The sequence below is a fragment of the Sutterella wadsworthensis genome, from assembly GCF_003315195.1.
In the GTDB taxonomy this organism is placed as follows: domain Bacteria; phylum Pseudomonadota; class Gammaproteobacteria; order Burkholderiales; family Burkholderiaceae_F; genus Sutterella; species Sutterella wadsworthensis.
Genome location: NZ_QNRV01000004.1, coordinates 57672 through 115342, shown reverse-complemented (window position 1 = coordinate 115342; position 57671 = coordinate 57672). Strand labels below are relative to the sequence as shown.

Below are 57671 nucleotides of genomic sequence, written 5' to 3'. Positions count from 1 at the left end.
AATACGCTGGGCGCTCAGGAAGAGCGTCAAAAGCACCGTGAAGCGCTGATCGCCTACTTCGAAGCCCATAAGGATCAGCTCGACGAAGATGCGCTCCGTCGTCTTTATACGAATCCGCTGCGCATTCTTGACACGAAGAATCCCGACATGCAGGGGCTCGTGGACGCTGCGCCTAAGCTGCTCGACTACCTTGGCGAAGAAAGCCGGGCATTCCTTAGCCGCCTTGAAGAGCTGGTGTCTTCTGCCGGCATTGAATACTCGATCAATCCTCGTTTGGTGCGCGGTCTCGATTATTACAACCACACCGTGTTTGAGTGGATTACGGATAAGCTCGGCGCTCAGGGTACGATCTGCGGCGGCGGCCGTTACGATCCGCTCGTTGAAATGCTCGGCGGCCGTCCTGCTCCCGGGGTGGGTTTTGCCATGGGGATGGAACGCGTTATCGAACTGATGCGTGAAGTGGGACAAGTGCCAAAGGCCTCGCAGACCGACGTCTATGTGCTCCACCACGGCGGCGAGTCACAGGCCAAGGCCATGCTGCTCGCTGAAACCATGCGCGACCGCGGCATTCGTGTGGTGACGCATCCGGGCGAGGCGAGCATCAAGAGCCAGATGAAAAAGGCTGATGCTTCCGGCGCCGAATTTGCCGTTTTTGCCACCGAGGATGAACTCGCTCAGGGCACGGTCGGCATCAAGGCGCTGCGTGCGCACGAGCATGCGCCCTTTGCCGAACAAACGCTGGTAGCGACGGCGGAAGCTGCCGACAAGGTGGCCGAAGCGCTTGCTGCCCTCCATCGCTGATGCTGTTCAGTACTGGTTATAAGATTCAAAAAATTTCAACAAAAGGTTTGAGCCATGGCTTACGACTTGGAAGAACAAGAGAGCATTGACCAAATGAAGGCCTGGTGGGACCGCTGGGGCACGCCCGTAACGAGCGTGGTCTGCGTGTGCTGCCTCGCCTTTGCTGGCTGGAACGGCTGGAATTGGTGGCAGCGCAATCAGGCGGCCAAAGCTTCTCAGATCTATGCTGCGCTGCAGAATGCCGTTGCAACGCATGACCTCAAGAACGTTCAGTCGCTCTCGGCTGGTTTGATTTCTGAGTACAGCTCCACGCTCTATGCGCCGCTGGCGGCTTTTGCTTCTGCACAGTCCGCGTCGGATGCGGGCGATCTGGCCGATGCCAAAGCTAAGCTCAATTGGGTGATTGAGAAGTCCGGCCGTCCGGAGTACGACACGGTGGCTCGCGTTCGCCTCGCCGGCGTTCTGTTTGACGAAGGCAAGCTCGACGAGGCGGCTGCGGTGCTGGCTGCCGCCAAGCCTGCCGAGGCGCAGAAGGTTCTGGTGCTCGACCGTCAGGGCGATATTTGGGCGGCTAAGGGTGACTTGCAGAAAGCTCGAGATGCTTGGACGCAGGCTCAGGCCGCGCTCAATCCGCAGGATCCTCTGAACCGCGTGCTTGAACTGAAGCTTGCGGCGCTGCCCTCAGCGAGCTGAATCCAGGCGTTTCAGGCGCGGCTCGTCATCGGGAACGGTTCGGCGGGCGGATGATTCCTGCTGCCGCATCCGCGCAGCGCAATGAAAGCGGCCGTCGGGAGAGGTCCTGCGGCTGCGCTTTCTTTTAGAATTCAGGGCGCGCAACCGACTTCTAAAGCGATGCACCTTTGCTGATGTGTTTTCTCTTTTTAGTTGGACAACGCAGTCCCCAATCTCAAGGTCCTTGCACACATGACCCATAAGTCTTCCTTCACCGCTCTCGCAGCAGCTCTTGCCGTCCTGCCGCTGGCCGGCTGCGGCATCTTCTCGTCTTCGAGCACGCATGATCCGCACGATTATCCGGACTTCAAGCAGACGAACCTGGCGCGCGTCGTCTGGCGCACGAATGTGGGTGACGCGGCTGAGCGCAATCTCGCGCCGGCTGTGACGGACACGGCGGTCTATGCGGCAGGCTCCAATCGGGTCGTGCGTCTGGATCGTCAAACCGGCAGCATCGTCTGGCGTACGACCACCGACGGCGATGTGACAGCGGGCGTCGGCACTGACGGCAGTCATGTGGCGGTGGGCACATCAACGGGCAAAGTGCAGGTGTTCGATGCTGAAGGCAAACTCTCCTGGGAAGCGAAACTTTCATCGGACATGGAAGTGCCGCCGCTGGTGGGTGCCAATCGCGTCATTGTGAAGACGTCGGACACCCGCATCACGGCTTTTGACCTCATTACAGGCCAGCGCGTCTGGCACTATCAGGGCCAGGCGCCGGCGCTTACGCTTCGTGCCTTTTCGCAGATGGCATGGTCGCCTGCGGGCATTCTCGTCGGTCAGGCTAACGGTCGGCTTATGGCGCTCAACCCAAATGACGGCCGCGTCGTCTTTGATGCCGTCATCGGTCAGGCCAAGGGCATCACAGAAGTTGAGCGTCTGATTGACGTGGTCGGCCGCCCCTGGGTTGATCAGGAACTCATGTGCGCAGCCGCTTTCCAAGGCAATGTCGTTTGTATGAATGTACAGAACGGACGCCTTGTCTGGAATGCCAAGGTTGACGCGGTGACCGGGCCGGTGGCAGACGGCCGTCTGGTGTATGAGGTTGACGATGCGAGCCGCATTCACGCCTTCAACCGTCAGAACGGCCGTGAGGCTTGGGTGAACGAAAGCTTCCTTTACCGTTCCGCTTCGGCGCCGATCCGCGTAGGAACATCGCTTGCTTTCGGCGACTACGAGGGCAACATTACGTTCCTTGATCCGGCGACCGGCACTCCCGTCGCGCGCACGAAGCTCTCCGGCGCCGTCACCACGCCTGCGGCGCAGTACGGCTACGGCGCTGTCTTTCAGACGGTCGAAGGCGACGTGGCCTATGTGGTTGAAGGAGCCGACTCGGAATAGTCCGAGATTCGCTACAAAGAGCGGGAGCAGAATCGACTCTCGCCAACGACAATTTATTTTTATCAAGCGCCGCGCAGCTGACTTTCATGATGGTCATGAGTCCGCCGTGCGGCGGTTGAATTTCTAGTTTTCCTAACATGCTTCCAGTCATCGCTCTCGTGGGCCGGCCTAATGTCGGCAAGTCGACGTTTTTCAATCGGCTCACCCGCAGCCGAGATGCCATCGTGGCAGATTTTCCTGGTCTCACCCGAGATCGCCAGTACGGTCAGGGACGCGTCGGTCCCGGTCCTTACATCGTGGTGGATACGGGCGGTTTTGAGCCCGTGCGCACCGAAGGGATTGTGCAGGCCATGGCGGGGCAGGCCGAGCTTGCGATTGAGGAGGCCGACGTTGTTCTTTTCCTGACCGACGCCCGTGCCGGTTTGACGCCGCAGGATATCCGCATCGCGCAGCATCTGCGCCGCGCCGATCGACCGGTCGTGCTGCTTGTCAATAAAGCCGAAGGTCTCACGGAAACCGCCAAAGCGGAGTTCTATGAACTCGGGCTCGGTGAACCGCATCTGGTTTCCGGCGCGCATGGTCAGGGTGTCCGCGATGCGCTCGATCTGGCGTTCTCGTGCCTGCCTGAAGACTTTCCTTTTGACGAACCGGAAGCCGAAGAAGACGATGACGGTCCCCGCCGCATCAAGGTCACGCTTGCTGGCCGTCCGAATGCCGGCAAATCCACCCTCATCAATGCGTTGGTCGGCGAAGAGCGCGTTATTGCTTTTGATATGCCGGGCACCACGCGCGATGCGATCAAGATCGATTTCGAATATGACGGACGCCCCTACGAACTGGTGGATACGGCCGGTCTGCGCAAGAAAGGCCGTGTTTTTGAGGCCGTGGAGAAGTTTTCCGTCGTTAAAACGCTGCAGGCCATTGAGGACGCCAACGTTGTCATTCTTGTCGTTGACGCCAAGGAAGGCGTGAGTGAAGGTGATGCCCACATCGCCGGCTACGTGCTCGATGCCGGGCGCGCGCTGGTGGTGGCAGTCAATAAATGGGATCTGCTCGACAGCTATGAACGCGAACGGTTCAATCTGGACCTCGAGCGTAAACTCCACTTCCTGCGCTGGGCCCGCATGATCCGCATCTCGGCGCTCAAGCGCAACGGCCTCAACCATTTGATGCGGGCGGTCGACGAAGCCCATGCCGCAGCATATGCCAAGCTGCCTACGCCGAAGCTCACGCGTGCGCTGCTCGAAGCGGTCCAGCGCCAGCAGCCGCCGCGAGCCAAAGGCGGTCGTCCGAAGCCCCGCTATGCACACCAGGGCGGCAGCAATCCTCCGGTGATCGTGATTCACGGCAATGCTTTGGAGGATATCGGAGAGTCCTATCGCCGCTATCTCGAGGGCTATTTCCGCGATACCTTCAATCTCGCGGGCACACCGCTTCGCGTGGAATTCCGCACGAAGGCCAATCCGTACGTGGATGAACAGAAAAAGCGCTGAGCTCGGACGCTCTCGGCGGCAAAGAAAAGACGCTTCACCGGCTAAGCCGGGGAGCGTCTTTTCATTATCAGCGCACTCGCAACGCGTAAATGGGCGTATCAGAGGCCTGGCTGTCGAATCTTGCGAATCAGGGGTTTGCCGAATTCGGTCCAGAGCACAGCGCCCATTTCAACGGGTTTGTCGACGCCGTCGACCTTGAGCGTATAGCCCGCATCGCGCACTGCCGCAAAGCCCCACCATCCCGCCCAAGGCGCCGCAAAAGTGAAGATGCCGTTGTCGTCGGTCTTCATGACCTGGGTGGTGTAGTAGGAATTGCGCGGCTGATAAAGGTCGCTTTCATTGAGAAATTCGACCTTCACCGTTGTGTTGGGCGCGGATTTGCCGTCAACGAGCACGCGGCCTTGAAAGAGCGTTCCGGCATAGTTGCCGTACGGACGCGTGAGCGGCACGATTTCAGTCTTCACGCCGACGGGTTTGGACCAGTCATCGTCCTTGGGATCAATGCCGAGGCCGGCGCCCAGCGCAGGAACAATGACCTTGGTGTAGTGCAGGTAAAACTTATCTTCGGACTGCTCCCAATAAGGGAGCGGTTCAACGACAAATTGATAGACGCCGGGCTTTTCGAATTTGTATTCGAGCGTCCAGTCATCCCGGCCGAAAAGCTTTCCCGGACGCAGCGCCGGCGTCAAATCGGTTTTGCGGCCGTCTTCAACCACATAGAAGGCCGCGGGCTTGACCATTGTCATCGTGCTCGCTTCCATCGGGCGAATAAAGCTCACATCGAGCTTGAAAGCAGTCTTGGACTGCTCAAGGACCATGGCGGGATCGGGAAGGATGAGGCCGAAATGAGCAGCGGCCGGCAGGCTTGCTGCAAGCGTGCCGGCAAACAGGGCGGCGGAGAAGGTGCGGTGAAGCATGGGGTGGCATTCCTCGGAATGTGCGTCTCACGCAGAGGTCGGTCTGCGCATTGTTTGCGGACAATCATAGCCTTCACTGAAGTCCTTGGACAGCGCAAAGTGCAGGCGCCGATCGCTTCAAAGCGAGTGCATCTAAGGAGAAAAGCGTGCTGAACAACGTAATGCCGCAATAGTTCCTTGCAAATGCAGATGCGGCATTGCCTTAAGGAGGCCGAGCCTGCCGGCCGGCAGTGCTAATATTTCAAGCAGTTTTGCGGCGGAGGCCTATGCTCCACCAATCCGACGGTTTATTTCAAACGGCCGACGGAGAGCGGGTTCCCGCAACATATGCCGCGCGCAATTTATACGCGCAGAGACGGACGCACACGACTCTCACGGCGCAGCGGAAGAAAACAACAATCAACGCAAGACCTGCATGTGCGAAGCTGCAGCGTCGGAGAAAAAGAAAATCATGCCCAGCAATAAGGTTCAGCTTCTGCAGGATCCGTTCCTCAACATGCTGAGGAAGGAACATATTCCCGTTTCGATCTATCTGGTCAACGGCATCAAGCTTCAGGGACAGATCGAATCTTTCGACCAGTACGTCGTCATTTTGCGCAACACCTTGACGCAGATGGTCTACAAGCACGCCATCAGCACCGTTGTGCCTTCGCGCGCCGTCTCGATGACTGCTCAGCCTGCCGGCGACGCAACGGAGAACTGATCTGTCAAAATTTCAGCTCGATGAAACGCACGCGAAGAAAGCCTCGCGTGCGTTTCTAGTCGTTGTTTCCGTTGGCCGGGCTTTTTATCAGGACTCCGCCGAGGAATTGAGGCTGCTCGTATCCTCGGACGGACTTGAGCCCGTTGGGCTCATGCAGGCCAAGCGGGAAAAGCCGGATCCGGCTACATTTTTAGGTTCCGGAAAGATTGAAGAGCTCGGCATCCTCGCCAAAGAGGCAGAGGTGGATGTTGTCGTTTTCGATATCGCCCTTTCAGCGGCGCAGGAGCGCAACATTGAGCGTCTGATCGGGATTCCCGTATTGGATCGTACGGAACTTATTCTTGACATTTTCCGCCAGCGCGCCAAGAGCCGTGAAGGCCGTCTTCAGGTTGAACTGGCTCGGCTCGAACACTTGTCAACACGTCTTGTCCGCGGGTGGACTCACCTGGAGCGCCAGCGCGGCGGCTTAGGGAAGACGGGCGGACCGGGCGAAAAGCAAATTGAGCTTGACCGGCGCATGATCGGCACGCGCATGAAGCAGTTGAGAGATCAGCTCAAGCGCTTGGCTCGGCAGCGGGGCACGCAGCGCCGCGCCCGTTCGCGCGGCGATTCGATCACCGTATCGCTCGCGGGCTATACGAATGCCGGCAAGTCGACGCTTTTCAATAAGATCACGCGTGCGGAAACGTACGCTGCCGACCAGCTTTTCGCCACGCTGGATACAACGGCGAGAAAGTTCTGGCTCTCCGATGAGGAAACGGTGGTGGCGACCGACACGGTCGGTTTTATCCGCGGTCTGCCGCATCAGCTGATTGAGGCCTTCAAGTCGACCCTGGATGAAACGGTGCATGCTGATCTCATTTTGCATGTGGTCGATGCATCCTCTCCGGTGCGGGAGGAGCAGATTGCCGAAGTCAATTCGGTTCTCGCCGACATCCATGCCGACGATGTGCCGGTGATCTTGGTCTACAACAAGATTGACGTTACCGGACAGGCGCCGGAGATTGTCCGAGATCAGAACGGCCGGCCTAAGGCAGTGTTCGTGTCGGCACTGACGGGTGCCGGGCTCGATGAACTTCGCCAAGCGGTTTCGGAATTCTCCGCGGCCTGGCGGGAAGAGCATCCTAACGAACCGCGTGAGCTCGAGGATTGGGAGCTTGAGCGGACGGATGAAGCTCTTCCTCGGCGCAAAACGCCGGCCGAAGAGCTCGCCGAGCTTGAAAGTCTCCTTTAATCGCGCTTTAGAAAAAAAACAGCCCGTAACGTGTCGTACGGGCTGTTTTTCTTTATGGGCTTAAGCCGATTCGCTCAAATCGAAGGGCGGTGCTCAGAGCAGGCTGAAGAAGTTGGTGAGCATCTTGACGCGCTCTTCCACCGTGTCCAGTCGCAGGTATTCACGCTCTGTATGGAAGCACGCACCGGCCGGACCGCAGCCGTCAATGACCGGGATACCCGCCTTGGCGATGCGGTTGCCGTCAGAGCCGCCGCCCGCGTCAACAAACTTAGCTTCAAAACCGGTCATCTTCGCGGCTTCCGTGATTTTTGCGGTCAGTGCCTTCGCGTCGTCCGACAGCGGCATGGCCGGGGTGAAGCCTAAAAGCTCAACCGTCTGCGATACGCCGGGGGCCCAAGAACGTTCAGCGAGCTCAAAGATCTGATTTTCAAGGTCAGAGCCGTCCTTGTCGAAGCAGTAGCGCAGGTCAAAGCGAACCTCACAGCTGTCCGGAATGACATTGGTCGCGGTGCCGCCGGCAATGATGCCGGGGTTGACTGTCGTGCCTTTGGACGGGTCAGCAAGCTCATAGCACGCCAGGCTGAAGCGCATGGCAGCCACATTGGCGTTGGCGCCGTCCTGAGGATTGTTGCCGGCATGAGCAGAGCGGCCGCGAAAGACGACTTTGAGGTCTGCCACGCCCTTGCGCGAACGCACCAATTCGCCGCCCGCCCTTGCGCACTCTACGATGAGCGCGCACTTGGATCTTGCGCCGATGGAGGCGAGCCATTCGTGGGAGCTCGTGGAGCCGATTTCTTCGTCAGGGTTGAAGGCGCAGCAGATGGAAAGCCGCTCCAAGTCCTTCGGACGCGCCGTTTTGCAGGCGTAATAGGCTGCCAGAATGCCGCCCTTGCAGTCCGCGCAGCCCGGGCCATGCGCGAAGTCGCCGTCAATGGAGAAGGGGCGCGCGGCGGCAGTGCCGTCGGCAAAAACCGTGTCGAGATGACCGTTCAGAAGGACGTCGTAGTGGTCGGCATGCGGCTTATTTCTTGCAAGAAGACCCCGACCCGCTTTGGGGCCGAGGTCTATGAGTTCGCATGTGAAGCCGATGGATTCGAAGTAGCCCTTCATGATTTCCGCTGCGCGAGTGACGCCGGCCGTATTGCACGTGCCGCAGTCCAGATTCACGAGTGGGGCGAGGTCTTTGATGTAGTCGTCTAGAAGCGCCATTTTTGAGGTCTGCTCCGCGTAAGTGTGTGAAGAATTCCGTGCGGCGCAGACCAGACTGATTCAGGTCGGCAGTCAGTTGCCGAGCATCAGGATGCGCATCACGAACAGTGAGACGAAGGCGGTCAACACTGGGATCGCCATGATAAGCGGAATCTTACTGCCCTTGATGCCGATGACGCCGAGGCAGCGGCCCAGATATTGAATCTGAGAACCCATCAGGAAGATGGCGGGGCAGACGATAGCGAGCTGAGTGCCGTTGAGCACGCCGTTGTCAAAGAGTGCTACGGCGACGCCTACGCCGCCGCCCATCGACATCCAGCCGCCGAGCAGCACAGTGGCTGCTTCGCCGGGGAGGCCGAAAATACCCATGATCGGCGAAAAGATCTGACCGATGAGCGCGAGAAGCCCTGAATGGTTAAGGATCTTGATGATCACGAAAGCCATCAGGACGTTCGGAATGGTGGAAGTGACGCAGATGTTCCAACCTTGGACGGCGCCCTTCACGAAGACGTCGGTGACCATGGGTTTGGCGGGAGCAGGATGATTCATGGCAGCCTTGGCTGAGGATTGAGAGTGTAGTTGGGTTGCGGCCGGGGACAGCAGAATCTGCAGGGAACGGCTGCTGTACAAAAAAGGTTTTGGCGAATTGTATAGGCCTGCCGGTCCTTCGCAAACCTGAGGAAACCACTGTCTATATGGCTTAGATCAAGGACGGATGAGAGTACGGTGCGGCGCGCTGAAGGATCGCAGGAGAGATCTGTACGGGCATTTGGGATGCTGGAAGTGTGTGGAAAGGCAATATTGATTGACTAAAGACGCGCGATAGCGGTTTTCTTCGTTAAACTTCATAGACCTTTGTCTAAATTGGACGTAGAAGAGGTCAACGGACAGGAGGACGGGCGAAATGATCGGCTCGGCCTAAAAAGGAGATCTCTTCAAGAACGGAGTTATTGATGTCGCTTAATGACCCTCACTGGGGCCGCAGCTCTGACGAAGAGAAGAAGAACGACCGCGGAGACAACGAACAGCGCTCTGACGGCGTCGGAGAAGACGGCGAAGAACAAAACGCCCGGCAGAATCCGAATGCGCAAGATGATCGGAATCCGGCGGATTCGTCTGCTGACGGTTCGCGCCGCACCAGCCGCGATGCCCGTGAAGACGATGAGCAGCGCGATCGCCGCTCGCAAGGTCTTCTTTCGGACGATGATCTTGAAAATTTGTGGTCGAATTTTCAGCAGGCGGCCAACAAGATTATGGGGCGCCAAGGCCGCTCGAATCAGGAGGATCTCCGTTCGCGGCTCAAGAGCCGCGATGATTTCTCGCGAGACGATGAGCCCAATGATGCTGCGCCTCGACAGAAGGGCGACGACTATCCCGATGACGGCGGTACGCACGGCAGCCAGAAGCGGCAGGGGCTTTTTGCCGAATTGGACCGGCTCCGCAATCAATTTGAGGAAGACGATCAGCGTCAGCAGCAGCGCCGTGAAAGCGGTGCCCGCAACGGCGGCAATGGCCGTGGCGGCAACGGCGGCGGTCTCTTCGGGGGCGGCCGAGGCGCACGCGCCGGCGGCTTTTCAGTTTCCGTGCTCGCGGTCTGTGCCGTTATTGGCTGGAGCGTAAGCGGCTTTTACATCGTCCCCGAAGGTCAGACGGGCGTCGTCACCACATTCGGCGCCTACAGCAAGTCGACCATGCCTGGCATCAACTGGCATTTGCCGGCTCCGATTCAGGATGTCGAGCTCGTTGACGTGAGCAGCGTCCGTACGGCGGAAATCGGCATGCGCGGCACGACAGACCGTCTGCGCGAGGCGCTGATGCTTACTGACGACGAGAACATCGTTGACGTTCAGTTCAACGTCCAATACCGCATCAAGCCTGAAACCGGCGCTAAGGACTATCTCTTCAATACGCGCGCGCCTGACGCCTCCGTTACACAGGCCGCCGAATCGGCCATGCGCGAAGTGGTCGGCCGAAAAGCAATGGACAGCGTTCTCTTCGAGTCCAAGGCTGAAATTGCCGAGGCTGTGCGCAATTCCATGCAGGCTATGCTGGATCGCTACTCTACCGGTATTGAGGTGATGAGCGTCGCCATTCAAAACGCTCAGCCGCCCCAGCAGGTGCAGGCTGCGTTCAATGACGCGGTGAAAGCCGGCCAGGACCGTGAACGTCAGATTAATTTGGGCGAGGCGTACATGAACGCCGTGATCCCGAAGGCGCAGGGTACGGCTTCGCGCCTGAAGGAAGAAGCTGAGGGCTACAAAGCCCGCGTCGTAGAAACCGCACGAGGCGATGCTGACCGCTTTACTTCCGTCTATACCGAATATGCCAAGGCGCCGCAGGTGACGCGCGACCGCATTTACGTGGATGCCATGCGTGACATTTATCAAAACGTCACCAAGGTTTATGTAGATCAGAAGTCTGGGTCGAACCTCCTCTATCTGCCTCTCGACAAGATCGTTGCGTCCACGCAGGCCGCGGCGAAGTCCGAAGCAGATTCAGCCGTGCCTACAAGTTCGGCAGCTGCTGCGAGCACTTCGGCGCCCAATACTGCCGGCACCAATTCGGCTGGATCGGCGACCTATTCCACCGATATCGATCCGCGTGAAATGATCCGCAGCCGTCTGCGCTGAGATGACCGACTGAAGAGAAGAACAGATGAAAAGCATTACTTCCATTGCCGTCGGCGTTGTTGTGGCCGCGGGCCTTGCGCAGACGTGCCTTTACACCGTAGGCGAACGAGAATACGCCATGTTGTTCGCACTCGGCGAACTCAAAACCGTCGTGACCGAGCCGGGGCTGCACTTCAAGTTGCCTGCACCGCTCCAGAATGTCGTATATCTCGATAAGCGCATCCTGACGCTCGACGCGTCCGGTGCCGATCTCGTGCAGACGAGCGAGAAGAAGAACCTGATGATCGACACGTTCGTCAAGTGGCGCATCGGTGACGCTCGCCGCTACTGGGTGTCCTTCCAGGGCAGCGAACGTGCTGCGAGCGATCGTCTGGCGATGCTGCTGCGCGACGTGCTCAATATTGCCGTTAATAAACGCACGGTGAATCAAATCACTTCGAGCGAACGTGAAAAAGCGATGGCGGAGATTTCCGAACTCCTGCAGGCGCGCGTCAAGGCGCTGGGCATCGACATCGTCGACGTACGCATGAAGCGCGTGGACTTTACGCCCGAAATTTCCGAATCGGTCTACAGCCGTATGGAAGCTGAACGTAAGCGCGTGGCCAGTGAAGAGCGCAGCAAGGGTGCGGCTCAGGCCGAGCGCATCCGTGCCGGTGCTGATCGTCAGAGCGAAGTGATTCTCGCTGAGGCTTATCGCGATGCGCAGAAGACCAAGGGCGAGGGCGACGGCGAAGCCGCGCGCATCTATGCCGACGCTTTCGGCAAGGATCCGGAATTCGCTCGCTTCTACCGCTCGCTCGAGGCTTATCGCCGAAGCTTCTCGCAGAAGTCCGACGTCATGGTGGTCGATCCGTCGGCCGACTTCTTCAGTTATTTGAAGAAAGAAGGCGGGGAGCAGAACTAACTCATGGACGGCTGGGAAGTTTTGCTGCTTTCACTCGGCTGGGTGCTTGTATTCGAAGGCATCAGTCCGCTGATAGCTCCTGAACGCTGGCTCGCGATGCTCGCTGAGCTCACGAAGGCCGATCCAAGAGTCATACGCGCGGCGGCCTCCGTTCTGGTGGCGCTCGGCCTGGTGATTATCTGGAGCTTTCTCGGCAAAGTCTCCTAGGCGGCTCGCCCGCGCGCAAGACCGTCTGCATCCTTTGCGCGCGCCTCCCGCTCTCATGTGGGAGGCGTCGGCAGGCACACGCGGCGTGTGCTATCTTCACGGTTGCGTCCGCACTCGGTTGATGGAAGGTAAACGCTGCCTTGAACCGAGCGGCAGATCGCCGGCGCCTGCAATGGTTTCGCGCAAGCCTCCCCGAGAAAGCCTCCTTTAGAAGCTTCCCGGCCGGCCGCAAGCGTGCCGCCTGCGCTCCCCCGAGCTCCGAGCTGCAGACCAGCGCTTCCGTAAGGCCCGGAAGATTGAACAGCACGAAGGGAACTTCCTCCAATTTAGGTTTATTAAGGATTTCAAATGGGCAAGAATGTTGTCGTGATCGGCGCTCAGTGGGGCGACGAAGGCAAGGGCAAAATCGTCGATTGGCTGACGGAACAGGCTTCCGGGGTGGTGCGCTTCAACGGCGGCCATAATGCCGGGCATACCCTCGTCATTAACGGCAAGAAGACCATCCTGCGTCTGATCCCCTCGGGCATCATGCATGCTACGAGCACCTGCTATATCGGCAACGGCGTTGTCTTCTCTCCGGAAGCTTTCTTCCGCGAAGTCGACGAACTCAACGCTGTAGGCGTGCCCAATGTTGAAAAGCGTCTGCGTGTTTCGGGCAACTGCCCGCTCATCATGCCGTACCACATTGCGCTCGACCAGGCTCGTGAAGCGGCTCTGGGCGCGAAGAAGATCGGCACGACCGGCCGCGGCATCGGTCCGGCCTATGAAGACAAGGTGGCCCGCCGCACTGTGCGCGTCGCTGACCTCTATCATCCTGAACGTTTTGCCGAACAGGTGCGCGCGGTCATGAAGCTCCATAACTTCATCCTGACGCAGTTCCTTGGCGCCGAAGCGCTCGATCCCGAAAAGGTCATCGCCGATACGCTCGTTTATGCCGAACGCTTGAAGCCCATGGTCTGCGACGTTTCCGAAACGCTCCACGAACAGATGGATGAAGGCCGTCAATTCCTCTTTGAAGGTGCTCAGGGCTCGATGCTCGACATCGATCACGGTACGTACCCGTACGTGACGAGCTCCAATACAGTTGCAGGTTCCGCCTGCGCCGGTGCCGGCGTGGGTCCGGAAAAGCTCAATTATGTCCTTGGCATCACCAAGGCCTACTGCACGCGTGTCGGCGAAGGTCCCTTCCCGACGGAACTTCTTGATGAGACGGGCGAGCTGCTGCGCCGCAAGGGCAATGAATTCGGTGCCGTGACGGGGCGTCCCCGCCGCTGCGGCTGGTTCGACGGCGCCGCGCTTCGCCGTGCGGTGCAGATCAACGGCATCACCGGTCTGGCTGTGATGAAGCTCGACGTGCTTGATGGTCTGGATACGATCAAGCTTGGCGTCGGCTACAAGATGGACGGCAAGGAACTCAAGGTTATGCCCTCCGGCGCCGATGCGGTTGCCAAGTGCGAACCGATTTACGAAGAGTTCCCCGGCTGGACAGAAAGCACCTTCGGTCTTACGGAATGGGATGAACTGCCGGAATCCGCCCGTCAGTATCTCTCGCGTCTTTCTGAAGTCGCCGGTGCTCCGATTGCGCTCGTTTCGACGGGGCCGGATCGCGAGCAGACAATTCTGCACGTCAATCCCTTTGCGGATTAATGCAGTGCGTCTAAAATAGCGCGCAATTTCTCGACGCAGAAGGCGGCGGGCTCCTTGAGTTCTGCCGCCTTCCGTTTTTCTCACTCTCCCTCTTTTCGACACCACCCATGTCCGATATCACCTACTCTTGGAACGAGTACATCCGTCTGAACGAAGAGCTCGTCTATAAGGTCGCCAAGAGCGGCTGGCAGTTTGACTGCCTGATCTGCCTCTCTCGCGGCGGCATGCGTCCCGGCGATTTCTTCAGCCGTATCTACGGCAAGCCTCTCGCGGTTCTCGCAACGAGCTCGTACCGCGAAGCCAAGGGCACCGTGCAAAGCAATCTCGACATTGCTGACTGCATGACAGGACTCGCCGAACTGAAAGGGAAAGTGCTGCTCGTCGACGATATGGTCGATTCCGGCAAGACGATTCAGGAAGTGGTGGCGCACCTGAAGAAGCGTTATCCGGCCATCACGGAAATCCGCGTGGCTGTTCTTTGGTGGAAGGCGCACTCCGTTCTTAAGCCCGATTGGCACTGCGTTTATTTCGAAGACAGCCCCTGGATTCATCAGCCGTTCGAATGCTATGACGATCTAGGCGCCGAGGCATTCATTGAAGCCATTGAATCGGGTAAGACACTCGGCCGCCTGCAGTAAAACTGCAAGAGCAAGCTGATCTGTACGCGCTTGATCGAAAAGCGGCGGCAGAAGACGGAAAAGTCTTCTTCTGCCGCTTTTTTGCATTTTGAAGACGAGAGCGCCGCAGCGCATCGATTGGAATCATGAACTATTCATGGCGGCGTCACGGTACAGACATCACGCCGGCAGATAATTCCGGCGTTTCAATTGCCAAGAGGCCGAACATGCAGCGCCGCGTCTTACTGCAGTCCTCCATGGGACTGCTCATGCTTTCTCCTTGGGGTTTCGTTCGTTCCGGCGAAACGCTTCCGTCTGATGCCGAAGTTATCTCATCGTTCGGCTGGGCGACGGATGTACATCACTGCCGCAAATCCCCCGATTTCTGGGATGAGGAAGGTGTTGCCCACCACGAGTACTTTGATTTGTCGCTCGAGAAGTTCCGCAAAGCCGTTGCGTTCATGAATAAGCGCCGCCCTGACTTTGCGATTGAATTGGGTGACTTCAAAGACTGCACAAAGACGGGCAGTCGGGCGGAGACGGTGGGGCTGCTCGACGAGGTCGAAGCGGCATTCCGGCAGTTTCCCGGACCGCGTTTCCATGTCGCCGGCAACCATGACTTTGACAAAATTTCGCTTGAGGATTTTCTGGCGCACACTGAAAACTCAGACGAGATGAAGGGCCTGACGCACTATGCGTTTACCAAGGGCGGCATCAAGTACATCGTGCTGGACGCCTGCTACAACACGATGGCCGGAGAACACTATTCGGACGGCAACCTCAAATGGAGCGTGTCAATGGTGCCGGACTTCGAAGTGGAGTGGCTTCGCAAAGTGCTCGCCGAGGGATCAGAACCAGTGATTGTTTTCATTCACCAGCTTTTGAATTTCTGGGATTCGAGTCACGGCAAAATCGCGGGCAAGATTCCGGACGGCTATTTCATCCGCAATGCGGCCGAGGTGGTGGACGTGCTGGAGCAAAGCCGTCGGGTGCTTGCAGTCTTCAGCGGGCACTACCATTCAGGATGGTATTCCGAGCGCCGCGGCATCCACTACATTGTCGGCAAAGGGATGGTTGAAAACGATGCCGCACACAATGCGGCGGGTGTGGTCAAGATTGATAAAAATCTCAATATCTTTATTGAAGGACTCGAAGACGAACCGTCTCGAAACCTCACTAAGAGCGCTTTCACCAGCCTCTGAAGACTGCTGCGGCTGATCTGCCTCAGGCGCTCGCGGCATCATCGGCAGCCGCGGCTGACTTTGGTGTTCGTCCGCGCCGGGGCTTTTCATTGAGCAGCGGCGAAGGACCTTGGGGCAGCAGCGAGAGCGACAGATCGAGCTGAGCCCCCAGCACTTCGAGCGCTTTGGAGAGCGCATCGATTTTTGTGGGATGCGCGAGATCAAAGAGTCTCGCGGCTTCCTGACGCGTAATGCCCAGTGCGCGGGCAACATCGGCGGCTTGAACCTGAAGCGCCCACGCCCGTTCAATAAAGCGGGCCTTTCCCTGCGCAAAAAGCGGCAGCACGGCTTCGCCTTCACCCGCATGCGCCCTTTGGCAGACGGGGACGGCTTCAGAACTCTTAAGCAGCAGGCGGGCGAGCGCCGTCAGCGCCTTTTCGGGGGCTTCCGTGCGGGCCTGCGCAGGCGAGTCCGCAGTGAAGTTCGCCGAGGAGAGCTCCGGGAACACGACGTTCCAACGTGCCTGACGACGTTCAATGCGGTAGCGGAAGCGAACGGGAATCTGCATGGCCAAGAGAAATACCAAAACGACTCGGAGCAGCATGCGGACAGAGCATCGGAGCTGTTTGCACATGCCGGTCACGCGCCAAGTGTAGTGGATTATCTATACCGATTTTGGTATTCTCCGGCGCGCCAAGATGCAACACCTAAACGATAACCCTAGTGTTGGGTATTTTGTTCGGTATGCAGCCTAGGCAATGGCCCTGTTTTCAACTTCCTCTCCCGTCTTTATGTCCCAGCTTCAAGACCGCATTGCCGGCGCGCTTGCCGGCATGGTGCTCGGCGACGCGTTTGGCGTCCCGGGCGAGCTCTGGCCGCGCGCCAAGGTGCGCGAACGTTTCGGCCGCATCACCGAATTTCTCGACGGTCCCGCCGACAACATCGTGGCCTGCTACTTCAAGGCCGGACACTACACCGATGATTCTGCGCAGGCCTTCGTGGTGCTCAATGCCATTGAAGCGGCGGGCACGGTGCCGCCGGTGCAGACGCTCGCCAAGGATCTGATTGCCTGGGTTGAGTCCATGAACGGGTTTGAGATTAATTTGCTCGGACCGTCATCCAAGGCTTCGCTCCTTGCGTGGGTCAAAGGGGAAGACGCCCTTCCGGTCACCAAACTTTCGCTCACCAACGGGGCGGCAATGCGCATCGCTCCCGTAGGCTGTCTGATCGAAGCCGGCGAACATGAAAAAATCGCCGAGGCCGCTGCCCGAGTGAGCCGTGTGACGCATTCAACCGACGTGACGATTGCCGGCGCTGCAATGGTGGCGCAGGCCGTGGCCAGCGGGGTGGCGGGCCGCAGCTGGGAGCAGACGCTCGCCGATGTGAAAACCATTTTCCCGATAGCGTCCGCCAAGGGAGAACCAACCTGGGCCGCAAGCATTCTGGCGCGCCTTGAAGTGTTTGAAGAACTCGTCCTCAAGCGCCGCGAGGCTTACGATGACGAGGCGGTTTCACGCTTTATCTACGACGTGATCGGCACCGGCACGATGACGAGCGAGTCCGTGACCGCTGCACTCGCGCTGGCTTTCTGGGCACAGAACCCGAAGAAAGCTGCTGAAATCGCCGCCAATATGGGCGGGGACACCGATACCATCGGCTGCATGGCCGCTGCAATTTGCGGCGCGCATTGCGGCATCGGCGGGATTGCGGCTGAGACGGTCGAATTTTTGGAAAAAACGAACGGCCTCCATTTCGGCGAACTGGCTCAGGGCGTCATGAAGACCCGTGCAGTCTTCACGCTTTAAGGACAAAGGCGACCGCAATGCGCAGCATCATTGAACTCATTGACGCGCTCGACGTCCGCAAACGCATTCTCATCATCGGGAGCGCCTTCGTCGACGTGATCGTGCATGTGCCCCGCCTGCCGCTTTCGGGTGAAGATGTCGAAGGTTCAAGCCGGCAGCAGGTGGTTGGCGGCTGCGCCTACAACGCAGCGGATGCCGTTGCCAAACTGGGCATTGATTTTGACGCCCTGATTCCTGTGGGCGAAGGCATGATTGCCGACCGCGTGCGGGAAACTTTTCGTGCACGCGGTTTCACGGTGCGCGAGTTCCGCGGCATTGGCGACAACGGCTGGTGCCTCTCATTTGTGGAGCCCGACGGCGAACGCACCTTCGTATCGATGTCGGGCGTGGAAAAATGCTTTAAGCCCGAGTGGCTTGACGAGATCGACCTTCAGTGCGCAGATCTCATATACCTCTCGGGGTATCAGGCGGACGCCCGCAATGCCGGTTTCATTGAAGCGCTCCTCGCCGAGAAGCGCCCCGATGCGCAGATTCTCTTTGACCCGGGCCCTTGCTCGGGAAGCATTCCTGAAGAGATGTTTTCGGCCATTCTTTCGGCCAACACCATTCTGAAGGTGAACGCTCAGGAAGCAAAGACGCTGGCGCCTTCGGCAACGCCCCGCGAAGCGGCGGCGGCTTTGTCGCTTTTGACAGCTCAATCAGTGATTGTCACTGACGGTGCGCGCGGCGCCTATGCGGCGCAGGCGGGCAAAGTTTCGCATTTGCAGGGGTTCCCGGTGCATGTCGTCGACACCATTGGTTCCGGCGATGCGCATGCGGGCGGCGTGCTTGCAGGTTTGGCCAGCGGCTTCACGCTCGCTGAGGCCGTGCTGCTCGGAAATGCGGTGGCGAGCTGGGTAACGGCTCAGGAGGGTGCGGCTACCGCACCGCAAGCCGCCGAACTGCGAGCCCGGCATTTGCTTGATATTTGAACGTCAACCCATTCAGAACTTTTTTTCATCAACCCTCGGACTTCAAAAAAACATGTCTGACGCATCCAAAATCGAAACCAACGGCGTCAATCCGGTGCCCGACAATGAACGCTACGGCCGCCCGTTTGACCTTTTCCCCGTTTGGTTTTCCTGGAATATTTCCATCTTCGGCATTACGCTCGGCATCTACGTTTTTGGCTTAGGCCTTTCGGTCTGGCAGGCGATGCTCGCGGGCGTCATCGGTTACTTCCTCTCCTGCGCCTTGGTGGGCATCCTTGCCGTCGGCAGCGTCCGCACGGGGCTTCCGACCCTTGTGCAGTCGCGCTTGGCATTTGGTTATCACGGCAATAAACTCCCGACCTTCTTTGGCTACCTCGCCAACATGGGCTGGAAGGTGACGCTGCTCTCGATGGCTACGACGACGCTCGCCGATTTGGTGGCCAACCTCGTCCCCGGTCTCCTCAACGACAAGGGCATGCCGGTGGCCGGATGCACGCTCGGGTGTTTCGCCGTCGTGCTCCTGCTCACGATGAGCGGCGCCATTTACGGCCATCAGCTCATCATCAAGATTGAGAAGGCCATTGCCTGGCTGACGGGCATCTTCACGATTGTCTATCTCTTCTTTTTCATTCCGAATATCAATTTCTCGGCGCTTTCATCCGCGCCGAGCGGCAGCTTCGCCACTTTTGTCGGCGGCATCGTTCTTTCGATGACCATGGTGGGTCTCGGGTTCCTGAATTACGGCGGCGACTATGCCCGTTATCTCCCGCGCAAAACCCCTGCGCGCGGCGTCATTTTCTGGACCACCACCGGCATTGCAGTGCCTGTTTCTGTGCTCCTCATCCTCGGCGTGATGCTCGCTGTCGGCAATCCCGCCCTGCTTGAAAAAGCCAACCATGAGCCGCTCGCCGCATTGACCGGCATTCTGCCCTTCTGGTTCTATGTGCCTTTCTCGCTCATCGTCATCATCTCGCTGATTTCAGCCGGCATGACGGGCATCTATAGTTCTGGACTTGCTCTGCTCGCCCTCGGCGTGCCGATGACGCGTCTGGCCACTACGATTCTCAACGGCGTGATCATCGCGCTCGGTGCCTACTATCTGCTCTTTATCTCCGACAGCTTCGTGTCGACCTTCCAGTCGTTCCTCGCGCTGATCTCGGTGGTGATGGGTACGTGGGGCGCCATTGAAATGGTCGACTTGCTGCGTCAGAAGCGCATCGGCTGGGACTGCAAACTCGCACTTGCTCCGGGTGAGGGCGGTGAATCCGTCCGCTGGACCGCTTTCGGGTCGCTTATTTTCGCGAGTCTGATTGGTCTGGGCACGATTACTTCGTCAGATCCCTACATTGCCCATGCGGTGAGTTTCCTGCTGCCGGCGGGTTCTGAAACGAGCGTTTTTGCGCGTGCCAACATCGGACTTGTTGCGGCAATGATCATTGGCGCATCGCTTTATGCGGTGCTCACCTTTGTGCTGCAAAAGGGCAGTCATCTGAAGGCTGAATAATTTTTCGGGGCAGCCCCTTTGAGCCGGCAAGCACACACTGCGCACTGGCCAAGGAGCTGCAGAGACATGAACCGGCGCCGAACAGAGCTCAATGTCGGCGCCGTTTCTTTCGTTTCGGTGCGGTAAAAACAGAAAACCCGCCGAAGTCTTGCGACTTGCAGCGGGTCTCGTTAACGACAGTTGTCGTTGAATTCTGTGGTGCCCGGGAAAGGACTCGAACCTTCACGGCCGTGAAGCCGCCAGCACCTGAAGCTGGTGCGTCTACCAATTTCGCCACCCGGGCACTGAGGAAAGAAATTATGAAGTGATCAGTTTAATTTGTCAAGAGAGCGATCCAAAATAACTTTTCTGTATCTTCGAGGTCGGCTGATCGGTGAGCGGGGCAACAGCGCTTTTGTGCTGCTCTTTGGGCGCGCTCGAGCACAATGATTTAGAGTGAGGTCCAAATAATCATTTCATTCGGATTCAAGAATCCATGTCGAAGAAAAAGAGCAAACAGCTGCCGATCACGGAAGTTCAGCTTACCCCTGAGCAGATTGCCCAAGCCAAGGAAATCCTTGCTGGGCTTCAAAAGGATATTCAATACGCTGCGGCCAAAAAGAACCTCGTTCGCATGATGCCCTGCGCCAAATCCGTGGCGAACGCATTGGTCATGAAGCTCAGTGAAGAGGGATTTGAAGGCGGCGAAGAACATTGGTTTCGTCATCCCGATGCTCCCACAGCGACCGGCGTCGTACAGGGCGCTCGGCGTCCGAGCGACATGAAGGTGACGCCGCAGAGCGTCGATGGGGCAGAGTTCAGTCTGACGGCATCGGCACAGGTCGTGCCTGGCGACGTGGTAGAGCTGCGTCAGACGATCAGCGGCTGGCGGCCTGCGGGACTGGTTTCGCGTCCGCAGCGTCGATGGGTCTGCCGTTGTGTGACTGACGCTGCCGCCAAAGAAATCGAGTGGCTGCTCTTTAAACCCATTTCTGCTTTTGCGCCGATTGAACTGCAGGTCAACGTTCAAGAGGTGCCGCCTGAGGTAGATCTCGAACGTGACGCCGTTGAACTGGAAATCAGCGCCGATGCGCCTTTTTTTGCCAAACGCCGCGAAGATTCATATTGGGGTTCGGACGAAGAGTGGCAGATTTTCCCGGCACATTTTGTTCGCAAAGTAGGCGTGATGAATGATCCGTTGGGTGAAATGGCGATTGCCTCCGCTCAATTCGGCGTTCCCATTGATTTTTCACCCGATACGCTCGATGAGGCGGAAAAACTGCCCGAGAAGGTGGATCGCAGAAGTCTTTTGCACCGAGTGGACCTCACGGATCTCGCTTTCGTGACCATCGACGGTGAAGATGCGCGCGACTTCGATGATGCTGTCTACTGCGAGGAGACTCCGGAAGGCTGGCGGCTCTTGGTGGCCATTGCTGACGTCAGTCACTACGTTCGTCCGGGCACATCGCTCGACCGCGATGCACAAAAGCGAGCCACATCGGTCTATTTCCCGTCTTCGGTTGTGCCGATGCTCCCCGAAAAGCTCTCCAACGGGCTTTGTTCGCTCAACCCCGGCGTTGATCGGCTGACGCTGGTTTGCGATGCCTTGGTCAACCGCAAAGGGGAGACGACGGCTTATCAGTTTTATCCGGCGGTCATTCATTCGCACGGTCGCCTGACCTATACCGCTGTATGGTCGGCGCTGCAGGGAGAAGCTTGGGGACTGAACACGGTGGGGCCGCGTTTAGGTGAACTTAAGCGTCTTTATGCGCTTTACGGCGTACTCCGAGCGGCGCGCTCTGAGCGTCATGCACTTGATTTCGAAACAGAGGAAAGCGCAGCGGATTTTGCGGCGGACGGCGAGATCATCGGGTTCCACGTGCGTGACCACAATGATGCCCATCGAATCATTGAGGAATGTATGTTGGTGGCCAATGTCTGCGCCGCGCAGTTTGCGATTGCCAAGAAGCAGACAACGCTCTTTCGCGTTCATGGTGAACCCGAGCAGACAAAGCTCAACGACTTAAAGAGCATTCTGGCGGGGTTTGGCATTTCCTTCAAACTGAAGGGGTCGGAGAATCTCGCCCCTGTATTGGCAAAGCTCATTGAAGATACGAAAGATAAACCCTATCTGCAGACGGCCATTTTGCGCACGATGCAGCGCGCGTGTTATCAGCCGGAAAATATCGGGCATTTTGGTCTTCAGTATCCGGCCTATGCGCACTTCACGTCGCCGATCCGGCGTTACCCCGATTTGCTTTTGCACCGCACAATCAAGGGGATTCTCTCTAAGCGCTCCTATACGCCGGCCGTTGAATTTGACGATGCGGAGCTGATGACGGGGTATCACGCCCGCAAGCTCGGTTCCAATCCGGAGGCAAAACCTTCAGGGGCGGCAAAACCCTTAAGCCGTCAGGAGGCAAAAAAGGCCGTTTGGACGCGCTTAGGCATCATCTGCTCGGCCGCGGAGCGTCGTGCTGACGATGCGTCGCGCGAGGTGATGAAGTTCCTGAAATGTCAGTATCTGCTGTCAGCGGATCAGAAATCCTTCCAGGCAACCGTTACCGGTATGTGCCCGGCAGGAATTTTTGTGACGCTCAGCGACATGCCGATTGAAGGATTTGTGCATATCTCACAGCTTGGCTGGGGTTATTTTGTCTACGATCCCGCCAAACAAACGATGACGTCGCATGAAGAGATGACGGAAATTCGTCTTGGGGATCAGCTGACGGTACGGCTTGAAGATGTGGATCTGAAGGAGCGGCGGATAAACTTTACGCTCTTGAGCAATCAGAGCCGCCGTCATCCTGCCAAGGGCGGCGGACGCCGGCGCTTTGATGATGATTTCTGGTACTAATCGCTCAAACGCCACATAGAGGATGCCCGGCGCTTACAATGCCGGCCTTTCAAAATGCTTTTGATCGTTCCCTTTTGGGGAGCGCTTCTTTTCACCGAGGCCTTTTCCGTGAAGCACTACGACGACAATTCTCAGGACGAACACTACGAAGGTTCAGGGCGCGTCCGCCGCAGCCGCGGCCGCGGCGAAGATTTCGGCCGCGAACGATCCGACCGCACGGAGCGCAGCCGTCCAGCGAGGATTCGCACCGAGGCCGGCACCGTTGTGCTGGCGGGTTTTCATGCTGTCGCTGCTCGTCTGAAACTTGACCCGGAGTCGATTCAGCAGGTTTATGTCGATCCGGAGCGTCGTGACAAGCGCATGCGTGAAATGCGCGAGAAGCTCTTTGCGGCCGGTGTACGCGTCATGAATGCTGATGCTGCGCGTCTTGACGGTCTGTCGCCCGATGTTCCCCATCAGGGCATTGCGGCGATTGCCGCAGAACGCGAGAACACGCTTGATTTTGCTGATCTGCTCGATCAGATCACAGACCGCACGCTGCTGCTTATTCTGGACGGCGTCACGGATCCGCGCAATTTCGGCGCCTGTCTGCGTGCGGCTGATGCTGCCGGCGTGCAGGCCGTGATCGTGCCGCGTGACCGTTCGGCCCGTATGACGCCTGCGGCCGCCAAGGCTGCCGCGGGCGCGGCGGAAACCGTGCCGGTGGTGTCGGTTACCAACCTTGCCTCGGCCATCATGGAACTGCGTGACAACGGTGTCTTTGTTGCCGGCACGGCGGGCGAAACGGATACAACGATCTATGACGTGGCTCAGGCGCGTGCCTTCGCATGGGTTTTGGGAGCAGAAGGCGAGGGACTTCGCCAGCTTACTCGCCGCCGCTGCGACGTCCTTGCTGCCATCCCGATGGTGGGTTCGGTCGAGTCGCTCAATGTCTCCGTTGCCTCCGGCATCTGTCTTTTTGAGTCACTGCGTCAGCGCATTGCCGCGGGCCTCGTGCAGCCGGGTTCACCCGACGAGCGTCTCTAAGACGAAACGCTTGGGTGCATTGAAAAGAAATTTGGCTTAAACACTTGCAGGGCCGCGGTTGGATCGGTACAATCGCGGCCTTTACTGTCCTTGCCGCACTGGAACGACGCTCTGGGCGGCTTTTTCCGCAAGGAGGCTAAATGCGTCACTACGAAATCTGCATCGTCGTGCATCCTGACCAGAGTGAACAGGTTCCCGCGATGATCGAGCGCTACAAGAACCTCGTCGCCGAACAGGGCGGCAAGATTCACCGCATCGAAGACTGGGGCCGTCGTCCGCTCGCCTATCCGATCGAAAAGCTCGTGAAGGCGCACTATGTGCTCCTCAACATCGAGTGCGGCCATGAGACGATCCTCGAGATCGAAAACGGCTTCCGTTTCAACGACGCCGTTCTTCGCCACCTCACTGTGAAGACGAAGCATGCCGAAACCGCTCCCTCCCCGATGATGAAGGTCATTGAGAAGGAAGAGGCCCGCAAGGTTGCCGCTGAGGCTGCCGCTGCTCAGGAAGAAGCCGCTGAGGCCTAATTCCTGCAAGCTGTCAGACGAAGTTCCATCCCATCCGTGAATTCAATCGATCTTTCCGGAACATTGATAGAGCGGGAAGCGGTGAGGTTTACTCCCGCGGGCATCGAAGTTTTCGAAGCCGTCCTGCATCATCGCTCTGAAGTGGTCGAAGCGGGCAAGGTCCGCAAGCTTGAGTTCGACTTCAACGTGGTGTCCTACGGGGCACTTGCCAGAAGACTGAACGGAATGGAGATTGGCGCAGAAATCCAGTTCAAGGGGTTTCTGGCTCCCAAGTCGATGAGAACCCGCCGTCTGACGGTACACATCACAGAATTCAAATAGAGGAGTCATCCAAATGGCTTTTGGTGCTAAGGGTAAGGGCAAGCCCCGCCGTTCGAACCAGCAAAATTCGCTTTTCAAGCGCCGCAAGTTCTGCCGCTTCACGGCTGAACACGTTGAACAGATCGACTACAAGGATGTCGACACGCTGCGCGATTTCATCCAGGAAAACGGCAAGATCATGCCGGCTCGCCTGACCGGTACGAAGGCGCACTATCAGCGTCAGCTCGACACCGCCATCAAGCGTGCCCGCTTCCTGGCCCTCCTGCCCTATACGGACAACCAGTAATCGACGGGAGAAAAGAGAAATGCAAGTCATTCTGCTTGAAAAGATCACGCATCTCGGCGATCTGGGCGACATCGTCAAGGTCAAGGACGGCTACGGCCGCAACTTCCTGATCCCCCAGGGTCACGCCAAGCGCGCCACGAAGCAGGCTATCGCCGAATTCGAAGCTCGCCGCGCTGAACTCGAAAAGGCTCAGGCTGCTCGCGTCGCTGCCGCCGAAGAACTCGCCGGCAAGCTCAACGGCGCTGAAGTTACGATCGCCAGCAAGTGCGGCGTCGACGGCCGTCTGTTCGGCTCCGTCACCAACGCTGACATCGCTGAAGCGGTGGACAAGCTCGGCTTCCAGATCAAGAAGTCGCAGGTTCGCACGCCGCTCGGCGCCATCAAGGCGACCGGCGAATACGTCATCACCATTGGTCTGATGACGGACATCTCCGCCGATGTGACGGTGAAGGTCGTCGCCGAGGAATAATCGGTTCGACCGCATCTGCCGTCCGCTCTGAGGGCGGCAGACCGATGAAAGCCCCGAGGAGTCCGCTCAGGATCTTTGGGGCTTTTTTCTGCATGATTATTGCCGCAGCGCAGGGATGCCGCAAAGCCTTTGAGGCAGATAAGGACGGCGACACTGCGCCGATCGGTCATAATCAAAACTTTCTCAACGTTCCTTATACCTCTTTGAGGTCTGTGTCATGGCCGAAGAAAATATCGACGAAGCCGCTCAGGCAGTACGTCGTCCGCCCTCAAGCGTACTGAGCGAGCAGGCGATTCTCGCCGGCCTGATGATCGACAACTCGGCGCTCGACAGCGTGGTCGACATTATTCGCCCAGAGGATTTCTATCGGCGCGACCACCGCATCATTTTTGAAGAAATCGTGCAGTTGCTGCAGGAGGGACACCCTGCGGACTATCTGACGGTTTTTGAAAGTCTGAAGTCAAAGGGGATAGAGAACGATGCGGGCGGGCTGCCTTATCTCACCGAATTGGTGGGGAGCTCTCCCTCGGCCGCGAACATCCGCCGATATGCGGAAATCGTGCATGACAAGTCGGTACTGCGCCAGCTCATTACCGTAGGCGACCGCATCGTTACCAATGCATTGGCGCCAGAGGGCCGCGAGACACGTGAAATTCTGGACGAAGCTGAAAAGGAAGTGCTCGCCATCAATGAGCGCAATGCTCGTACGCAGCGCGGCTTTCAGCCTTTGGTGACGCTCGTGCGAGACGTCTCCGCCCGCGTCATTGAGCTCTACAACACGAAGTCGACTTCCGAGGTGACGGGTGTTTCCTCGGGCTACCCCAATCTCGACCATGTGACGGCAGGTTTGCAGCGCGGTGATCTCATCATCATCGCCGGCCGTCCGTCGATGGGCAAAACGTCGTTTGCACTCAACATCGCCGAAAACGTGGGCGTTGATCAGGAGCTGCCCGTGGCGGTCTTCTCCATGGAAATGGGGGCGGATCAGCTCGCGCAGCGCATGATTTCATCGGTCGGCCGTATTGATGCGCAAAAGCTCAGAAAAGGTCAGCTCGACGACGAGGACTGGGACAACTTCACGGCGGCACTGCATCGTCTTGAAGAAAAGCCCATTTATATTGACGACACGCCGGGACTCACGATTTCGGAACTCACGAGCCGCACTCGGCGGCTGGTTAATCAGGCCGGACCGCTCGGTCTCGTCGTGATTGACTATATCCAGCTTATGTCCGGACAGCGGCGCAGCAATCAAGACAACCGCGCGCAGGAGCTCTCGGAAATCTCCCGCGGGCTGAAGTCGCTCGCCAAGGAACTCGGCGTTCCGGTGATTGCGCTTTCGCAGCTCAATCGTTCAGTGGACAGCCGTACCGATAAGCGTCCGGTGATGTCGGACCTCCGTGAATCCGGCGCAATCGAACAGGATGCGGACGTCATCATGTTCATCTATCGAGATGTTGTCTACAACAAGGAAACGGTCGATAAAAACTTGGCAGAAATCATTGTGGCCAAGCAGAGAAACGGCCCCATCGGGACGCTTCGCATGACGTTCCTCGGCGGCAATACGCGCTTTGAACCTTCAGCGGATGCGGGCTATTGGGGCGGGATTGAAGAGTAACCTTTAGCCGGACAAAATGGAATTCATTCAAAAGGGAATGCTCGCTCATGGAATGGCTGACAAGTTTGGATTGGTTTGCGCTGTCGTGCTGGTTCGGCGCCATTGTGCTCATTGTGCTTGGGTTTGCCGGTACAATCGTGCCGGCGATTCCGGGCCTGCCGATGATTGCCGCCGGCGGGTGGCTGATTGGCTGGGCTGATCACTATGAAAAAGTGGGGTTCTGGACCATTGCCGTCTTGATTGTGCTTGCAGTCATTGGCGTAGTGGTCGATTCTGTCTCGCAGACGGCCGGTGCGCAGCGGGCAGGCGCCTCAAAGGCCGGCATTGTGGGTTCCATCGTTGGGACCGTGGTCGGAATCCCCATGGGGCTTTTCGGCATCTTTGTGATGCCTCTGGTGGGCGCGGCTGTCGGTGAATTCTGGGCCAAACGCGACTTGATGCATGCCGGACGCGTAGGCGTCGCCACCTGGGTCGGCATGATCGTCGGCACGGCTGTCAAAGTGGCGCTGGCTTTTACAATGACGGGGTACCTGTTCTTCATCTATCTGATGAATTGATTGATCGTCGCAGCCGAATTTGAAAGAACATTTCAGCCGACAAAAGCTGGGTAGCTGCAATCGGTCGATGATTGACGCACTGATGCGTTAATCTTGGTGGATCAAAGGAGCGCTGAAGCCGTCCGCCTTCAGCAGACTTTCCCGTCTGCAGAAGGCATCTTGGAGTGGATGGCTTCAGCGCTCATCTTTTCGAAAAGAACGTTGAATGCGGTCGGAGCCTGCCGTCCATGATCCACACCATCTACTCCAACAGCTATGAAGTGCTGCGCGCAGTGCTTCTCAACAATATTGATGCGCTTCGTCTGCGTCCGGAGGCTGAATCGCTGAGAGCCGACGAATGCTTCGCCGGCGTCTTCGACCGTGTTCCTGTCATTATTCCGAGCAAGGCTGTAGAGACGGATCTGGTGAGAGCCATTGCCAAACAGGAATCCGTCTGCGCGTCCATGCGTTTTATGTTTCTTTCGGAGTGGCTTGGGTTCTTCTCTCGCGAGCCGCTGGCCAATGTGATCGGCAACGAGGCGCGCTGGATGATCTGGCGCGAACTCCGTGCTACGGGACCGGGAAGCCTGCGAGAAGCGGTTCGCACTCGGACGACCCGCTTGGAGGACAGCCTTAAAAACCGCAGCGACCATGATCTTTTGCTGCTCGCTCAGCGCATTGCCGGCGTTTTTGTGGCCTATTCGAGCTATCGCCTCGACTGGATTCTGGCATGGCTGGGGCTGCATCAGGATCGGCTCCATCCCACGCCGCAGGCTAAGCGAGAAGCGGCGGCGCTGGCCGAGGATGAAGACGCGGTTTGGCAGCGCGAACTTTTTAGGCGGCTTGCCCGCTCCAAACGTTGGCGCGGCCGCGGGTTTCTTGAGCATCTTCCGGAGTCGCTTCAGGCGCTTGCTGATGCCCCCGCCAACGCCCGTACGCTCGTCTTAGGAGACGGTCGGGAGGTGTCGCTTCCCAATGCGCTCCATGTGTTTGTGCCTTTTGTCGTGCCGCCGCTGATGCTGCCGGTTTTGAAGGCTTATGCGCATTCAGGACGGGAAGTCTGGCTTTATCTGCTTAATCCCTCGAGCGAATACTGGTTCGATTTGGTGCCGCGCCGGCTCTATGACTGGAAGCATCGGGATGAGACAGCGGGCCAGGCAGAGGTGGGTCACCCCATTCTCGCTGACAACGGACGAAGCACGCGGGCCAATATCGACCGTCTCTGGCGTTTTACGCAGGAGCGCGGCGATCTGACAGAATTCGACGAGGATGATGATGACGCTCGCAAACGTCGGCAGCTGCCCGTTGAAACGCATTCCCGCAAGCTGCTCGATGAGCGTGATTTCCTGAGGCAGTACCTGAGTGATCCCAAGGATCTTCGAGCAGATCTGACGCTGGATACACAGAGCATCTACATTGAAGCCAACGAGTCGACGCTTCTGCGCCGCGTACAGGATTCGATCCTAAATCTCAGCCCGGATCTGCTCAGCTTGACCGCCAGACAGCAGGCTGCTGACGCTGGTGCGCCAGAGCTCTTTGACGAGGCCGATGACTCACTTCGCTTTGTCGGCGCGCCGTCGGCGGCCCGAGAGCTCGAAGGGCTCGTCGACTGGCTGCAGGCGCAGTTTCAGGCAGATCCGACGCTGACGCCCTCTGACGTTCTGGTGGTGACGCCGGACATTTCGGCGGCCGCGCCGCTCATCGATCAAGTTTTCGGCAGTCTTGCACCAGAGCGGCGGATTGCCTACCGCGTCTGCGGTGCGGTTTCGGCGGACTCAGACGTGTCGCTCGCAGTGCTCATCGGACTGAAGAACCTGCTGATCGGGGGGTTCACACGGGAGAGGTTTGTCGAGTGGCTGTCGCTGCCGATCGTGAGCGAAAAATTCGATCTCGAAAGTGATGACTTGGCGATTCTCAATCGGTGGCTTGCTGCTGCGGGGTTCGAAGTCGGACTCAATCCGGCGCATTTGGATGCGCAGCGCGATGCGCAAGCCGCGGATCCCCGTCAGACGCAGGTTTATGCGCCGGCGGCGCTCCATGAGCTGACGTTCGAACGTGCACTGGAGCGTCTCGCTTTCGGCTGGATGCTTCCTCAGGACGAGGATGCTGCGCCCTATGGAGATGTGTTGCCCGTTGTCGGTACAGAGCTCGGCGGCTGGGATGCCACGGGCGAAAAGAGCGGACTGCTCCTCAAGCTCGCGAACCTTTACGCTGTGCTTGAAACGCTCCGGCTGAAGACTGCGGAAGGTGAAAAACTCACTGACGGCACATCCGCCCATTTTTGGACGCTTTGGATCGGCGAAGTGCTGCAGAAGTGCTTTCCGGCGGAAACGCCGCAGCGGGACTGGCTGGCGATTCGACGAGCGGCTGCAGATCTGGCCGATGAGATCGCGCAGGCGCGCGATGAGGCGGAACGCATTCCCGACGTTTCCTTTGAAATTTTCATAGCGGCGCTGGAGGATCGTCTCAAGCGCGGCGAGACAGGCGCAGGGCGTCCGGGCAATACAGTGGTGTTTTCCGGTATGCGGCAGCTTCGCGGGCTGCCCTACAAGGTGATCGTGCTCTGGGGGCTCAATGAAGACTCAAGCTTCCCGGGGGCCTCTCACGCCGAGGAGTTTGATCTGATGAAGCGCTTTCCTCGGCGCAGCGACCGCGACAGCCGAACCGACAACCGCAACATCTTCCTTGATCTGCTGCTGGCCGCCCGCAGCAAATTCCTCATTTCCTACACCGAAGGCGCCAATCCGGCGCAATGGAAGGAGCCGTCGGTAGTGGCGCAGGAGCTGCGCGAATGGCTGCTGACTTTTGCTCAAGATCCGGCGGACCGCCTTCGTGCTTCAGCAATCCTCACGCATCACTTGCCGCTGAATGCCTTTTCGCCGAAGAGTTTTTCTGCTGAGGAAAAACAATGGCAGAGCACGAACCGAAAGATGCTCGAGGCCGTCGACAAAGCTGCCGCTGCTAATTGGAATGGACCGGCGGCGCCCTGGGCAAATGCACTGACCGCCCGTGCCGAAGGCGGGCGCCTTCCAGTGAAAGAGCTCTATCGCTGGATGCGCAATCCCGCAGAAGCCTTTCTCAAGCGTCACGGCATCAGGCTCTCCACGGGCGAAGAGATTGATCCGGCCCCCATTCTTCAAAGAGATAAAGATCTTCCCAAGTGGCAGCGCATTCATACACTCCTCCATGTCATGCTCTCTGCGGGGGCTGAAGGCGCCGACCAAGCCGTGGAAACGCTTGGAGCCCGGTGGGCGGTTGACCCGCGGATGGGGGCGCAGGGACTGCGCGACTGGCGATACAGCGACGATGTGGTTTGCGCGCGAACGGCGGCATCGCTTTACTGGAAACTGACGTCGCAGATGACGGCGCTTGCGCCTCAGGAAGCGGCGGCCGCGGTGCCCGGTTTTCCCTGGACGCTGACGCACGCTGCCTCAAACCTGTGGCGCGATGCTTCAGGGGCGGTGCATTGGATCAATGTGGTGCCGGGAAAAATCACGGGCTCCGGGGCGATTCAGTCGCTTTTCATCTGGGCGCTTTTGCGGGCAGCCGGAGCGGCGGCAGAGGGTCAGATCATCGTGACCGATGTTGAAAAAAAGGGTTCTCCGCTGATTGGCGCACCGCAGTGGACACCCCAGGAGGCACAGACTTTCCTTAGCTATTTCCTCAAGCTCTATGAAGCATTCCAGCTCGGCAGGCTGCCCTTTGCCGTGCCGCCCTATCAGCCGAAGTCAAGAGGCGCTGAAGCGGAGCAGATGCCTGCTGAGAGGGCGCTTCCCAACGCTATCGTCTGGCGAGGCTTAGACCAAGCGCAGGCTGAGGCTTACGCCGAACACTTAGAGAAGGCGCTCGAAGGCCTTTATAAGGTCGGAGACCTTTCCGCGCTCGAGAGCGTTGTTCAAGGAATGCTGACTAATGCGGGATCGCTGTGAGAACGACTATGGCAAAAAAGGATGAAGCGCTCTGCGCAGAGATGACGGCGGAACAAACGGACTGGACGCAGCTTTGTGCGGAGGCTGAGAGCGTCTCGGCCGATGAGCAGACGGCAGCGTACTTAGAAGCCGATGAAATGGATTTCGCATCAGACGCGGGTGAGGCGCCTGCGGCAGACTCGTCGGACGATTCGTCCTTTGACATGCTTCGTGCGCCGCTGATGCGCCCGACCTTGCTCGAAGCCTCTGCCGGCACGGGGAAAACTTTTTCGATCAAGCATCTCGTGCTGCGTTTTGTTGCGGAAGAAGATGTTTCGGTGAGCAGAATGCTCATCATGACCTTTACTCGAGCGGCCACAGCAGAACTGAAAGCTCGTATCCAGTCGCATCTCTCGGCTATGCACGGTCTGATGACCGGGACGTTTGCTGACTCTGCGGTTGACGCCGTATTGCTCGAGCAGCGCGCTCTCTGGGCAGAGCAGGGGCGCGATCCCGCGGTCATTGTGAGCCGTCTGCGGGAGTCGCTTGCTCAATTCGACAATGCCGGCATCTTCACTATTCACGGTTTCTGTCAAAAGGTGCTCGAAGACCGAGCATTCACCTCGGGCAGTTCGATCGGTTTTGAATTGGCTGAAAACGTTGACGATCTCGTGGAAGATGTGGTCAATGAATTCATCCGTACCTCACTGCTGCAGCTCCGCGAACGCGAAGATCGCGCAGCGATCAGTGACCCGGGAAAATGGATTGAAATACTCAAGCAGCTGATGGCTGCGCCGGACGATTTGGTGCCGAGCACGATTGTTTCGCTGCCGGAGTCGCCGGAGCTTGCCGCTGCTTTTCAAAATTTCGTGAAGGAAGCGCCCAAGCGTTTGGCACAGAAAAAACGCGAAGCACGGGTAAAGACCTTCGACGATCTTTTGATTGAGCTCTACGAACGCCTGCGGGGAGATCCTGCCGATGCGGAATCCCGGGCGCAGGCCGAACGCTTGGCCGAGAGTATCCGCAGCGCCTTCAGCGTGGTGTTGGTGGACGAATTTCAGGATACCGATCCTATTCAGTACGCGGTCATCAGACGCCTCTTTCTGCGTAAGCGCGAACCGCACCCCGTGTGGTTCGTGGGGGATCCTAAACAGGCCATCTACCGCTTTCGCGGTGCCGATTTGGAAACCTACCTGCGGGCACGCCGCGATGTGGAGGCGCTTTATCAGACGGCCGGAAGCGGTCGGTTCCGAGGCGTCTATGCACTGACAACCAACTACCGCTCGAGTCCTGATTTGGTCAGAGCCTTCAACGCGTTTTGGCGTACCGCTCCGAATCCCTTCCTGCGCGAAGATCTCGCTTATCTTGAAGTGGAGTCGTCGCCGAAAAATCTGCCGCTCATGCAAAAACGCCCTGACGGGACCATCATGGATGCGGTGCCGTTTGAATGGGTGAGCAGCTGGCAGGAGACGCCAGCACAAACGGCCGAGGAACGTCGGCAGCAGCAGGGCATTGTATTGGCCGATCGGATTACGGCAATGATCGAGGCTGGCCGGCGCGGGGAGCTTCTGGTGCCCTGTGCTGACGAAGAAGCCTCTTTAGCCGTGGCGGAAAAGGACGGCAAACGGCTGCGCGGAGTGCTCCCGGGCGACATTGCAGTCTTGGTGCGTACGCATGACGAGGGACTGACGGCCGCTGAAGTGCTTAAACACCGCGGCGTGCGAGTGCGGATTCGCTGTGACCAGAATGTCTGCAATACCATCGAAGCTTGTGAAATCGGCATGATTTTGAGCGCTTTTGCAGCGCCCGGCGATTTGAAGCTGCTGCGCGCAGCCCGTACGACGCGGCTTATTGGCGACGACCTCGCCTGCCTCGACGATCAAGAGCGCGACGAAATAAGGCGCATTGCACTGCGCGGCGAGTTCGAGTACGGTGCGCGCAATTGGGGGACAGTCGGTCCCGCGGCAGCGCTCGAGCGGCTGATGACTTTTTGCAGAACTGCAGAGCGGTTGCTGCCGCAAGCCAATGGTGAGCGCACACTGACAAACTATCGCCATCTGCTGGAGCTGCTTCACGGCGCGGCCCGAATCATTCCTACGCCTGCCGGACTCGCAGCATGGCTCGCGGCAGAGGCTAAGCGTCCCGTCAGTGACTTCAATCGCGAGCGGCTTGAAAGCGATGCCAACCTTGTGCTTGTCGAAACCATTCATTCGAGCAAAGGGCTGCAGTATCCGATTGTGTTTCTGCCGTACACGCAGTCGGGCAGCATTGACACCCATGCGCGCTGCACGTCTCGAACGGATGATCCGCAGCGGTCCGCGCAAAGATGCCTTGAGCTGCGGTTTGAGGCAGAAAAACCCGATCAGCGGGTGAATCAGGCTGAATATGAAGAAAAAGTCCGAATGATGTATGTTGCCATGACGCGAGCTGCGCGCCATCTCTGCATCATCGGCGAACAGCGGATTAAAAGTGCTGTGAATCCGGACCAATGGCACGGCAGTACCGTTCAGGCGCATCTCTTTCGAGCCTTGACGGGGCAGCTGACGCCCTCGCGAGCGGACATCCTGTTCGCGGTCGAACGCTTGGCGGCGCTCCAGTCGCCCTCAGGCACGCCGCTCTTTCGTTTTACCGAATTGGGTGCAGCAGCTGCCGGCGCACGATCCTCCCTTTTGGCGCAGGGGACCGTCGGAGAGTCTTATACGACAGCTCGGTCACAGACTCGGCGCAGTGAATGGCGAACCTCGAGCTTTACGGGCATTACCCGAATGGCTGAGGACGACGGGCCAGGGTTTTCAACCTGGTACGGACAGGCCGAAAAACCGCCGCTCGTCGATGACATTCTGTCCTTTCCCAAGGGGGCGCAGGCCGGTACCTGTCTGCATGAAATGATGGAGCGCGCCGACTTTTCGATGATGGCTTGCGATGATGAGAAAGCCGCTGCTGCCCGCCTGGCCTTGACGGCTCGTGAGGTCGAAAAGCATTTGTCGCTTCCCGAAAAGGAGGCGGCCTCAGCAGCCGCGGGAGCGGCCGCAATGATCCGAGATCTTCTCAATGCGGAGGTGGCGCCCGGCGTGACGCTCAAAGACGTGCCCAAATCGGCAAGGTCGGCGGAACTTGAATTTCTCATTCCGATTTCCGCCTCGCTGACTGCCGAACGGCTCGTCAGTGAACTCAAGGCCATGGATCCCAAATACGATTTCGGGACGCTTCGGCCTGAAGATCTCAAGGGGTTCCTGACAGGGTTTATTGACTTGGCCTTTAGTGCAGGCGGGCGCTTTTACGTGCTGGACTGGAAGAGCAACAAAATTTCGCCCGAAGCTTCCGGCTACACCGAAAAAGCCATGTCAGCTGAGATGGATGTGCATCTTTACCGCCTGCAGTATCTGATCTATTGGGTGGCTTTGCGGCGTTTCCTCCAAGTGCGGCTCGGCGCACATTGGCGCGACGAAATGATTGGCGGCGCCATTTATGTGTTTCTTCGAGGCGTACGGGCCGACACGACGACAGCGGCCAACCCTCAGGGTATTGTTTTCGATCCGGTGCGTCCAGAGGTGATTCGGCGCATGGATGATCTTTTTGCGGGCAGAGCCTAAGGACCCGAAAAATGGATAAAAGCATGATGCCTAATGCCGACAGCACGTATGAGCTCCCGCAGGGCGGCATAGCGGGTTTGGGAGCGGTTCTTCTGCGGGCGGCGGAACGTATCGGGACGGTGACAGTGACAGAAGCCGCCCGTCAGGCCATGATGGGGCTGACGCTTGCTTTTGCCAATGCTGAGCGGCAGGGAAGCGTCTGCGTGCGTGCGCTCGACGCGGTCAAAGGGCTGATGCCTGATGCCGCAGAGGCGGCGGAAGGACCAGAAGAGACGGAGATGCACCTCGCTCAGGCGTTTGAAGTCCTAAAGACTGGGCTGAAAGATCTGCAGGCTGTCGGACTCGCTCAGAATTTTCAGGATTTCATTTCTGCAGCTGGGACGAGACTCGGGAAGACTTCGGATGAGACAGCGCCAACCCAGCTCATTGCGCCGCTGATTGTCGATGAGGCACCGACATTTGCGCAAACACGCATTTATTTCGCACGCTTGGCGTTGGAGGAACTCCTTCTTGCGCGCACCTTGGCGCGTTTTGCCGCTGCTGATGAGGCGTTTCCTGTCTCTGAAAGCGGCCAGCCGGATGACGCGTTGATTGCGGAGGTAACAGGCCGAGCTCACGCTGATGAACAGCAGCGGCTTGCGGTTTCAACGGCGCTTAAACGCAGACTGATGGTGGTCTCGGGCGGTCCCGGCACGGGCAAGACGACAACGGTGGCGCAAATTTTGGAGTGTCTCCTTCGGAAAAATCCAACGCTTCGCATTGCATTGGCGGCGCCGACGGGCAAAGCGACGGGCCGCATGCAGCAGTCGCTCGAGTCAAGCGCGAACAATGCAGCCAAAGGGCTGAGCGCACTGCAGGCAGTTTTGCAGCACGATGCACTTCTGCTGGATGCTGAGAAGCAGATTCGCTCACGGACGATTCACAAATGGCTGGCATCGCCCACTGCCGCCGGTTCTGCCCCGGGCATCGGGAATCCCATTCCCGCGGATGTGCTGGTGGTGGATGAGGCTTCTATGGTGGATATTCATCTGGCAGTTCGCCTGATGCGGGCGGTTTCACCCGAAGCGCGTGTCATTCTTTTGGGCGACAAGCACCAACTCGCTGCCGTGGGGCCTGGGGCTGTATTCGCGGAGATTTCTGACGGCAAGGGAGCCCTTGCGCGCATGGGGGCAGTCGTAGAGCTGGCGAAGAGCTGGCGCTTTGGGAAAGACACTCCCATCGGCCAGCTGGCAGCGGCGATTAATCATCAGGGAGTCAATGCAGGGCTGCCGGAAGCGGAGGTTTTTCAAAACGTGCTGGCCGCTTTTGCCTCGGCAGAAGCTAATGCCGATAAATCTTTGCAGAGTGCTTCACTTCATACTGCAGGACTAATGGAATTACAGAAGGGAGTGTTCACTTCAAAAGCAACTGACGAACAAAAGCGTGAGCGCGAAATCTTCAGCCGCACAGGGCTCACTGCACCGGTGCGCAGTTGGCTGAACCGTGAGCTCGAAGGCTATGCCAGCGTTTTGTCGGAATGTCGAGCAGCGTATCTGGCGGGCACAACGAAGGAGCAGTGGGAAAGCCTGCGCCAAAAGCTTTGGCTTTGTCTCTCGGGCTTTCGTGCGCTTGCTGCGCAGCGGCATGGTGCAATGAGCGTGCAGGCCGTGAATGATTATGCAGATCAGCGCATACGAAGTGTCTGGCCGCTTTCTGAAGGGGCATTCGGCGGGGGACACTATCCGGGCGAGGTGATTATTGTGCGGCGCAACGATGAGGGGTTAGGCGTTCATAACGGCGACGTCGGCATCGTGCTGCCTAAATTGCTCGAACTCGATACGCCGACGTCTGACTTGGAAGATTCGTCTGCTGTTGTCGGGGATGAGGATGCGGGGGATTCGCCTGAGCGTCAAGATCGGCCGGATCGTCAGGGACCGGCAGTGAGTTTCACGGTCTATTTCGGCGATACGAATCTGGAACTCCCGGTTGCGCTCCTGCCGCAGTTTGACGTTGCCTGGGCGATGACGATTCATCAATCCCAAGGCTCGGAATTCGAACGCGTAGCGGTGCTTTTGCCGGTGAAGCGCACGTCTGAACTTGCAACCCGAGAGCTCCTTTATACGGCTGTTACCCGCACTAAGCGAACGGTAGATGTTTTTGGGTCTGAAGCGGTCCTTCGCCGCGCTGTGGAAAAACCGACCGTCCGTGACGGGAGTCTCGGAAGACGGCTGGAGCTTTTTTGCGAAATGCAGTAATTAACTCAGTTTGACTTCAAGGTTCACAGTTCGGTACGAATGAAGGTGAGAAAATTTGGCGCGGAAAGTGACAGATTTCGATCTAAAAAATTAAATAGTTAACGCAAAGTGCTCCATCTGGCGTTTTTTTTGCGGATGTATTCGTTATAGGCACTAATCTAAAATGTGTAATTAACCATAGAACTGAGGAAATTCCTGGCGTAATTTATCAAGTGTCTTTTGTTCACATTCCGCCAGCCAGTCAAAAAGAATACGTACCCGTCTTTTTTCATAGGCTTCCTGTGTCGCATAAATAAAGCAGGAAGCAGGTGGGCAGCGCCATCCCTCAAGGATCGTTTTTAGCTGACCAGATCGGAGTGCCTCAACAGCATGAAAGAGCGGGAGGTCCGGAACAATGCCCGCACCAAGCACAGCGGCCGTTCGTACGGCCATTAAATTTTTGAAGGACATTGAGCTCTTCCATCGAAGCGGATAAGCAATCCCATCACGGATAAGTTCTTGAGTTGCTACTCGAGTTGGAGAATTGATGAGGATGCCGATGTGGTTCACGCATTCGCTCGGATGGTGCGGTGCACCAAACCGCTCAAGATAGAGCGGTGATGCACAGCAGAGAAAAGGCATTTCACCAAGATATCGAGCAACGAGTCCATCGATTGGGCGATTCGGCCCATAGCCCGCAGCCAGATGTATCGGAGGGGTATCCGCTAAATGAAAAATCTCGGGAATCTGCTTGGTGAGATCATGCAGCTCAAGTGTGATATCCGGATAGGTTTTTCGAAATTCAATGAGATGCGGCGTGATTTCAATGGAGCTGATGCCTGAGTGCGAAGCTAAACGAATTGTGCCGGACAGGGCATTTTGATCTCCCTTTAGATCCTGGATCATCAATTCATGGACATTCAGAAGTTTTATAGCCTTATCGTACGCTCGAGCTCCCAATTCCGTAAGTTTTAAATGTCTCCCTTCACGCAGAAAAATGGGAGCCCCTATTTCTGTCTCGATTGCCTTGAGCGCACGGCTCACGGTACTTGGTTCGCATTCAAGTACATCGCAGGCAGCATTCACGCCTCCAGCTTGAACGACTTCGCAGAAGATTCGCCAAACATTTAAGTCGTCAGTTCTGGCCATCAGTTGTCTCCGTCAAAAGAACTAGGTTTAACCCTTGATCGTTGCGATATACGCAATAATTGGGCGCTATCTGCACAACTATAAAAATATTGATATTTCAATATTAACGAGTTTGCTGTGAGGGTTTATATCGTCAATTATTGCTTGAAACGCAATGAATAGTAGTTGTTTGTTGCCTTTATTTGTTGGTGTGAACGCTTCAAACTACACCTTCAGGATGAGATCTCCTCCGATCAGCCTCTCACCCAGAAGTTCATAAACAACCTTCTTCAGTGTTTTAAAACCCAAGGACCCCGATCATGACTTGGCAAATCTGGCTAGCGATAGCGTCCATTGTTTTCATTGTTTTCGGACTTGTTAAGCGTCTCGAGACACGCATGCTTCTCATCGTTGCAGGCTTTATTCTTTGCTGCGCTTCGGGAGCGCCCATGAAAGCTTTCGGAGCTTTCGTCAAAGGAATGACGAACATCACGCTCGTCCCTGCTATTTGCTCGGCAATGGGCTTTGCGTTTGCTGTTCAGGCCTCTAAATGTGATCAGCACCTCGTTGCTGCAGTAGCCGCTCCGCTCAAAAAGCTTGGCGGACTGCTGATTCCTGCGGCCACGATTCTGACGTTCCTCATCAATATTGCGATCATGTCGGCAGCGGGCACAGCTGCAACGGCTGGCGCGACTTTTATTCCGCTTTTATTGCGTGCCGGCATCCGACCGGCGGCAGCGGCAGCGGCCGTGGGGGGCGGCACAATGGCTGGTTTGCTGCTTAATCCCGGATGTGCGCATGACATCTACGTCGCCAAGATGGCCGAGATGGATCTTATGGCCTTCATTATCTGGGCTGCTCCCTACATCGTCGGTCTCGTTCTGCTTTCGGTGATTGTCAACTCCGCCATTATGATCGTGAAGAATAAGGACCATCTTGCGGGTGCTGAAGCAAAAGATGCGGCTGCTAAGTCCGATGCCGGTCAGCAAGAATCCGCCTTCAAAGTCCAGCCGCTCAAGGCTGTGGCTCCTCTGGTCCCTCTGATCGTCCTCTTGGTCGCCTCTATTAGTTTCCCAAAGGCGGGTATCGATGTGGTTGCTGCCATGCTGATCGGTCTCGTTTTTATCTCCGCCGTAACGCTTATGAATCCAGGCGAAATCTCCAAGGCGTTTTTCAAGGGATGCGGCACGGGATACGCTCAAGTCATCGGCCTCATTGTTGCTGCAGGCGTTTTTGCTGCGGGGCTGCAGGCTACGGGGGCCGTAACTGCCTTCATCGAGTTTCTCAAGGGGTCGAATGAATTCGCGCGTTGGGGGGCTGCTTTTGGACCTTTCTTGATGGCGCTCGGTACGGGGTCTGGTGAGGCGGCAATTTGGGCTTTTAACCAGTCGATCACGCCCGAAGCGGCTCACTTCGGCATGCAGTCTCATTCCCTCGGTCTGCTGGCGATCCTTGCGGGTCAATTCGGCCGCACAGCAAGTCCGCTCGCCGGCGCCATCATCATCGTGGCCGATATGGCCAGTGCAGATCCTTTGGCTGTCGCCAAGCGATTGATCCCAGGAATGCTTGTAGCGCTCATTGCGTCTGCCTTCATTCTGGTCTGATTGAGAACATTTTTGATAGGAGACGTCATCATGCATGACATTCTTCTGCGCAATGCTCTAATCGCCGATCCGGAGGCTGACTCTCTAAGGACGGGGGACGTTGCCGTCGAAGGCGGCTGCATCGTTGAAGCCATTGGCTCAGCCTGCACGACCATCGACTGCAGCGGTCTGGTTCTTCAGCCCGGCATCATCGACACGCATGTGCATCTTGGTATTAATCCCTTGAGCTACGGCATGGTCGCACGAGCAGGCGTCACAACTGCGCTCGATATGTCTGGACCCATTGAGAAACTTCTCGATGAATTCAGCTGCGCAAATGTAGGCATCAACGTTGCTGCCCTCAATGCGATTCTTCCTGGCCGAAATATCTCTGGAAACAATCCTGACCGAGAGCAACTGAGGAACTTCATCAATCTTTCACGCCGCAGCGGTGCGCTCGGTGTCAAGCTTCTGGGCGGACATTTTCCGCTCACGCCTGAGGCCTCGCACCGCATGGTGGAAACGGCTGATGATTCCCACTGCTATATGGCTTGGCATGTGGGTACTACAGAGAAAGGTTCCGATATTGAGGGATTGCTGGAAGCGGCGGAAATCGCTGCGGGTCATCCGCTGCATCTGCCGCACGTCAACGCGTACTGTCGGGGGCGCGTCAGGCCAGTGCTTGAGGAATGCTCCATTGCCGAGAAAGTTATTCTCGAACATCCCGAATTTACGACAGAGAGCTACCTCTCAGCGAGAAATGGGGCACCGCTTGACTGTGATGCTGCCGGCAAACCGCGCTCAGCCATTACTGCCGGAACATTGACTCGCTTTGGTTTTGAATCTTCAGCATCCGGCATAGAAGCTGCGATTCGGGCTGGGCGGCTTGCAGTGCTCTTTCCCAATCAGAGCGAAATCACATTGCTTACGGGTACCGATGCAGTCGCTTACCTGAGGGCTCATCGTGAACATTGCGACGGGTCGTTTGACGGTGTCAACCCGCTTGAATCCCGCGTCTTTTTCGCCTCACAAAAACGTCCGGACAGGACTTTCCTCGTGGATGCCATCAGTACTGACGGCGGGGGCATTCCGCGCAATGTCATCCTTCAAAACGGTCTGTCTCTTGTTGAATTAGGCGCACTGACAACGATTGAATTCGCCCGCAAAACTTCCTTGCTGCCTGCACAAATGCTCGGTCTCAAAAATAAAGGAAGGCTGCTTGCCGGCATGGATGCCGATCTGACCATTTATGACCCGACTAGCCATCAGGCCGTCTACACGATTGTTAATGGTCGATTTGTTCTCTTAAATCGTGTTCTGCAGACGGGCACTGGAACACTGCTCACGACATACGAAGGAACTCAAGCAGCTCAAAACCGCGGTCTTAAAACGCAGGTTGTTTCCGGCATTGTCCCGCTCCTTCATCGATCCCTTTAAGTTTTCTCACCTCAAACAGATTTCAAAATCATGAAAAATCATCGTATCCAACGCGTGCTCATCGCTGCGTTCTGCAGCACCGTTTTCTCGGCCTCTGCCAGCGATATTCAGATGTTCGGTTTTTTTGATCAGGGGCTTGCTTACCTTCATGAAGATCTCAATGCCGGCATGGGCGGACCTGCAGGGCAAAGCATTAATGCTCCTCAATATGTGGATAAGGATGGGTACGTTGCTGAAGCACAAACGAAACGCAGCTTCACGCAAGGTTCAGGGAATGTGTCAACGTGGGGCATCAAGGGGTCCGAACAAATCAACGCCGATGTACGAGTGCTTTTTCACCTTGAATCCGGTTTCCTGGCAGACGACGGCACACTTTACGGCGGTTCCGTAAAGCCCTTGTTTGAACGCGAATCGAGCATTGGGGTTGAGTCAAAGACTTGGGGGCTCGTTAAATTTGGCCGTATGCCGGCACTCTCTACCGGTTCAGGCACAACTGGCATTCTCAACAGCAAGGTCAATCCTTTCGGCGCTGGCTGGGGAAATATGACGGGCGGCTGGAAATTTGCGGGGACATTGGCTGCAGCGCGTCACGACAACATGATTCACTATATTTCTCCGTCATTTAGCGGTGTTCGGCTTCATGCTCAATACTCCTTCAAGTCGGCACCCGACAATGGTCGAGAAGGGTCGTCTGAAACGAATCGCTGGTGGGCTGTCGGCGCATCGATGGAGGGCGGAAAGTACTACCTCGCAGCCACAGTGGATTGTCTTGATGCCGCGAGCAGTGCGCCCAAGCCTGAAGCTACTTATGCCAATGATGCTTACAAAGTATTTGTCGGCGGACACTATAACTTCGATGTCTTCAGACTCTTTGGGACGGTGCAGTACCTGAAGAACATGCCTTGGATCGGCGGGTACTCCACTAAAGAAGTCGCTCCGCTCGCTCTGGGTTCAAAGGGACCGCAGAAAGGGTTCGAAGCGTGGGCATTCTCAACGGGCGTGGATTTTAGAGCCGTTGGCGGCAAGGTTATGACTTCCGTCGGGTATGCAGCTGCAAAAAATCAAAATTTGGAAAGCCAGAACAAACTGAACCGCGTGAATTTTGGTTTGGGTTACCAATATTCCCTCAGCAAACGCACCTCTCTCTACGGTATCGGCGGCTATTTCTGGCAGGACGCAGATTGGCAGAAAAAAGAAATTTCTGCCCACGAATTTATCGTTGGCATGATGCACCGTTGGTAATCTAACAATATTTAGAACGCTGACGAACGGAGATTTGTGTTTCTCATTTCTGAGCTGACATATCTCCGTTCCGAATGGTCAAAAGCATTGTGGCAAAGCATTGATCTCATTATCCAAACAGAATAAAAAATAGGAAAATAAAAATGTTGGGCATGCATATGGGACGGGTTCCCGCACCAAGCGCACGAGAAGAATCCGGCGAAATTCATCGCTTAGATACCTATGATTGGCTGCAGATGATTAACCGTGCGTCGATCGTTTCGAATGTTGAAGAAGGGCTATTGGAGAAGCCCCTTGCTCGGCGCATTCTGACGGCGTTGAATACTTTGCGCGACGAAGCTGCAAAGCCGAATGCGGTTCGTCCTGGGCTCTACATTACTTTTGAGCCTGAAGTCTTGAAACTCGTCGGCATGGAGGCGAGTGTTCTTCATGTAGGCCGCTCCTCTCAGGATATTCTTGCCACAGCAAATGCTGGCCTCAATATTGCTCGGCTTATGCGTTTGCTCGATGCGATTCATGAGGTTGATTGTGCGTTGCTTGAAGTTGCCCGCCGCGAGGATGGTGCGCTTGTGCCAGCGTATACGAACGGTGTCCAAGCTCAGCCTACGCTTTATTCCCATTATCTTTTGGCTCAGCATCAGGTTTTCACGCGAGATGCGGCCCGGATCTTCGAATGCATCCGCCGCTACGACGTCTCGCCTATGGGGGCTTGCGTCTGCAACGGTACGGGGTGGCCGTTAAATGTTGAGCGCATGGCGCAGCTGCTGGGTTTTTCCCGCCCGCTGACAAATGCTTTCGATGTCGGTCAGTGTGCCGGTAACGATCTGCCGCTCGAGATGTCCCAGATCATCTCGGCAGTCATGCTCCATGTCAATGCATTCCTCGCCGATTTTATGATCCAGTATGCCGACCCGCATCCCTGGATCCGATGGGAAAGTTCGAATGGGGTTTATTGTTCGAGCGCTATGCCGCAGAAACGCAATCCCGGGCTAATCAATGATTGCCGCCGAGATGCCGGACTGGTCATCGGTGAGGCGCAGGGGGTGATGTTACGTATTCAGAATCTTCAGCTCGGCATGGCTGATGTGCGAGATGCTCAAGTGTTGGAGGCGCTTGCTGATGATGCCTGCATAACACTGCGCACCTTTGCTGGTATTGTTCGCGAGCTTGTCGTCGACAGAAAGCGTGCATTGGCTGAACTCAATGCAGATTGGACCTGCACGCAAGAACTTGCTGACAGACTTGTCCGCTGCCGCGTCGATTTTAGAAATGCTCATCATTTTGCCAGTCATCTCGTGACTCGAGCTCGAGCTGCAGGAACGACTCCCCCCGAACTTGACTATGAAGAAGCAAAGTCTCTCTGGCTCGAGTGGCGCAGCACGCTTCAGAATGCATGTGATATCCCGGATTCATTTCCGCTTAGTGAAAAAGCATTCCTTGGTGCTCTGGACCCAGCTGGCATCGTTGCCGCTCGCGCGACAGTCGGCAGTGCCAATCCGGAACTCGTAGCAAAAGGCATTCTCCGTGCTCAGCAGGAAGCTGCGCGTATTAAAGCTGAGATCGATGCTTTGGTCGATCATGCCAAAAAAACGGCATTTGCTCTTGAAGAAGCACTCGCGCGCGTACTTGCCGATTAGGCGGCAATTGATGCGTCAGCTCTATTACTGGGGTTCTCCATAAATCATCATGACTCTTGACCAAAAAAGGTGGCTTCTTCTATTGGTGAGCTGCATCATCAATCTGTTCGCAGGTTCCATCTATGCCTGGTCTGTATTTGCGTCTCCGCTTGCAGAACGTATCGGCAGTCTCCTGCAGACGTCATTAACGTCGGCAGATCTTGCGATTGCCTTCAGTATTGCCAACGCTCTTGGTCCAATTCCGATGATCTTCGGAGGACTGATCAATGACCGATTCGGACCTAAATTTGTCATCGCGGCCGGCGGTATTTCGATGGGTTTCGGGCTGTATGCCTCCGGAAACGCGGAAAGCGTGTCAGAGCTGATCGTGTCTTATGGTCTCTTCTTCGGCACAGGTCTCAGCCTTGTCTATGGCTGTACGATCAACAATACGCTGAAGTTTTTCCCTGATCACCGAGGTCTGGTCGGCGGACTTGCCACAGCAGCCTACGGCATCAGCTCAGTACTCGTTCCGCCGATCGCGACCCAGCTCATTTCCGTCTATGGGATCACTAATGCGCTTGAAATCATGGGAGTGTTCATCGGCGGTGTTATCGTCATCGGCGGTTTTCTTTCAATGCGTTGTCCAGTCGGCTTCACGCCTTCGATGGCTGTTCAGAAACAATGCGTTGAGATTGGGCGAAATTACACTTGGCGGGAGATGCTGCGAGACGCTCGCTTTCTTCCGATGATCACGCTTTTAACTTGCGGTGCCACTGCAGGAATGATGGTGATCTCTCAAAGTTTTTTTATCGCGCGCCATCAAATAGCCCTGGATGTTGCTTCTGCTGCGATGGCAGTCTCGTGCATGGCGCTCGCTAATACATTCGGACGTCTCTGTGCGGGAACCGCTTCGGACTATTTAGGGCGTCTTCCAACGCTCGGCGCAGGACTTGGGATTGCAATTATCGGTTTAATACTTCTTGCCCTTGGAAGTCCTGCTAATACGCTTCCCTTCTATTGCGGCCTGATCGCACTCGGCTTTTCTTTCGGCTGCTTCATGGGGGTCTACCCAGGCTTTACAGCGCAGGTTTTCGGTGCAAGACACAATGGCGTTAATTTCGGCATTATGTTCACAGGGTTTGCCTTGGCCGGCATTCTTGGCCCCACACTCATGCAGCTGCTCTCAGCAATGGGTTTTTCTGAAACAGGGCACTATTGCGCGGCCGGGACTATTTCAGCGCTTGGGTTTGTCATGATGTTCCTTTATCGGAAGGCAGAACGATTGCGCATCAGATCAAAGTGAATCGACATACCGATTAAGCCATGATGCAGATGGGTGTCATCGTTCGACAAGCTCCAATGACAGCCAGATCATTGAAGGCAACTCATAAAGAATGACAGCTCTGCAAAAGAATGCAGAGCTGTCAAGGAAGAGTCGAGGGCTAATGCAGAGGTTTAGCGAACCTTGGCTTTCTGCACAAGCTCAGCAAAATGCCGCTTGGCTTTCAGCTGAGAAAGCTGCGCACGAAGGCTGTCCTTTTGCGATTCGTAGGTTGGGAAGTTCTTCTGGCTGCGCTTGGCGTCAAGTTTTACGACATGCCAGCCGAATTGATTTTGGATTGGTGCCTGGGCGACATCGCCTGCCGACAAAATTTTGAAGGCATTGCCAAAATTGGGCTCAACATTGCTCGGCGACAGCCAGCCGATCAGGCCGCCGGCAGGGCCCGACTTCGGATCAAGCGATTCAGATTTTGCCAACGCATCGAACTTTTCGCCTTTGTTGAGACGCTGAATGATGTTCTTGGCTTCCTGCTCGGTCTTTACCAAAATATGGCGGACCTGATATTCGGTATCACCGTAGACCTTCTTGGCATTGTCGTAAGCCGCACGGACTTCTTTGTCGCTGACGGGATTTTTCTTCGCGTAATCTGCGACAAGGAGTTCAACCTTGAGCTGCTTGCCTACACGGTCGATGGCGTCGCGATATTCCTTCGTACGATCAATCTTGGCTTTGGCTGCTTCCTGCAGAAGCACCACTTCTTCAGTCACATCACGCTTTACACGCGCTTCCAGTTCCGGACCTGCTTTGGCACCGGCTTTGACTGCATTGTTGTAGACGGCTTCTAAGCGTGATGCCGGAACCTTTTCACCATTGACGGTCATGTCTGTCAAGGCAGCGGCGGCAGAACCAACGAGACCGACGGAAAGCGCCAGTGCAAGGACAAGTTTGCTCTTAATCATGAATCTCTTTCCCAATGGAATCGCGCAGCTCTCTTGAGACCTGCGCATAAACAGTCAAACAATTATGCGCCAAGGTTTTACTTTGAACGTGTTGAATAAAACATGTTTTCAATTGAGTTCGGTAACTCGGTAAAATCCCTATAGTGCTTCGGCGGCGAATTCAGCAAGCCGTGAACGTTCGCCGCGGGTGAGTGTCAAGGTTGCGGCATGCTGCCATCCTTGAAAGCGTTCTACCACATAGGTAAGACCCGAACTGCCTTCCGTCAGGTAAGGCGTATCGATCTGCGCGATATTGCCGAGGCACACGATCTTGGTCCCAGGGCCAGCGCGTGTGATGAGCGTCTTCATCTGTTTGGGCGAGAGGTTCTGTGCCTCATCGATGATGACAAACTTCTGCAAAAATGTGCGGCCGCGCATGAAGCTCATGGACTTCACGCGAATGCGGTTCTTAATGAGGTCCATCGTGGCCTGACGTCCCCAGTCACCGCCTGAACTCGAGCCGTGAAGCACTTCCAGATTGTCTTCGAGCGCCCCCATCCAAGGCGCCATCTTTTCTTCTTCAGTGCCGGGCAGGAAGCCAATGTCTTCGCCTACGCTCACTGTGGCGCGGGTCATGATGATTTCGCTGAAGCGCCGTTCATCAATGGTCTGTGTTAGTGCGGCGGCGAGCGTCATCAGAGTTTTGCCGGTACCCGCCTGACCGAGAAGAGTGACAAAGTCAATGTCAGGATCCATCAGGAGATTGAGCGCCATGTTCTGCTCGGCGTTGCGCGCTTGAATTCCCCAGACCTTTATATGGGACTTCGAGCGGTAGTCGCGCATCAGACGCAGCGTCACCGTTCGGCCCTGACGCGCTGCAACGAGCGCCATGAAATTGGCGTCTCCCTCAACCGTCACACAGGCATTCAGGATGAAGTCTTCCGGGTGCTCCGGTTCAAAGCTGTAGAACGTGGCATTTTGATCCTGCCAGCTCTTCAAGGTGGAGTCGATGCTTTCCCAGAAGTTCGACGGAAGCGCGAGCTTGCCGGAATAAAGCATGTCGGTGTCGTCAAGCACCTTGTCGTTGAAGTAGTCTTCAGCGGGGATGCCGAGCGTTGTCGCCTTGATGCGCATGTTGATGTCTTTGCTCACCAACACAACAGCACGTTTCGGGAATGCCTTGGCAACGCCGCGGACGGTGGCCAGAATTGAATTGTCGCCGCGGAAGCTCGGGAGCTCTGCGGGGAGTTCTTCGGCCAAAGGTTTCGTTTCAAACCAGAGTCGACCGGTAGCTTCCGTATTGCCGAGCAGTGAAAGTTCAACGCCCTCTTGAATACGGCCGCCGTTGGCTTCAATCAGCTGATCCAATGCACGGCTTACTGAGCGGGCATTGCGGGCAACATCCGTAAGTCCCTTTTTATGGGTATCGAGCTCCTCAAGAACCGTCATCGGCAGGAAAACGTCATGCTCGGCGAAACGGAATAGTGAGAGCGGATCGTGCATCAGCACGTTGGTGTCGAGGACGAAAAGCTTGGGCAGGTTGTCCGGCATCTGCGCACGTCCGCGGCGTCCGGCATTGCCTGAACGGCGGCGGTCTGCAGCGTAGTCAGGCTGCGTTTTCGTGCTCGGTGCGGGTGTCTTAATTGCTTTTTGCGGGGCGGACTTTGCTTTCTTGGCAGTGTCTGCCGCTTTGGGGGCAAGAGCAGGTTTAGCCGGTGCTGCGGCTCGCTTCGGCTTTGCCGAGGATTTTGCTGAAACATCGGCTATTGCTGGACTTGCGGCAAGTTCAGACTTCTGAGCAGCTTTGAGCTTTTTGCTCACGGACTTTTTGGATAGCGGTTCGGTGAGCGGCGCCTGAGCTGTCTTTGCGGTTTTAGAGGCGGGAGTCGCAGGGAGAGGTTCGGCTGATCGGGCCGCCTTCACGTTTCTGCGCTTGCCTGTCTTGACGGCCGCAGCGGGGTGCGACTCCATCGCATTCACGATTTTGACATCGGGCAGTTTGCGTTCGGATTCGGGAGTTGCGGGAGTACCGTAGTCTTCAAGGATTTCGGCGGGATGCGCAGGAGCTTTGGGAAGCGGCATATCTAAAAAGTATCTGGTAAGGCAGGAACCGACAGTGCTGAGGCAGGCATATATGGACGGCTGTCGGACAAGACTGAGTTCCTTAAAAAGGGTGCTTCCATTCTAACCACCGATTTTCTCGAGATTGAATCGTCACAAACCGGGGATTCATCAGAACAATTGGATTGCATAATCGGGAAGCCTGAATCGTGGATGTCGTCGAACGCACATGAATGTAAACAATTATCGTTTGTGAATTAAGGAAAAATACTTTCCGTCATTTCAAAGAGAATTGCCGACTTCTAAGGTACGATCAGATCAATAGTTCGGGACGACGTTAACAATTCTTCGTCGTCTGACATCCCACAACGAATGTCGTTTTCAAGAGTGACGTCATTCCCTTCACGGAGATCTCCCATGCTCTATATCTCGACGCGCGGCGCCGCAGACGGTAAGACCTTCGCTGACATTACGTTTGAAGGTCTTGCCCGAGACGGCGGCCTCTACGTGCCGGAAAACTACCCAAAGTTCACCGCTGATGAACTGGCCCAGCTGCGGGGGCGAGACTTTTCAAGCGTTGCACTCGAAGTCCTTTCGCGTTTCTGGACGCAGCTGCCGCAGAAGGATCTTTGGCAGCTCTGCCGGGACGCATGGCAGCCATCGATCTTCCCCAACGGGCTGGATATGTTTAAGGCGCACGATGTTGCGCCGATTACATGGCTGCAGGACGGTGTCGGCATCTATGAACTTTCCAACGGCCCGTCGCTTTCGATCAATGACTTCAGTCTCCAGTTCCTGTCGCAAGTTCACGAAAAGCATTGGGACAAGGGACCACGTTCGATCACGCTCTTAGGCGCTACGACGGGTGATATGGGGGCATCGGCAGAGGCTGCTTTCGGCGGTCGTTCAGGCGTCAAGGTTGTGATGCTTTCGCCTAAAGACCGCATGTCGAAGTTCCAAGCCGCGCAGCTTTATTCCAATAAAGATAAAAACGTTCTCAACATTGAGATTGACGGCACCTTCGATGATTGTCAGGCTTTAGTGCGAGAACTCCTCTCTGACGAGGCTTTCTGCAAAGAAGCGTATTTGGGTGCAGTCAATAGCTATCTCTGGTTGCGTATTGCAGTGCATGTTGCGGCGTTTTTCTATGGCTATATTCAAGCAACGAGCTTTAATACGGAGCCTGTCGTCTTTGTGGTGCCGGCCGGGAATTTCGGCAATGCTTTCGCAGGTTGGGTGGCGCGCGCGATGGGGCTTCCCATTTTGCGTATCTTGGTGGCCACTAACGAAAATGACGCTATTGATGTGTTTTTCCGTACGGGTGTCTATGCCCCGCGTCCAGTCAGTGAAACGGTAGCGACGTCGTCGCCCTCCATGGATATTTCAAGAGCTGCGAGCTTTGAGCGCTTCCTTTTTGAAGTGCTCGGACGCAACGGCGAACGCATTGCAGAGCTGATGACGGAGCTGGAGACTAACGGTCGATTTGAACTGACGAAAGAGGAGTTCAACAAAATTCGTCGTTCAGGACTCACGGCGGGCACCTCTGATCACCCGAATCGTCTGGAAATGATTGAGTCACTGTGGGTGACGAATCACCGCATGATTGATCCGCAAACGGCAGACTGCCTTTACACGGGCACCTATCTTCATCCGGTGGGCGTGAAGACGCTTTGCTGGGAAACGGTGCAGGCGGTGAAGTTCCCCCGCATCACGAAGCAGGCTACCGGGGAAACGGTTCCGCTGCCTGAGCGCTTTAATGACATCTTTGAGCGCAAGCAGAAGAAAACGCCGCTGCCCGCAAATATTGCGGCCTTGCGTGAGGCAGTTGCCGCATTTGCAAAAGAATGAGTACTGAAACCAAGAAACCTTTCGTTATGGGCTTCATCGGGAGATCCGGCTCGGGGAAGACCACGCTTGCAGCAGCCGTGCTCCGTGTTCTTGCGGCGCGCGGCTGGCGCGTCTGTGCGGTCAAGGATGCGCATCATCACATTGATCTTGATACGCCGGGCAAAGACACCTGGCGCTATCGCGAATCCGGCGCATCGCGTGTGATACTGCGCACGCCCGAGCGCTGGGCGGTCTTGACTGAGACGCCGGACGGAGCGCCCGGAATTGATGAACTGCTAAAAGAAACAGGTGACGCAGACATCGTTCTTGTGGAGGGCTTCAAGCACGAAGGATCCTTCCCTAAAATTGAGGTTCGTCGACAAGCCGCTGCCGATCGACCGCCGCTCGTGCAAGAGTTCGGCGGACGGATCAATCTAGCGGCTGCGGCAAGCGACTTTGACGAGCCTGATTTCGCGGGCGTGCCGAAGCTTGACATTAACCGGCCGGAAGAAACGGCAGACTTTATTGAGGGACTTGCCTTGGCGGCAGGTGCAAAGAGGTCTGCGCGCTGAACGCAGCAGTCATTCAGGCCCGACGATCAAGCACGCGCGTCGGGCTCTCCTTTTTTCTTCTGGATCCAATTCATGATCACCTATGCCGAGGCCTTGCGCCTGCTTTTAAGCGAAGCCAAGCCGATTGAAGATACGGAAACGATTCCGCTGATGTATTCCACCGGCCGGGTGCTGGCCGAAGACATCGCCAGCCCGATTGATGTGCCGGGCTGGGACAATTCGCAGATGGACGGCTATGCATTGCGGGTCGAGGATATTGCTTCGGCTTCGCAGGATGCGCCGGTGCGCCTGCCGGTGGCAGAACGCATTGCTGCGGGCAAAATCGGCGGTCCGCTGCTGCCGGGAACGTGTGCGCGCATCTTTACCGGCGCACCGCTTCCGCCGGGAGCGGATACGGTGGTGCCGCAGGAGGACGTGAGTCGTGAGGGTGATGTTGTCGCCTTCTCGCAGACTCCGCAGATCGGTGCCTGGGTGCGCCGTCAAGGCTCCGACGTGGCGGCCGGCAGCGTCATTCTTCACGTGGGCGACCGCCTGACGCCGGGAGCCATCGGTATGGCCGCCTCGATCGGCCGTGCATATGTGACGGTGTTCCGGAAGCTGCGCGTCGGGGTCTTCTTTTCCGGCGATGAACTCGTGCAGCCCGGCGAACCGCTTCATCCGGGCGGCATCTACAACTCCAACCGTTTCATGGTGCGCAGCATCCTGCAGCTTCTGGGCTGCGAGGTGACAGACCTTGGCAGCGTTCCGGACAGCCTGGAGGCCACCAAGCGCGCCTTCGAGCACGCTGCGGAAACGTCGGACGTGATTCTCACGACGGGCGGCATGTCGGTGGGCGAAGAAGATCACATTAAGCCCGCCGTTGAAGCGCTCGGCCGCATCGATCTGTGGCGCGTGAAGCTCAAGCCCGGCAAGCCGCTGGCATTCGGCGAAGTAAAGGACGTTCCTTTTGTAGGGCTTCCGGGCAACCCGGTTTCAGGCTTCGTTGTGCTGCTGATGATGGCGCGCCCCTTCCTTTTGCGTCGTATGGGACTGAAGGAAGTGGATCTCACCCCGATGAAGATCCGGGCGGATTTTGACTGGCTCAAGGCTGGCGACCGTGAGGAATTCGTTCGCGTGCGGCGCAACGCAGAGGGCGGGCTGGATATCTATCACACGCAGAATTCGCAGGTGCTTTCGAGCTGTGCATGGGCAGATGGCCTGGTCGACATTCCGTCGGGGGCGGTCATCCATCGCGGAGATGTGGTGCACTATTACCCCTTTGCGCAGTTCTTTGCGTAAGATTGCGGGAAAACCCTGTCATCCTTATAAGAAGGAATATTCATGAAGGTCAAGGTCATCTTTTTTGCCAGTCTGCGTGATGCGGTCGGCACCGGTACGGAAACCGTTGAGCTCGCTGGCGATGCGGCCTCTGTTGCTCAAGTGCGCGAAGCCCTGATTGCCAAGGGAGAGGTGTGGGCGCATGCCTTTCGCAACCTCAAACGCATTCGCGCGGCGGTAAATCAAGAGCTTGCCGGTGATGATGCAGTCGTCAAAGAGGGCGATGAAGTCGCCTTCTTCCCGCCGGTGACCGGGGGCTGAGATGGCCATTACTGACATCCGAGTGGGTGAGGCGGATTTTTCGCTGGACGAAGAACTGTCCCGCATCATGCGTGAGAGTCCGTCGGCAGGCGGCGTAGCGTCATTTGTGGGCTTGGTGCGCAATAAGAATGACGGTGCAGCGGTGTCGCGCATGACGCTCGAACACTATCCGGGCATGACTGAAAAGTCGCTCGCGAAGATCGCGGCCGCCGCGCGCGAACGCTTTCATTTGGTGGATGTGATTGTTGTGCACCGCGTGGGCGAACTGAAGGTGGGTGACAGAATCGTGCTCTGCCTCACCTCGGCCGAGCACCGCAGCGACGCATTTGCTGGCTGTGAATACATCATGGACTGGCTCAAAACCGAGGCGCCTTTCTGGAAGAAGGAGCAGACGCCGGACGGTGAACGCTGGGTTGATGCCCGCGAGAGCGACGACAAGGCGCGAGAGCGGTGGCTTGTGTAGACAGAAAACATACTCTGCGTCAACTTGAAAGTGAAACCATTCGTTAATGGGCGCCGTTTCCTGGAATCGGCGCCCTTGTTTCTAATCGGTGTTGACCCCATATAGAAGCTATGTTCGGGAGGAACCCCGGCGGAACCCTACAAAAGGGCTTCGTCAAGGCGGGACCTCTCCAAAGGAGTTTTTATATATGCGTCAAGACAAGTTAACGACGAAGTTTCAGGATGCCATAGGGAGTGCGCAGTCGATTGCGCTGGCTCATGACAATCAGTTCATGGAACCCCTGCACCTGCTCGCCGCTCTGCTCGCCGATACGGAAGGGTCTACGCGCAGTCTGCTCGAGCGCGCCGGCGTGAATGTCGGACGCCTCGAACGTGACGTGAAGGATGCCGTTGACCGTCTGCCCAAAGTGACGGGGCAGGGCGGCGATGTTCAGATTTCGCGCGACTTGATGAACCTCTTGAACCTCACGGAAAAAGAGGCCATGAAGGCGGGCGACGAATACATTTCGACGGAAATGGCGCTGCTTGCCCTTACCGAGGACAAGACCGAAGCCGGACGTCTGGCCAAAGAGGCCGGGCTTACACGCCGTGCAATGGAAGAGGCCATCAAAGCCGTGCGCGGAACGGACAAAGCCGACGATCCCGACGCGGAAAATCAGCGTGAAGCGCTCAAGAAATACACGATTGACCTCACCGAGCGTGCTCGTCAGGGCAAGCTTGATCCGGTGATCGGCCGCGATGATGAAATTCGCCGCACGATGCAGATTCTGCAGCGCCGCACGAAAAACAACCCCGTGCTGATCGGCGAACCCGGTGTTGGTAAGACCGCCGTCGTGGAAGGCCTTGCTCAGCGAATCGTCAACAATGAAGTGCCCGATACCCTGCGCAACAAGGTGATTCTCTCGCTCGATATGGCGGGTCTGATTGCCGGTGCGAAGTATCGTGGTGAGTTTGAAGAGCGTCTGAAGAAGCTCCTTCAGGAAGTGACGGCTCAGGAAGGGAAAATCATTCTCTTCATCGACGAAATTCATACGGTCGTCGGCGCCGGCAAAACCGAGGGCAGCATGGATGCGGGCAATATGCTTAAACCCGCACTCGCCCGCGGCGAACTTCATGTGATTGGCGCGACGACACTCGATGAATACCGCAAGTACGTCGAAAAGGACGCTGCGCTTGAACGCCGCTTCCAGAAAGTGTTTGTCGATGAGCCTTCGGTTGAAGACACCATCGCTATTCTGCGCGGCCTGCAGGAAAAGTATGAAGCCCATCACGGTGTGGAGATTACCGATCCGGCCATTGTCGCAGCTGCTGAACTTTCGCATCGCTACATTACCGACCGCTACCTGCCCGATAAGGCCATTGACTTGATCGATGAGGCGGCTGCCCGCGTGAAGATGGAAATCGACAGCAAGCCCGAAGCCCTCGATAAGCTCGACCGCCGCTTGATCCAGTTAAAGATCGAGCGCGAAGCGATGAAGAAGGAAACGGACGACGCCTCCAAGAAGCGTCTCGCTGCGATTGAAGCCGAAATCGAAAAACTTTCGCGCGAGTACGCCGACCTCGAAGAGGTCTGGAAGAAGGAAAAGAGCGAAGCGCTTGGTGAAAAGAGCGTGCGCGATGAAATCGACCGCGTCCGCCGTCAGATGGATGAGTACCGTCGTCAGGCTCAGTACGAGAAGCTCGCAGAGCTTCAGTACGCCGTGCTGCCCAAGCTCGAAGAAAAGCTCAAGCGTGCGGAAAAGGCCGAAAAGGATACTGAGAAGACTGAAAAAGGCGGTCCGAAGCTGCTGCGCACGAGCGTAGGCGCTGAGGAAATCGCTGAGGTGGTGAGCCGCGCAACCGGTATTCCGGTTTCGAAGATGATGGAAGGCGAGCGCCAGAAGCTGTTGCATATGGCCGATGCGCTTGAAAAGCGTGTTATCGGTCAGGATGAAGCGGTCAAGCGCGTCACGGAAACCATTCTGAGAAGCCGTGCTGGTCTGTCGGATCCCAACCGCCCGTACGGCAGCTTCCTCTTCCTTGGCCCGACGGGTGTCGGCAAGACCGAGCTGACGAAAGCACTCGCAGAATTCCTCTTTGATAACGACGAGGCGATGATCCGCATCGATATGTCGGAATTCATGGAAAAGCACAGCGTTGCTCGTTTGATCGGTGCGCCTCCGGGATACGTCGGCTACGAAGAAGGCGGCTACTTGACGGAAGCCGTGCGGCGTAAGCCCTATTCAGTGATCCTGCTCGACGAAGTCGAAAAGGCTCATCCGGATGTCTTTAACGTATTGCTGCAGGTGCTCGACGACGGCCGCATGACGGACGGTCAGGGCCGCACGGTGGACTTCAAGAACTGCGTGATCGTCATGACCTCGAACCTTGGCTCGGCTGAGATTCAGGAAATGCAGGGTGAACCGCAGGACAAGATCAAGTCCGCTGTGATGCAGGAGGTGCGTGCGCACTTCCGTCCTGAGTTCGTCAACCGTATTGACGAGATTGTGGTCTTCAACAGCCTTGACGCAGCCAACGTGCGCAAGATTGCTGAGATCCAGCTCGAGCAGCTCCGCAAACGCATGACCGCTCAGCAGATCGGTCTGGATGTGACGGAACCCGCGCTCGACGAAATCGCCAAGGTGGGGTTCGATCCGCAGTTCGGCGCTCGTCCGCTGCGCCGTGCGATTCAGGACCGCATCGAGAACGGCATTGCTCGGCTCCTCCTCGAAGGCAAAGCTGCGCCGGGCGACACCGTCAAGGTGGGGACTGCTGGCGAAGACTTTACCTTCGACGTGGAAAAAGCGAAGGCAGAGCAGTCTGCTTAACCAGCAGGGTCTCAAAGATGAAGCGGAAAAACCCCTTGAGCGACCCTTGAGGTGAGGCGGCGGTGAGCATGACTCCCGCCGTCATCCGAAGAGGCCGATCAGCGATTCCCCCAAAGTGGGTCAGAAACGTTGTGAGATGCTTCGGGCCCGCTTTGTTTGGCCTGAATGAGTGATAGGAGTCACTCGTTCGGGCCTTTTTTGTATTTTCTGAAACGGCAGGTTTTCTGCGCATAAACCCGTACCTTAAGAAAGACGCAAGCGCAGAGGTTAAGAATGGCAGGCAATCAATAAAACCATGCCACCCAGGAGACCCATTGTGAAGTTTTTGGTTTCAGCGCTCGCCGCTGCCGGCGCCGCACTCACCCTGCTGCCTTCCGCCCAAGCCGCGGACTCGCAGCTTCTGACGGCTCTTTCGACCTGCCGTGCAACGTATTTTGATGCGATCGCCAAAGATAAGAATATTCCCGAGTCGCTCAAGATCCGCGACGGCAGCCGTGCTTATCTAAAGGTGGAAAAGCAGCCGCTTGACGTCGTGATGTTCGAGAAGCCCTTTAAGGACTCGGGCCTCACGGTGACGGGCTACGTCTTCAATGATGAAATCATCCGCTACGTCGGTGTTCCGGATATGCACACGCATTTCTGGGGGCTGATCGTCAAAGAAGACTGGAAGAGCGTAGTTGATAAGCTCAAGGGCATCGATTGGGAAGCCGTCGACTCTCGACATATGTCTGCGCACGCGAACCGCATGCTGCGCAAGAACGATGAAAAGGAATGGAAGGCCTATACGCACCCGCAGAACTACGAATATCCGGATCTCGGCGCGTCGGAACGCGCCTTCCATGTGCAGCCTTATGAAAACCAGACGATGGTTTTCTGCGGCATGCTCTCGGCCGGTGCGCCTGAAGAGGCGATCATCGCTGACGTGCGTCCAGATTTGCTCTACGGCGAACAGAAGGTGCCTATCCGTGAAGAGCAGATCGTGAAGGATTCGGAAAAGGCCAAGGCTAAGACGCCGATTGAACCTGGTGCTCAGATGCCTGCCAACCATCCGAAGATCGACATGGAGAATCTCCCTGCCGGTCATCCGAAAATTGACGGTAAGCAGGAACTTCCCGCCGGCCATCCGGATATCTCCGGCGCTCAGAAGCCCGCAGCGAAGTAATTTCAGCTGACGCAAGAAAGAAAAATTCGCTCGCAGAAATGTCCCCCAGAAGGTGAGATCACTTTCTGGGGATTTTTTGGGGTCCTCTTTTGGCCTGTCGCCGTTTTCACATCCGTCGAAAGCTTCGGCGGCCTCTCGGCTGAGAATGCTTGGCTTTACTCACCTTGCCGGCAAAGTGAGCCTTTCAAAGGCCCAGGGATCGGAAACTTCCTGACTCTTGGCATCAAAACGCATGGCTCTGCGAGTATCGAGTGAGAAAGGTGTCCAGGGTGCGCAGCCGGTTTTCGCGAATGTCAGCCAGGCGCTGTGCATTGCCTGTGCAAGAGCTTGCGGCGGCCTCTCTCCGATGGTCCGCACCGCTCGAGGAGCGGACAGGTTTTGGAAGACAAACGGAACATCCACGGTGTGGGCGGCGCCGAGCGATGCGCCGGATTTGCCTTTGACCGGACTTTCCCAGGCAAAGTCGTACGTCCAGACTTGAGCGCCGCCTGCGGCGAGTGATTCTGCGAGCTTCACGCAAGGCATACGGAAAATCAGATCACTCTGAATCTGCGCAAAACAATCCCCCCAGGTTTTTCCTCGATTAACTCGTGCATAAGCTTCGAGCGCCGTTTCTGGCCGATTGGCACCGGCGATGAGAGCGGCGGCTGAAGCACGGTTCTTTTTAGCAATCGCACCGTTTGGGACGATGTAGTACCGCCACTCCGAAGACGTGGACCCTACGATGAAGGCCATTTTTCGGGCAGC

The 57671-nt window shown here is 56.8% G+C and carries 46 protein-coding genes and 1 tRNA gene (2 of these 47 cut by a window edge); 38 read left to right on the top strand and 9 right to left on the bottom strand.

Going from position 1 to position 57671, the window contains the following annotated elements; genetic code table 11:
* The 4 genes from hisS to der form a co-directional block, all read left to right on the top strand.
* Window positions 1-801: the 3' portion of a histidine--tRNA ligase gene (hisS, locus tag DES29_RS03440; protein ID WP_016475385.1), read on the top strand. The gene continues 498 nt to the left of window position 1, outside the view; the window shows 801 of its 1299 coding nt (coding positions 499-1299); its start codon lies beyond the left edge, outside the window; its stop codon occupies window positions 799-801.
* A gap of 54 nt (window positions 802-855) precedes the next feature.
* A complete protein-coding gene (locus DES29_RS03435) occupies window positions 856-1494 on the top strand; it encodes a YfgM family protein (RefSeq protein ID WP_016475024.1) in 639 nt (212 codons plus the stop codon).
* Between the two features lie 231 nt (window positions 1495-1725).
* Window positions 1726-2874, top strand: coding sequence for an outer membrane protein assembly factor BamB (gene bamB, locus DES29_RS03430; protein WP_005430540.1), 1149 nt, complete (start codon window positions 1726-1728; stop codon window positions 2872-2874).
* Between the two features lie 137 nt (window positions 2875-3011).
* The gene (gene der / locus DES29_RS03425; RefSeq protein WP_021995443.1) at window positions 3012-4367 is read left to right on the top strand and encodes a ribosome biogenesis GTPase Der; all 1356 of its coding nucleotides are present in this window, start codon (window positions 3012-3014) and stop codon (window positions 4365-4367) included.
* Between the two features lie 98 nt (window positions 4368-4465).
* On the opposite strand, the gene DES29_RS03420 is transcribed toward der, so the two are convergent.
* The gene (locus DES29_RS03420; RefSeq protein WP_021995444.1) at window positions 4466-5284 is read right to left on the bottom strand and encodes a DUF4198 domain-containing protein; all 819 of its coding nucleotides are present in this window, start codon (window positions 5282-5284) and stop codon (window positions 4466-4468) included.
* Between the two features lie 451 nt (window positions 5285-5735).
* Here DES29_RS03420 and hfq point away from each other — a divergent pair, with 451 nt between their 5' ends.
* Both hfq and hflX read left to right on the top strand, forming a co-directional pair.
* Window positions 5736-5987 (top strand): RNA chaperone Hfq, encoded by a 252-nt coding sequence (hfq, locus tag DES29_RS03415; RefSeq protein WP_016475022.1) that lies wholly within the window; start codon window positions 5736-5738, stop codon window positions 5985-5987.
* A 1-nt stretch (window position 5988) separates the two neighbouring features.
* The gene (gene hflX, locus DES29_RS03410; RefSeq protein WP_113854438.1) at window positions 5989-7221 is read left to right on the top strand and encodes a GTPase HflX; all 1233 of its coding nucleotides are present in this window, start codon (window positions 5989-5991) and stop codon (window positions 7219-7221) included.
* A gap of 93 nt (window positions 7222-7314) precedes the next feature.
* Here the strand turns inward: hflX and DES29_RS03405 are convergent, their stop codons facing one another.
* Together DES29_RS03405 and DES29_RS03400 are read right to left on the bottom strand one after the other, a co-directional pair.
* Window positions 7315-8430: a M20 family metallopeptidase gene (locus DES29_RS03405; protein ID WP_021995445.1), complete on the bottom strand. Its 1116-nt coding sequence runs from the start codon at window positions 8428-8430 to the stop codon at window positions 7315-7317.
* A 72-nt stretch (window positions 8431-8502) separates the two neighbouring features.
* A complete protein-coding gene (locus tag DES29_RS03400; RefSeq protein ID WP_016475020.1) occupies window positions 8503-8979 on the bottom strand; it encodes a YjiG family protein in 477 nt (158 codons plus the stop codon).
* Window positions 8980-9383: 404 nt separating this feature from the next.
* Here DES29_RS03400 and hflK point away from each other — a divergent pair, with 404 nt between their 5' ends.
* The 6 genes from hflK to DES29_RS03370 all read left to right on the top strand — a co-directional run bounded on the left by hflK (window position 9384) and on the right by DES29_RS03370 (window position 15637).
* Complete coding sequence (gene hflK, locus DES29_RS03395) at window positions 9384-11060, top strand: FtsH protease activity modulator HflK (protein ID WP_021995446.1); 1677 nt, start codon at window positions 9384-9386, stop codon at window positions 11058-11060.
* 25 nt (window positions 11061-11085) lie between these two features.
* Window positions 11086-11964, top strand: coding sequence for a protease modulator HflC (gene hflC, locus DES29_RS03390; RefSeq protein WP_005430522.1), 879 nt, complete (start codon window positions 11086-11088; stop codon window positions 11962-11964).
* A gap of 3 nt (window positions 11965-11967) precedes the next feature.
* Window positions 11968-12171 carry a DUF2065 domain-containing protein gene (locus DES29_RS03385; RefSeq protein WP_005430521.1) on the top strand — a complete coding sequence of 68 codons (204 nt, stop codon included), beginning with the start codon at window positions 11968-11970 and terminating at the stop codon, window positions 12169-12171.
* Window positions 12172-12519: 348 nt separating this feature from the next.
* Complete coding sequence (locus DES29_RS03380) at window positions 12520-13818, top strand: adenylosuccinate synthase (RefSeq protein WP_005430520.1); 1299 nt, start codon at window positions 12520-12522, stop codon at window positions 13816-13818.
* Window positions 13819-13925: 107 nt separating this feature from the next.
* The gene (locus tag DES29_RS03375) at window positions 13926-14456 is read left to right on the top strand and encodes a phosphoribosyltransferase (RefSeq protein ID WP_016475018.1); all 531 of its coding nucleotides are present in this window, start codon (window positions 13926-13928) and stop codon (window positions 14454-14456) included.
* 125 nt (window positions 14457-14581) lie between these two features.
* Window positions 14582-15637 (top strand): metallophosphoesterase family protein, encoded by a 1056-nt coding sequence (locus DES29_RS03370; protein ID WP_236578887.1) that lies wholly within the window; start codon window positions 14582-14584, stop codon window positions 15635-15637.
* Window positions 15638-15659: 22 nt separating this feature from the next.
* Here the strand turns inward: DES29_RS03370 and DES29_RS03365 are convergent, their stop codons facing one another.
* Window positions 15660-16250 carry a hypothetical protein gene (locus DES29_RS03365; protein WP_021995447.1) on the bottom strand — a complete coding sequence of 197 codons (591 nt, stop codon included), beginning with the start codon at window positions 16248-16250 and terminating at the stop codon, window positions 15660-15662.
* A 157-nt stretch (window positions 16251-16407) separates the two neighbouring features.
* Between DES29_RS03365 and DES29_RS03360 the strand changes: the two genes are divergently transcribed.
* The 3 genes from DES29_RS03360 to DES29_RS03350 are packed head-to-tail and all read left to right on the top strand — an operon-like array spanning window position 16408 to window position 19896.
* Window positions 16408-17421, top strand: a complete 1014-nt coding sequence (locus tag DES29_RS03360) for an ADP-ribosylglycohydrolase family protein (RefSeq protein ID WP_021995448.1) — start codon at window positions 16408-16410, stop codon at window positions 17419-17421.
* A gap of 17 nt (window positions 17422-17438) precedes the next feature.
* Window positions 17439-18392: a PfkB family carbohydrate kinase gene (locus tag DES29_RS03355; RefSeq protein WP_016475015.1), complete on the top strand. Its 954-nt coding sequence runs from the start codon at window positions 17439-17441 to the stop codon at window positions 18390-18392.
* Between the two features lie 52 nt (window positions 18393-18444).
* On the top strand, window positions 18445-19896 hold the full coding sequence (locus tag DES29_RS03350; protein WP_021995449.1) for a purine-cytosine permease family protein: 1452 nt from the start codon (window positions 18445-18447) through the stop codon (window positions 19894-19896).
* Window positions 19897-20092: 196 nt separating this feature from the next.
* Here the strand turns inward: DES29_RS03350 and DES29_RS03345 are convergent.
* Window positions 20093-20179 (bottom strand) — tRNA-Leu (locus DES29_RS03345).
* Window positions 20180-20371: 192 nt separating this feature from the next.
* Here DES29_RS03345 and DES29_RS03340 point away from each other — a divergent pair.
* The 11 genes from DES29_RS03340 to DES29_RS03290 all read left to right on the top strand — a co-directional run bounded on the left by DES29_RS03340 (window position 20372) and on the right by DES29_RS03290 (window position 37247).
* Window positions 20372-22732, top strand: coding sequence for a ribonuclease R family protein (locus DES29_RS03340; RefSeq protein WP_113854437.1), 2361 nt, complete (start codon window positions 20372-20374; stop codon window positions 22730-22732).
* 240 nt (window positions 22733-22972) lie between these two features.
* Window positions 22973-23758 (top strand): 23S rRNA (guanosine(2251)-2'-O)-methyltransferase RlmB, encoded by a 786-nt coding sequence (gene rlmB, locus DES29_RS03335; RefSeq protein WP_196793762.1) that lies wholly within the window; start codon window positions 22973-22975, stop codon window positions 23756-23758.
* A gap of 140 nt (window positions 23759-23898) precedes the next feature.
* On the top strand, window positions 23899-24285 hold the full coding sequence (rpsF, locus tag DES29_RS03330; RefSeq protein WP_021995455.1) for a 30S ribosomal protein S6: 387 nt from the start codon (window positions 23899-23901) through the stop codon (window positions 24283-24285).
* 36 nt (window positions 24286-24321) lie between these two features.
* Window positions 24322-24606, top strand: a complete 285-nt coding sequence (gene priB, locus DES29_RS03325; RefSeq protein WP_113854436.1) for a primosomal replication protein N — start codon at window positions 24322-24324, stop codon at window positions 24604-24606.
* Between the two features lie 13 nt (window positions 24607-24619).
* Window positions 24620-24892 carry a 30S ribosomal protein S18 gene (rpsR, locus tag DES29_RS03320; RefSeq protein ID WP_016475010.1) on the top strand — a complete coding sequence of 91 codons (273 nt, stop codon included), beginning with the start codon at window positions 24620-24622 and terminating at the stop codon, window positions 24890-24892.
* Window positions 24893-24911: 19 nt separating this feature from the next.
* Window positions 24912-25361, top strand: a complete 450-nt coding sequence (gene rplI, locus DES29_RS03315) for a 50S ribosomal protein L9 (protein ID WP_005430503.1) — start codon at window positions 24912-24914, stop codon at window positions 25359-25361.
* Between the two features lie 217 nt (window positions 25362-25578).
* Window positions 25579-26976, top strand: a complete 1398-nt coding sequence (gene dnaB, locus DES29_RS03310; protein WP_005430502.1) for a replicative DNA helicase — start codon at window positions 25579-25581, stop codon at window positions 26974-26976.
* A 47-nt stretch (window positions 26977-27023) separates the two neighbouring features.
* Window positions 27024-27533: a DUF456 domain-containing protein gene (locus DES29_RS03305; RefSeq protein WP_021995457.1), complete on the top strand. Its 510-nt coding sequence runs from the start codon at window positions 27024-27026 to the stop codon at window positions 27531-27533.
* Window positions 27534-27760: 227 nt separating this feature from the next.
* Window positions 27761-31441 carry an exodeoxyribonuclease V subunit gamma gene (locus DES29_RS03300; RefSeq protein ID WP_113854480.1) on the top strand — a complete coding sequence of 1227 codons (3681 nt, stop codon included), beginning with the start codon at window positions 27761-27763 and terminating at the stop codon, window positions 31439-31441.
* An 8-nt stretch (window positions 31442-31449) separates the two neighbouring features.
* Window positions 31450-35013: a UvrD-helicase domain-containing protein gene (locus DES29_RS03295; RefSeq protein WP_021995459.1), complete on the top strand. Its 3564-nt coding sequence runs from the start codon at window positions 31450-31452 to the stop codon at window positions 35011-35013.
* An 11-nt stretch (window positions 35014-35024) separates the two neighbouring features.
* Window positions 35025-37247, top strand: a complete 2223-nt coding sequence (locus DES29_RS03290) for an AAA family ATPase (protein WP_021995460.1) — start codon at window positions 35025-35027, stop codon at window positions 37245-37247.
* A gap of 171 nt (window positions 37248-37418) precedes the next feature.
* On the opposite strand, the gene DES29_RS03285 is transcribed toward DES29_RS03290, so the two are convergent.
* Entirely contained in the window at window positions 37419-38375 is a 957-nt protein-coding gene (locus DES29_RS03285; protein WP_021995461.1) for a LysR family transcriptional regulator, read from the bottom strand.
* A 299-nt stretch (window positions 38376-38674) separates the two neighbouring features.
* Here DES29_RS03285 and dcuC point away from each other — a divergent pair, with 299 nt between their 5' ends.
* The 5 genes from dcuC to DES29_RS03260 all read left to right on the top strand — a co-directional run bounded on the left by dcuC (window position 38675) and on the right by DES29_RS03260 (window position 45538).
* Window positions 38675-39958 carry a C4-dicarboxylate transporter DcuC gene (gene dcuC, locus DES29_RS03280; protein WP_113854435.1) on the top strand — a complete coding sequence of 428 codons (1284 nt, stop codon included), beginning with the start codon at window positions 38675-38677 and terminating at the stop codon, window positions 39956-39958.
* Window positions 39959-39988: 30 nt separating this feature from the next.
* Window positions 39989-41374 (top strand): amidohydrolase family protein, encoded by a 1386-nt coding sequence (locus DES29_RS03275; RefSeq protein ID WP_005430495.1) that lies wholly within the window; start codon window positions 39989-39991, stop codon window positions 41372-41374.
* 30 nt (window positions 41375-41404) lie between these two features.
* Window positions 41405-42616 (top strand): porin, encoded by a 1212-nt coding sequence (locus tag DES29_RS03270; protein WP_016475002.1) that lies wholly within the window; start codon window positions 41405-41407, stop codon window positions 42614-42616.
* Between the two features lie 143 nt (window positions 42617-42759).
* Window positions 42760-44253 carry a lyase family protein gene (locus DES29_RS03265; protein WP_021995462.1) on the top strand — a complete coding sequence of 498 codons (1494 nt, stop codon included), beginning with the start codon at window positions 42760-42762 and terminating at the stop codon, window positions 44251-44253.
* Window positions 44254-44302: 49 nt separating this feature from the next.
* Window positions 44303-45538 carry an L-lactate MFS transporter gene (locus DES29_RS03260; RefSeq protein ID WP_046445979.1) on the top strand — a complete coding sequence of 412 codons (1236 nt, stop codon included), beginning with the start codon at window positions 44303-44305 and terminating at the stop codon, window positions 45536-45538.
* Between the two features lie 152 nt (window positions 45539-45690).
* Here the strand turns inward: DES29_RS03260 and DES29_RS03255 are convergent, their stop codons facing one another.
* Window positions 45691-46476, bottom strand: a complete 786-nt coding sequence (locus tag DES29_RS03255; protein WP_016474999.1) for a peptidylprolyl isomerase — start codon at window positions 46474-46476, stop codon at window positions 45691-45693.
* Window positions 46477-46614: 138 nt separating this feature from the next.
* Window positions 46615-48537: a PhoH family protein gene (locus DES29_RS03250; RefSeq protein WP_021995464.1), complete on the bottom strand. Its 1923-nt coding sequence runs from the start codon at window positions 48535-48537 to the stop codon at window positions 46615-46617.
* 396 nt (window positions 48538-48933) lie between these two features.
* Here DES29_RS03250 and thrC point away from each other — a divergent pair, with 396 nt between their 5' ends.
* The 7 genes from thrC (at window position 48934) to DES29_RS03215 (ending at window position 56924) form a co-directional block, all read left to right on the top strand.
* Window positions 48934-50364, top strand: a complete 1431-nt coding sequence (gene thrC, locus DES29_RS03245) for a threonine synthase (RefSeq protein ID WP_046445981.1) — start codon at window positions 48934-48936, stop codon at window positions 50362-50364.
* Window positions 50361-50915, top strand: a complete 555-nt coding sequence (gene mobB, locus DES29_RS03240; protein WP_046445982.1) for a molybdopterin-guanine dinucleotide biosynthesis protein B — start codon at window positions 50361-50363, stop codon at window positions 50913-50915. The genes thrC and mobB overlap by 4 nt, the downstream gene beginning before the upstream one ends.
* A gap of 72 nt (window positions 50916-50987) precedes the next feature.
* On the top strand, window positions 50988-52193 hold the full coding sequence (locus tag DES29_RS03235; RefSeq protein ID WP_021995074.1) for a molybdopterin molybdotransferase MoeA: 1206 nt from the start codon (window positions 50988-50990) through the stop codon (window positions 52191-52193).
* 42 nt (window positions 52194-52235) lie between these two features.
* On the top strand, window positions 52236-52493 hold the full coding sequence (gene moaD / locus DES29_RS03230) for a molybdopterin converting factor subunit 1 (RefSeq protein WP_005430481.1): 258 nt from the start codon (window positions 52236-52238) through the stop codon (window positions 52491-52493).
* Between the two features lies 1 nt (window position 52494).
* Complete coding sequence (gene moaE, locus DES29_RS03225; RefSeq protein ID WP_021995073.1) at window positions 52495-52956, top strand: molybdopterin synthase catalytic subunit MoaE; 462 nt, start codon at window positions 52495-52497, stop codon at window positions 52954-52956.
* A 187-nt stretch (window positions 52957-53143) separates the two neighbouring features.
* Window positions 53144-55762 (top strand): ATP-dependent chaperone ClpB, encoded by a 2619-nt coding sequence (gene clpB / locus DES29_RS03220; protein WP_113854433.1) that lies wholly within the window; start codon window positions 53144-53146, stop codon window positions 55760-55762.
* Between the two features lie 316 nt (window positions 55763-56078).
* Window positions 56079-56924 (top strand): hypothetical protein, encoded by an 846-nt coding sequence (locus tag DES29_RS03215; protein ID WP_016474987.1) that lies wholly within the window; start codon window positions 56079-56081, stop codon window positions 56922-56924.
* A 159-nt stretch (window positions 56925-57083) separates the two neighbouring features.
* On the opposite strand, the gene DES29_RS03210 is transcribed toward DES29_RS03215, so the two are convergent.
* Window positions 57084-57671: the 3' end of a carboxylesterase/lipase family protein gene (locus DES29_RS03210; RefSeq protein ID WP_113854479.1), read on the bottom strand. It continues 999 nt past the right edge of the window; only the last 588 of its 1587 coding nucleotides appear in the window; its start codon lies off the right edge, out of view — the gene reads right to left on this strand; its stop codon occupies window positions 57084-57086.

Bases quoted from the DNA above. Each gene is read 5' to 3' on its own strand.
- mobB (WP_046445982.1), top strand. From the start codon at position 50,361: ATGAGTACTGAAACCAAGAAACCTTTCGTTATGGGCTTCATCGGGAGA.
- DES29_RS03420 (WP_021995444.1), bottom strand. From the start codon at position 5,284: ATGCTTCACCGCACCTTCTCCGCCGCCCTGTTTGCCGGCACGCTTGCA.
- DES29_RS03385 (WP_005430521.1), top strand. From the start codon at position 11,968: ATGGACGGCTGGGAAGTTTTGCTGCTTTCACTCGGCTGGGTGCTTGTA.
- bamB (WP_005430540.1), top strand. From the start codon at position 1,726: ATGACCCATAAGTCTTCCTTCACCGCTCTCGCAGCAGCTCTTGCCGTC.
- clpB (WP_113854433.1), top strand. From the start codon at position 53,144: ATGCGTCAAGACAAGTTAACGACGAAGTTTCAGGATGCCATAGGGAGT.
- DES29_RS03350 (WP_021995449.1), top strand. From the start codon at position 18,445: ATGTCTGACGCATCCAAAATCGAAACCAACGGCGTCAATCCGGTGCCC.
- DES29_RS03255 (WP_016474999.1), bottom strand. From the start codon at position 46,476: ATGATTAAGAGCAAACTTGTCCTTGCACTGGCGCTTTCCGTCGGTCTC.
- DES29_RS03435 (WP_016475024.1), top strand. From the start codon at position 856: ATGGCTTACGACTTGGAAGAACAAGAGAGCATTGACCAAATGAAGGCC.
- DES29_RS03365 (WP_021995447.1), bottom strand. From the start codon at position 16,250: ATGTGCAAACAGCTCCGATGCTCTGTCCGCATGCTGCTCCGAGTCGTT.
- hfq (WP_016475022.1), top strand. From the start codon at position 5,736: ATGCCCAGCAATAAGGTTCAGCTTCTGCAGGATCCGTTCCTCAACATG.
- DES29_RS03340 (WP_113854437.1), top strand. From the start codon at position 20,372: ATGTCGAAGAAAAAGAGCAAACAGCTGCCGATCACGGAAGTTCAGCTT.
- DES29_RS03270 (WP_016475002.1), top strand. From the start codon at position 41,405: ATGAAAAATCATCGTATCCAACGCGTGCTCATCGCTGCGTTCTGCAGC.
- DES29_RS03285 (WP_021995461.1), bottom strand. From the start codon at position 38,375: ATGGCCAGAACTGACGACTTAAATGTTTGGCGAATCTTCTGCGAAGTC.
- DES29_RS03375 (WP_016475018.1), top strand. From the start codon at position 13,926: ATGTCCGATATCACCTACTCTTGGAACGAGTACATCCGTCTGAACGAA.
- der (WP_021995443.1), top strand. From the start codon at position 3,012: ATGCTTCCAGTCATCGCTCTCGTGGGCCGGCCTAATGTCGGCAAGTCG.
- DES29_RS03290 (WP_021995460.1), top strand. From the start codon at position 35,025: ATGGATAAAAGCATGATGCCTAATGCCGACAGCACGTATGAGCTCCCG.
- DES29_RS03355 (WP_016475015.1), top strand. From the start codon at position 17,439: ATGCGCAGCATCATTGAACTCATTGACGCGCTCGACGTCCGCAAACGC.
- hflC (WP_005430522.1), top strand. From the start codon at position 11,086: ATGAAAAGCATTACTTCCATTGCCGTCGGCGTTGTTGTGGCCGCGGGC.
- DES29_RS03295 (WP_021995459.1), top strand. From the start codon at position 31,450: ATGGCAAAAAAGGATGAAGCGCTCTGCGCAGAGATGACGGCGGAACAA.
- DES29_RS03370 (WP_236578887.1), top strand. From the start codon at position 14,582: ATGAACTATTCATGGCGGCGTCACGGTACAGACATCACGCCGGCAGAT.
- DES29_RS03405 (WP_021995445.1), bottom strand. From the start codon at position 8,430: ATGGCGCTTCTAGACGACTACATCAAAGACCTCGCCCCACTCGTGAAT.
- DES29_RS03305 (WP_021995457.1), top strand. From the start codon at position 27,024: ATGGAATGGCTGACAAGTTTGGATTGGTTTGCGCTGTCGTGCTGGTTC.
- DES29_RS03260 (WP_046445979.1), top strand. From the start codon at position 44,303: ATGACTCTTGACCAAAAAAGGTGGCTTCTTCTATTGGTGAGCTGCATC.
- moaD (WP_005430481.1), top strand. From the start codon at position 52,236: ATGAAGGTCAAGGTCATCTTTTTTGCCAGTCTGCGTGATGCGGTCGGC.
- DES29_RS03380 (WP_005430520.1), top strand. From the start codon at position 12,520: ATGGGCAAGAATGTTGTCGTGATCGGCGCTCAGTGGGGCGACGAAGGC.
- moaE (WP_021995073.1), top strand. From the start codon at position 52,495: ATGGCCATTACTGACATCCGAGTGGGTGAGGCGGATTTTTCGCTGGAC.
- dcuC (WP_113854435.1), top strand. From the start codon at position 38,675: ATGACTTGGCAAATCTGGCTAGCGATAGCGTCCATTGTTTTCATTGTT.
- dnaB (WP_005430502.1), top strand. From the start codon at position 25,579: ATGGCCGAAGAAAATATCGACGAAGCCGCTCAGGCAGTACGTCGTCCG.
- DES29_RS03250 (WP_021995464.1), bottom strand. From the start codon at position 48,537: ATGCCGCTTCCCAAAGCTCCTGCGCATCCCGCCGAAATCCTTGAAGAC.
- rplI (WP_005430503.1), top strand. From the start codon at position 24,912: ATGCAAGTCATTCTGCTTGAAAAGATCACGCATCTCGGCGATCTGGGC.
- DES29_RS03275 (WP_005430495.1), top strand. From the start codon at position 39,989: ATGCATGACATTCTTCTGCGCAATGCTCTAATCGCCGATCCGGAGGCT.
- hflK (WP_021995446.1), top strand. From the start codon at position 9,384: ATGTCGCTTAATGACCCTCACTGGGGCCGCAGCTCTGACGAAGAGAAG.
- DES29_RS03400 (WP_016475020.1), bottom strand. From the start codon at position 8,979: ATGAATCATCCTGCTCCCGCCAAACCCATGGTCACCGACGTCTTCGTG.
- rpsF (WP_021995455.1), top strand. From the start codon at position 23,899: ATGCGTCACTACGAAATCTGCATCGTCGTGCATCCTGACCAGAGTGAA.
- DES29_RS03235 (WP_021995074.1), top strand. From the start codon at position 50,988: ATGATCACCTATGCCGAGGCCTTGCGCCTGCTTTTAAGCGAAGCCAAG.
- DES29_RS03360 (WP_021995448.1), top strand. From the start codon at position 16,408: ATGTCCCAGCTTCAAGACCGCATTGCCGGCGCGCTTGCCGGCATGGTG.
- DES29_RS03300 (WP_113854480.1), top strand. From the start codon at position 27,761: ATGATCCACACCATCTACTCCAACAGCTATGAAGTGCTGCGCGCAGTG.
- thrC (WP_046445981.1), top strand. From the start codon at position 48,934: ATGCTCTATATCTCGACGCGCGGCGCCGCAGACGGTAAGACCTTCGCT.
- rpsR (WP_016475010.1), top strand. From the start codon at position 24,620: ATGGCTTTTGGTGCTAAGGGTAAGGGCAAGCCCCGCCGTTCGAACCAG.
- DES29_RS03265 (WP_021995462.1), top strand. From the start codon at position 42,760: ATGTTGGGCATGCATATGGGACGGGTTCCCGCACCAAGCGCACGAGAA.